General features: G+C 58.7%; 49 protein-coding genes, 2 pseudogenes and 1 riboswitch (2 of these 52 cut by a window edge). Of the genes and pseudogenes, 21 read left to right on the top strand and 30 right to left on the bottom strand.

What is annotated here, in order from left to right:
• The 3 genes in view from LH464_RS16405 to LH464_RS16395 are tightly spaced (at most 10 nt apart) and all read left to right on the top strand, a layout consistent with a single transcriptional unit that may run on beyond the window.
• On the top strand, positions 1–1,733 hold the 3' portion of the coding sequence (locus LH464_RS16405; protein WP_226787470.1) for an ABC transporter permease. 1 nt of this gene lie to the left of the window's left edge; the window shows 1,733 of its 1,734 coding nt (coding positions 2–1,734); its start codon straddles the left edge of the window (only 2 of its three bases are visible, at positions 1–2); its stop codon occupies positions 1,731–1,733.
• Positions 1,734–1,743: 10 nt separating this feature from the next.
• Positions 1,744–2,784 carry an ABC transporter ATP-binding protein gene (locus LH464_RS16400; RefSeq protein ID WP_226787469.1) on the top strand — a complete coding sequence of 347 codons (1,041 nt, stop codon included), beginning with the start codon at positions 1,744–1,746 and terminating at the stop codon, positions 2,782–2,784.
• A complete protein-coding gene (locus LH464_RS16395; RefSeq protein WP_226787468.1) occupies positions 2,781–3,380 on the top strand; it encodes a histidine phosphatase family protein in 600 nt (199 codons plus the stop codon). Before LH464_RS16400 ends, LH464_RS16395 begins: the two co-directional genes overlap by 4 nt.
• A gap of 298 nt (positions 3,381–3,678) precedes the next feature.
• Here LH464_RS16395 and LH464_RS16390 read toward each other — a convergent pair whose 3' ends face one another.
• From LH464_RS16390 to LH464_RS16360, 7 genes are read right to left on the bottom strand one after another with little or no spacing between them, the layout of a single operon-like run.
• Positions 3,679–4,674 (bottom strand): FAD:protein FMN transferase, encoded by a 996-nt coding sequence (locus LH464_RS16390; protein WP_226787467.1) that lies wholly within the window; start codon positions 4,672–4,674, stop codon positions 3,679–3,681.
• Entirely contained in the window at positions 4,667–5,236 is a 570-nt protein-coding gene (locus tag LH464_RS16385) for a nitrous oxide reductase accessory protein NosL (RefSeq protein ID WP_226787466.1), read from the bottom strand. The genes LH464_RS16390 and LH464_RS16385 overlap by 8 nt, the downstream gene beginning before the upstream one ends.
• Positions 5,233–6,060 carry an ABC transporter permease gene (locus LH464_RS16380; RefSeq protein ID WP_226787465.1) on the bottom strand — a complete coding sequence of 276 codons (828 nt, stop codon included), beginning with the start codon at positions 6,058–6,060 and terminating at the stop codon, positions 5,233–5,235. The genes LH464_RS16385 and LH464_RS16380 overlap by 4 nt, the downstream gene beginning before the upstream one ends.
• A complete protein-coding gene (locus LH464_RS16375; protein ID WP_226787464.1) occupies positions 6,057–6,968 on the bottom strand; it encodes an ABC transporter ATP-binding protein in 912 nt (303 codons plus the stop codon). The genes LH464_RS16380 and LH464_RS16375 overlap by 4 nt, the downstream gene beginning before the upstream one ends.
• Entirely contained in the window at positions 6,965–8,341 is a 1,377-nt protein-coding gene (locus LH464_RS16370) for a nitrous oxide reductase family maturation protein NosD (RefSeq protein WP_226787491.1), read from the bottom strand. The genes LH464_RS16375 and LH464_RS16370 overlap by 4 nt, the downstream gene beginning before the upstream one ends.
• Positions 8,341–10,260: a TAT-dependent nitrous-oxide reductase gene (gene nosZ / locus LH464_RS16365; protein WP_226787463.1), complete on the bottom strand. Its 1,920-nt coding sequence runs from the start codon at positions 10,258–10,260 to the stop codon at positions 8,341–8,343. Before nosZ ends, LH464_RS16370 begins: the two co-directional genes overlap by 1 nt.
• Before the next feature lie 21 nt (positions 10,261–10,281).
• The gene (locus LH464_RS16360; protein ID WP_226787462.1) at positions 10,282–12,579 is read right to left on the bottom strand and encodes a NosR/NirI family protein; all 2,298 of its coding nucleotides are present in this window, start codon (positions 12,577–12,579) and stop codon (positions 10,282–10,284) included.
• Between the two features lie 180 nt (positions 12,580–12,759).
• Between LH464_RS16360 and LH464_RS16355 the strand changes: the two genes are divergently transcribed.
• The gene (locus LH464_RS16355) at positions 12,760–13,578 is read left to right on the top strand and encodes a ferritin-like domain-containing protein (protein ID WP_226787461.1); all 819 of its coding nucleotides are present in this window, start codon (positions 12,760–12,762) and stop codon (positions 13,576–13,578) included.
• 42 nt (positions 13,579–13,620) lie between these two features.
• Here LH464_RS16355 and ric read toward each other — a convergent pair whose 3' ends face one another.
• The 7 genes from ric to LH464_RS16320 all read right to left on the bottom strand — a co-directional run bounded on the left by ric (position 13,621) and on the right by LH464_RS16320 (position 23,145).
• Entirely contained in the window at positions 13,621–14,280 is a 660-nt protein-coding gene (gene ric, locus LH464_RS16350) for an iron-sulfur cluster repair di-iron protein (protein ID WP_226787460.1), read from the bottom strand.
• Between the two features lie 267 nt (positions 14,281–14,547).
• The gene (locus LH464_RS16345) at positions 14,548–15,345 is read right to left on the bottom strand and encodes an ABC transporter ATP-binding protein (RefSeq protein ID WP_226787459.1); all 798 of its coding nucleotides are present in this window, start codon (positions 15,343–15,345) and stop codon (positions 14,548–14,550) included.
• Positions 15,342–16,343 (bottom strand): FecCD family ABC transporter permease, encoded by a 1,002-nt coding sequence (locus LH464_RS16340; protein ID WP_226787458.1) that lies wholly within the window; start codon positions 16,341–16,343, stop codon positions 15,342–15,344. Before LH464_RS16340 ends, LH464_RS16345 begins: the two co-directional genes overlap by 4 nt.
• Complete coding sequence (locus tag LH464_RS16335) at positions 16,340–17,242, bottom strand: ABC transporter substrate-binding protein (protein ID WP_226787457.1); 903 nt, start codon at positions 17,240–17,242, stop codon at positions 16,340–16,342. The genes LH464_RS16340 and LH464_RS16335 overlap by 4 nt, the downstream gene beginning before the upstream one ends.
• A gap of 33 nt (positions 17,243–17,275) precedes the next feature.
• Positions 17,276–19,075 carry a TonB-dependent receptor domain-containing protein gene (locus LH464_RS16330; RefSeq protein WP_226787456.1) on the bottom strand — a complete coding sequence of 600 codons (1,800 nt, stop codon included), beginning with the start codon at positions 19,073–19,075 and terminating at the stop codon, positions 17,276–17,278.
• Positions 19,076–19,291: 216 nt separating this feature from the next.
• Positions 19,292–19,495, bottom strand: a riboswitch (cobalamin riboswitch).
• 55 nt (positions 19,496–19,550) lie between these two features.
• On the bottom strand, positions 19,551–20,273 hold the full coding sequence (locus tag LH464_RS16325) for an adenosylcobinamide amidohydrolase (protein ID WP_226787455.1): 723 nt from the start codon (positions 20,271–20,273) through the stop codon (positions 19,551–19,553).
• Positions 20,274–20,502: 229 nt separating this feature from the next.
• A complete protein-coding gene (locus LH464_RS16320; RefSeq protein ID WP_390624995.1) occupies positions 20,503–23,145 on the bottom strand; it encodes a DNA translocase FtsK in 2,643 nt (880 codons plus the stop codon).
• 811 nt (positions 23,146–23,956) lie between these two features.
• Here LH464_RS16320 and LH464_RS16310 point away from each other — a divergent pair.
• Positions 23,957–24,262: a hypothetical protein gene (locus LH464_RS16310; protein WP_226787454.1), complete on the top strand. Its 306-nt coding sequence runs from the start codon at positions 23,957–23,959 to the stop codon at positions 24,260–24,262.
• Between the two features lie 231 nt (positions 24,263–24,493).
• Here the strand turns inward: LH464_RS16310 and LH464_RS16305 are convergent, their stop codons facing one another.
• From LH464_RS16305 to LH464_RS16270, 8 genes are all read right to left on the bottom strand, one after another.
• The gene (locus tag LH464_RS16305) at positions 24,494–24,748 is read right to left on the bottom strand and encodes a hypothetical protein (protein ID WP_226787453.1); all 255 of its coding nucleotides are present in this window, start codon (positions 24,746–24,748) and stop codon (positions 24,494–24,496) included.
• 232 nt (positions 24,749–24,980) lie between these two features.
• Positions 24,981–25,337, bottom strand: coding sequence for a DUF1622 domain-containing protein (locus LH464_RS16300; protein ID WP_226787452.1), 357 nt, complete (start codon positions 25,335–25,337; stop codon positions 24,981–24,983).
• A gap of 51 nt (positions 25,338–25,388) precedes the next feature.
• Complete coding sequence (locus LH464_RS16295) at positions 25,389–26,936, bottom strand: arylsulfatase (RefSeq protein WP_226787451.1); 1,548 nt, start codon at positions 26,934–26,936, stop codon at positions 25,389–25,391.
• Between the two features lie 85 nt (positions 26,937–27,021).
• Positions 27,022–27,573: a YidH family protein gene (locus LH464_RS16290; protein WP_226787450.1), complete on the bottom strand. Its 552-nt coding sequence runs from the start codon at positions 27,571–27,573 to the stop codon at positions 27,022–27,024.
• Positions 27,574–27,659: 86 nt separating this feature from the next.
• Positions 27,660–28,178 (bottom strand): hypothetical protein, encoded by a 519-nt coding sequence (locus LH464_RS16285; RefSeq protein ID WP_226787449.1) that lies wholly within the window; start codon positions 28,176–28,178, stop codon positions 27,660–27,662.
• Positions 28,179–28,445: 267 nt separating this feature from the next.
• Positions 28,446–28,691, bottom strand: coding sequence for a hypothetical protein (locus tag LH464_RS16280; RefSeq protein ID WP_226787448.1), 246 nt, complete (start codon positions 28,689–28,691; stop codon positions 28,446–28,448).
• Between the two features lie 33 nt (positions 28,692–28,724).
• The gene (locus LH464_RS16275) at positions 28,725–28,916 is read right to left on the bottom strand and encodes a hypothetical protein (protein WP_226787447.1); all 192 of its coding nucleotides are present in this window, start codon (positions 28,914–28,916) and stop codon (positions 28,725–28,727) included.
• 182 nt (positions 28,917–29,098) lie between these two features.
• Positions 29,099–30,061 (bottom strand): DUF2950 family protein, encoded by a 963-nt coding sequence (locus LH464_RS16270; RefSeq protein WP_226787488.1) that lies wholly within the window; start codon positions 30,059–30,061, stop codon positions 29,099–29,101.
• Between the two features lie 422 nt (positions 30,062–30,483).
• Here LH464_RS16270 and LH464_RS16265 point away from each other — a divergent pair, with 422 nt between their 5' ends.
• Positions 30,484–31,476, top strand: coding sequence for a formylglycine-generating enzyme family protein (locus tag LH464_RS16265; protein WP_226787446.1), 993 nt, complete (start codon positions 30,484–30,486; stop codon positions 31,474–31,476).
• Positions 31,460–32,470 (top strand): HAD family hydrolase, encoded by a 1,011-nt coding sequence (locus tag LH464_RS16260; protein ID WP_226787445.1) that lies wholly within the window; start codon positions 31,460–31,462, stop codon positions 32,468–32,470. Before LH464_RS16265 ends, LH464_RS16260 begins: the two co-directional genes overlap by 17 nt.
• Positions 32,471–32,504: 34 nt before the next feature.
• On the opposite strand, the gene LH464_RS16255 is transcribed toward LH464_RS16260, so the two are convergent.
• The 7 genes from LH464_RS16255 to LH464_RS16225 all read right to left on the bottom strand — a co-directional run bounded on the left by LH464_RS16255 (position 32,505) and on the right by LH464_RS16225 (position 44,530).
• Complete coding sequence (locus LH464_RS16255; protein WP_226787444.1) at positions 32,505–34,274, bottom strand: tetratricopeptide repeat protein; 1,770 nt, start codon at positions 34,272–34,274, stop codon at positions 32,505–32,507.
• A gap of 125 nt (positions 34,275–34,399) precedes the next feature.
• Positions 34,400–35,200: a hypothetical protein gene (locus LH464_RS16250; RefSeq protein ID WP_390624994.1), complete on the bottom strand. Its 801-nt coding sequence runs from the start codon at positions 35,198–35,200 to the stop codon at positions 34,400–34,402.
• 70 nt (positions 35,201–35,270) lie between these two features.
• Positions 35,271–37,481 (bottom strand): adenylate cyclase, encoded by a 2,211-nt coding sequence (locus LH464_RS16245; RefSeq protein ID WP_226787443.1) that lies wholly within the window; start codon positions 37,479–37,481, stop codon positions 35,271–35,273.
• 314 nt (positions 37,482–37,795) lie between these two features.
• Entirely contained in the window at positions 37,796–39,022 is a 1,227-nt protein-coding gene (locus LH464_RS16240; RefSeq protein WP_226787442.1) for an HlyD family secretion protein, read from the bottom strand.
• Positions 39,015–39,476 (bottom strand): hypothetical protein, encoded by a 462-nt coding sequence (locus tag LH464_RS16235; RefSeq protein WP_226787441.1) that lies wholly within the window; start codon positions 39,474–39,476, stop codon positions 39,015–39,017. Before LH464_RS16235 ends, LH464_RS16240 begins: the two co-directional genes overlap by 8 nt.
• A 764-nt stretch (positions 39,477–40,240) precedes the next feature.
• Positions 40,241–42,175 carry a methyl-accepting chemotaxis protein gene (locus tag LH464_RS16230; RefSeq protein WP_226787440.1) on the bottom strand — a complete coding sequence of 645 codons (1,935 nt, stop codon included), beginning with the start codon at positions 42,173–42,175 and terminating at the stop codon, positions 40,241–40,243.
• Between the two features lie 441 nt (positions 42,176–42,616).
• Positions 42,617–44,530 (bottom strand): potassium transporter Kup, encoded by a 1,914-nt coding sequence (locus LH464_RS16225; protein ID WP_226787439.1) that lies wholly within the window; start codon positions 44,528–44,530, stop codon positions 42,617–42,619.
• Positions 44,531–45,216: 686 nt separating this feature from the next.
• On the opposite strand from LH464_RS16225, the gene kdpF reads away from it, so the two are divergent.
• The 10 genes and pseudogenes from kdpF to LH464_RS16175 all read left to right on the top strand — a co-directional run bounded on the left by kdpF (position 45,217) and on the right by LH464_RS16175 (position 53,679).
• Positions 45,217–45,306, top strand: a complete 90-nt coding sequence (gene kdpF / locus LH464_RS16220; RefSeq protein ID WP_226787438.1) for a K(+)-transporting ATPase subunit F — start codon at positions 45,217–45,219, stop codon at positions 45,304–45,306.
• A 26-nt stretch (positions 45,307–45,332) separates the two neighbouring features.
• Entirely contained in the window at positions 45,333–47,036 is a 1,704-nt protein-coding gene (kdpA, locus tag LH464_RS16215) for a potassium-transporting ATPase subunit KdpA (RefSeq protein ID WP_226787437.1), read from the top strand.
• A 217-nt stretch (positions 47,037–47,253) separates the two neighbouring features.
• Positions 47,254–49,323 carry a potassium-transporting ATPase subunit KdpB gene (gene kdpB / locus LH464_RS16210; RefSeq protein ID WP_226787436.1) on the top strand — a complete coding sequence of 690 codons (2,070 nt, stop codon included), beginning with the start codon at positions 47,254–47,256 and terminating at the stop codon, positions 49,321–49,323.
• A 12-nt stretch (positions 49,324–49,335) separates the two neighbouring features.
• Positions 49,336–49,902 carry a potassium-transporting ATPase subunit KdpC gene (gene kdpC, locus LH464_RS16205; RefSeq protein ID WP_226787435.1) on the top strand — a complete coding sequence of 189 codons (567 nt, stop codon included), beginning with the start codon at positions 49,336–49,338 and terminating at the stop codon, positions 49,900–49,902.
• A 109-nt stretch (positions 49,903–50,011) separates the two neighbouring features.
• Positions 50,012–50,173: pseudogene (locus LH464_RS16200) on the top strand (hypothetical protein); the annotation flags it as partial.
• A pseudogene (locus LH464_RS16195) lies at positions 50,158–50,665 on the top strand (winged helix-turn-helix domain-containing protein); the annotation flags it as partial. The pseudogenes LH464_RS16200 and LH464_RS16195, both read left to right, overlap by 16 nt.
• A gap of 25 nt (positions 50,666–50,690) precedes the next feature.
• Positions 50,691–51,257, top strand: coding sequence for a PTS sugar transporter subunit IIA (locus LH464_RS16190; RefSeq protein WP_226787434.1), 567 nt, complete (start codon positions 50,691–50,693; stop codon positions 51,255–51,257).
• Positions 51,258–51,354: 97 nt separating this feature from the next.
• On the top strand, positions 51,355–52,239 hold the full coding sequence (locus tag LH464_RS16185; protein WP_390624996.1) for a quinoprotein relay system zinc metallohydrolase 2: 885 nt from the start codon (positions 51,355–51,357) through the stop codon (positions 52,237–52,239).
• A 28-nt stretch (positions 52,240–52,267) separates the two neighbouring features.
• On the top strand, positions 52,268–53,083 hold the full coding sequence (locus LH464_RS16180) for a quinoprotein dehydrogenase-associated SoxYZ-like carrier (RefSeq protein ID WP_226787432.1): 816 nt from the start codon (positions 52,268–52,270) through the stop codon (positions 53,081–53,083).
• A gap of 11 nt (positions 53,084–53,094) precedes the next feature.
• Positions 53,095–53,679 carry a rhodanese-like domain-containing protein gene (locus tag LH464_RS16175; protein WP_315859670.1) on the top strand — a complete coding sequence of 195 codons (585 nt, stop codon included), beginning with the start codon at positions 53,095–53,097 and terminating at the stop codon, positions 53,677–53,679.
• An 820-nt stretch (positions 53,680–54,499) separates the two neighbouring features.
• Here the strand turns inward: LH464_RS16175 and LH464_RS16170 are convergent.
• The gene (locus LH464_RS16170) at positions 54,500–55,255 is read right to left on the bottom strand and encodes an SDR family NAD(P)-dependent oxidoreductase (RefSeq protein WP_226787486.1); all 756 of its coding nucleotides are present in this window, start codon (positions 55,253–55,255) and stop codon (positions 54,500–54,502) included.
• A gap of 392 nt (positions 55,256–55,647) precedes the next feature.
• On the opposite strand from LH464_RS16170, the gene LH464_RS16165 reads away from it, so the two are divergent.
• The 4 genes from LH464_RS16165 to LH464_RS16150 form a co-directional block, all read left to right on the top strand.
• The gene (locus LH464_RS16165) at positions 55,648–56,226 is read left to right on the top strand and encodes a L,D-transpeptidase (protein ID WP_226787430.1); all 579 of its coding nucleotides are present in this window, start codon (positions 55,648–55,650) and stop codon (positions 56,224–56,226) included.
• A 219-nt stretch (positions 56,227–56,445) separates the two neighbouring features.
• Positions 56,446–56,577: an ABC transporter gene (locus LH464_RS16160; protein ID WP_226787429.1), complete on the top strand. Its 132-nt coding sequence runs from the start codon at positions 56,446–56,448 to the stop codon at positions 56,575–56,577.
• Positions 56,578–56,726: 149 nt separating this feature from the next.
• Complete coding sequence (locus LH464_RS16155; protein ID WP_226787428.1) at positions 56,727–57,308, top strand: hypothetical protein; 582 nt, start codon at positions 56,727–56,729, stop codon at positions 57,306–57,308.
• 62 nt (positions 57,309–57,370) lie between these two features.
• Positions 57,371–57,671 carry the 5' portion of a protein-S-isoprenylcysteine O-methyltransferase gene (locus tag LH464_RS16150; RefSeq protein ID WP_226787427.1) on the top strand. The gene runs 293 nt beyond the window's last position, so 301 of the gene's 594 nt are visible here — the first part of the coding sequence; the start codon lies at positions 57,371–57,373; its stop codon lies beyond the right edge, outside the window.

Below are 57,671 nucleotides of genomic sequence, written 5' to 3'. Positions count from 1 at the left end.
TGACATTGCCGCTTCGCCGCCGCGGGCAACTCTTCGCATCCCATGGCCTGACCCTCGCGATGGCCCTGATCCTCTTTGCACTGGTGGCAGCCCCCTTAATCACGATCGCCATCCAGACCCTGCAGCCATCCTCCGGCGCCCAAGCTTGGGGTGATGTGCTCGCCAGCAGACTTTCCCCGAACCTTTTCTGGCGGCCGGCCGCCAACACGATGCTTATTGGTTTGAGCGTCGCTGCTGGATGCGTTCTGCTCGGCGGCTTTCTCGCTTGGCTGGTCGTGATGACTGACGTTCCGGGCCGGGCCGCCATCGGCTTCATGGCCACCCTGCCCTTTATGATCCCAAGCTTTGCGACAGCGCTAGCCTGGGGCAGCGTATTTCGCAATGGCCGCGTCGGCGGCGGAGGCGGCCTCCTCGAAGGCCTTGGCTTTGCCATTCCTGATTGGCTGTCCTGGGGGATTCTACCAACCATTTTGGTCCTGATCGCCCACTACTATGCCCTCGCCTTCACGGTAATCGCCGCTGCTCTTGCCGCAGTCAACGGCGACTTGATCGAGGCCGCGCAAATGACGGGAGCTTCCCGCAAGCGGATCCTCTTCGGCATTGTGCTTCCCGTCGTAACTCCAGCTATCATTGCTGGCGGTTCACTCGCCTTTGCCGGAGCCGTATCGAACTTCGCAGCACCGGCCCTGCTCGGTCTGCCGGTGCGCATGCAAACACTGTCAACCCGCTTGTTTGGAATGATTGAAATCGGCCAGACAGAGCGCGGCTTTGTACTGGCCATCCTCCTCATTTGCATTTCTGCGGTTTTCCTGGGCATTGGAAACCGCATTTTGAGCGGTAGGCGAAGCTTCGCGACAATCGGCGGCAAGGGTGCAAAACCTCGCCGGTTTGCGCTCGGCGGCGGCAAATCGCTTCTCGCGGTGCTAGCCTGGTCGATCTGTTTTCTGACAACGGTCTTGCCAATTTTTCTTCTACTTGCCGCAAGCTTCGCTCCGTCTTCACTTGCTCTATTCTCAAACTGGACGTTGCACTACTGGATCGGTACGTCCGACCCGGCTTTCGCCCGGGGTCAGCCAGGCATCTTCCACAATCCGCAATTGATCTCGGCGTTGACGACCACCCTAACGCTGGGAGTGGTCGTGGCATTCACGGCCAACCTGCTCGGCATTCTCATTGCCGTGGCACTGACACGACACAAAGTTCCAGTATTAAGCAGCCTCGTCTCGCAGCTAAGCTTCCTGCCGATGCTTCTTCCCGGAATAGCGTTTGCCGCCGCCTACATAGCTCTATATGGCGCTCCCATTGGCCCGCTACCTGCGCTTTATGGAACCAAGCTCCTGCTCGCGCTGGCATTGACGGCCGCAATGTTGCCCTTTGCCGTACAGACAGGAAGGGCAACCGTTGCACAAATCTCCGGCGACATCGATGAGGCGGCGCGCATGACCGGTGCCGGGTTCTTTCGACGGCTGAGAGCGATCACTATCCCGCTTGCCGCTCGAGGACTTGTCGCCGGTCTTCTGATTTCCTTCGTCAATATCATCGGTGATCTGGCAATTACCATCTTACTTTTCACACCGACGTCACCGCTCTTGGCAGTCCTGTCCTACAGCTATGCTTCGGACGGATTTCACCAATTCGCCAATGCAGTGACACTTGTCATTCTCGTCATCTCCATGTTCGCTACCGGTGCGGCAACGCTGTTGCGCGGTCGCCGGCGCGAAAACATCGCATGAGGCTTCGCCCGTGATTTCGCTCAACCAAGTAACCAAATCGTTCGCTGGCACCAACGCGGTTCACGACGTCAGCTTCTCAGTATCCCAGGGCGCCTTCCTCGTGCTGCTTGGGCCATCCGGATGTGGCAAGAGTACGATGCTACGCATGTTGGCTGGTCTCGAACAGCCAACTGGCGGACAAATCCGCTTCGGCGACACGCTCGTCGCGGATGGCGGTTCAGGCTTCACGATACCGCCAGCCAAGCGCGATACCGGCCTTGTCTTCCAATCCTACGCACTATGGCCCCACATGACGGTCGCGGGTAATATCGAGTGGCCATTGAAAGTCGCGAAACTATCCAACGACGAGCGTCGGGCGCGTATCAAGGAAGCCATGGAGATGCTCGGAATAGCGCAACTCGCCAATCGATATCCCGGCGAAGTCTCAGGCGGTCAACAGCAGCGCGTGGCGCTTGCTCGAATGATCGCGCCGCGTCCCAACGTGATGCTCTTTGACGAGCCACTGTCCAATCTTGATGCGACACTGCGCGTCGAGATGCGGGTGGAACTCCTAAGGGTCCATGCCGCCACTGGTGCAACGTCGGTCTACGTCACACACGATCAGGTGGAGGCCATGACAATGGCAACACACGTTGCGGTAATGAACCGAGGCCGTATTGAGCAGTTCGATGCACCCGAGCGACTACTTGCGGAACCAGCCTCGGCGTTTGTAGCCGGCTTCGTTGGCACCCCGCCAGCTAATCTGATCCCGATAGCCGATGGTAAATGGTTCGGTGCGATCGCCGATCCTTCTCTTCCTGGCTTGAGAGGATATGCCATGGTCCGTGCTGAGGAGATCGCGGTTACAGACGAACCTGGCCCGCGCACGCTGCAGGTGCGGCTCGCCGAAATCGTGCCCATGGCCGGCCGCCGTCTGGTGACCGGTATCGTCAATGATATCCGGATCACCGCTATTGCTGACGGCGCGGCCCGCCTGCCTTTGGGACTGCGGTTCCGCTTACCTGACGCCCCGGCCGCATTTTTTGACACTGAAGGAAACCGTATTTCATGAAACGCATTTTACTGGTGCGACATGGCGAAAGCGAATGGAACGCAGTTCGCCGCCTACAGGGCCAGGCCGATATCGGGTTGTCGGCACGAGGCGAGGAACAGGCACGGGCACTAGCGCCGATGGTTGCAACCTACAGGCCAGATCTCGTCCTCACCTCTGATCTGACGCGAGCGGCAACAACCGCCGCACTCCTTGGACATCCGGACGCGGTACGCGAGCCACTGCTTCGCGAGCAGAACGTCGGTGCCTGGACAGGTATGGAGATTGCGCACTTGATGTACAAAACACCTGAGGCTTATAAAGGATGGCGTGCTGGAATGTTCGCTCCGGAAAATGGTGAGATCTGGGCAAACTTTCGTACACGCGTTGGTCGGGCATTAACGCGTGCAATCGAGGCCGATGAAAGAACCGTGCTGATGGTTTGCCACGGGGGTGTGATCCGTGCAGCTCTCGATGAAGCGCTAGGCCTGGCTCCCTCGCGCATTATCCCTGTCGGCCCAGGGAGCCTGACCATCCTTGCATTTCCCAGGGACGAGGCACGGCTTGAAGTTTTCAACGCAACAACCTCCGCACCTATCCTCGATGCGCCGGATTAAGTGCCTCTCGGGAAGCCGGCGGTTGCGATAGCGAAGTAGGACCGCATACATGGGGTCCTACATCGTTCAGGGCTACGCTATGCGGGTTGAGCTTGGATCGGGTGCTCGCCCACATGTTTGCCCCAGCGTCTGTTGGCACGCCTGGCAATCGTGCCTCACGATATGGGCCTCCGAGCGGCAATAGAAAACAGGCGTATCTCAGACAGGGACCAGTCAGGAACGGATGCTTCCCGCGGAGGGCCGGCCTCTTACGGCGCATTTCACCAGGATATCCGTTCAACTGCTGCGGCAGGGAGTTTTACGTAAGGCGTAGTCGATCGCCCGCGTCCGTGACAAGATCGACAGCAATGTCCGGTTGGCGAGCGAGAGTGGCTCGGATCTGCGTCATGTCCATCAGGCTCATTGCGGTAGAGTAAGCATCGGCGCGCGTGGCGTCGCCGGTAATGGTTGTCAAACGACGGTAGAGCGGATCGGCAGCGCCACGGTGGGGATCAAGAATGTGGCTGAAACGGCCTGCCGTATCGAACCGGAATCCGGAAAAGCTGGATGTAGCGACAGCCCTGTCAACGAGCGGAATGACGGCGTCGGTGGGATCGCCGCCCTGGGTATTCGCGAGGCCGATCCGCCATGGAGCCCCGTCAGCACGGTGCCCGATCGCACGGTTCTCACCCATATCGACAAGGCTGCTTGTAACGCCGGCGTCCCGAAGCATGGCAACGATCCGGTCGGTAACATATCCCTGGGCGACCCCGTTCAGCGTCAAACCCATGCCGCGTTTTGCAAATGTGATCCGGTCGCGATTGAAGTGGACGTTCTGGAAGCCGATCAGTGCCTTGACGGCATCCAGGTCCGCAGATGGTGGCCCGGACGCCTGCGCATCGGACCGGGCAAAGTGGTGAGCATAGACGGCCCATAGCGGCTGGACGGTCGGATCGAACAATCCCGTAGTCTCCTCCCAGACAGCGTGGCTTGCCTCAAGCACCGCCACCAGTTCTTGCGGCGGCATCGCGAGCGCCCCGAACCGGTTGAGCTCGCTTAGAGCTGACTGCTCGCGGTAGAGACTGAAGATCGATTCAAGCCGCTGGACCTCAAGCACGACACGCTCGATCAGTTGCTGGGCCTTGATGCGGTCGGGATGATTGAGAATGAGGGTTGCTGGTGCACCGAGTGCCTGACCTTTCCAGACTACCGGATCAAGGCCCGCATGCGATGTCCTGGCAAGGCCGAGAAGTGGCAGCCCACAGGCGGCAGCGATGATGGAGATCGCCCGTCGGCGCGCGATGGGATTAGCCATGATGGTCTACCTCGGTCGCTTCGGTCTCTCCAGTCGAATCGGGCGCCGCGTCAGGCATCGAGGTGCCAGAGCCCAGAACATAGTCTTGCGGAACATCGTTGAAACGCACGACGCGTCCACCGTGCAGTTTCGCAAAGGCTTGCGCATCAGCATCCTTGGAAAAGGGGACCGCCTCCTCTGTGCCCATTCCGCTGCGCCGAGCACTGTCTATAACAAAGACAGCTTCCCTCGCATCAACCCAGTTTTCCGCGCCGGGCTCCTCCCAGCTCGCGGCCTTGCTCATATCCGAGACATAGATCGCAGCGATGTCGCGTGGCTCCTCCGGAAGCATGGTGAAGGCAAGCGTATCGCGGGCCGACGAAAACCATATCGCTTCCGGTACGTTTTCAAGGATGATCTGGCCCTTGGGACCGGAATGCTCAAGGACGTTCATTCCGCAATAGCGGCCCATGGCCTCCTCCGTCAGGGCGAAAGGCAACGGCGGCGGAGCATCCTCCTGCTGACTGCAGGACTGCAGGGAAAGCGACGTCGCAAGCACCATGATGGCGATGGAAATCCTCATACTTCTCTCCTCGAAAAGACAAAGCTCGCCCAACCGAGAGGCAAGACTGTCCAGGCGATCAGGGCGGCTGTCAGCACGGGGACAGAAAGCCTGCTCTGTTCGGAAATTCCACCCATTCCCGACAGTGCACCAGCATTCCCTGAGCCGAGATTGATCAGCCGGTAGGCATCCGTCGGGTTCGCGACCAGCAGCAGGTCGAGCAAGCCGGCCGGGACGGCATGTCCCTGAGCGGCGACCAGCCCACCGAGGAGCGCCATGTCGTAGATTAATACAAAGAACAGCCATACGCCGATGGCGATGCCGCCGGCCGTGCTGCGCTCGCTGGCCAGCGTGCTGGTAAGATAGCCGATGGCAAGAAAAACAGCGCCGAGCAGTACAGAGTATCCGATCATGGAGGCGAAGGCCATCCAGCTTGCGGCGCCGATCTGCGCGCCCGTCGCCATCAGCGCGGCCGCCGCTGCGCCGTAGCCGCATAGCGTCGAGAAGGCGAGGATTGCCAGATGTCCGAAGAATTTACCGAAGAGAACCTCGCTGCGGCCGATCGGATAGCTGAGCAGGAGCAGCATGGTGCCGCGCTCCGCCTCACCCACAACGGCGTCGTGAGACAGTAGCAGCGCGATCAACGGGACGAGAAAGATCGTCAGGCTGGACAGACTGACGATCACCACGTCCAAGCGATTGACACCGACATTGCCAGTCGGAGCGCTGCCGAGGAAGGAAAGCGTGAGGGCAAGTGCGGCAAGCAGTAGCGTCGTGGCCAGAACCCACCGGTTACGCAGGCCTTCCTGAATTTCCTTGCGGGCGATGATGAGTATATTAGTCATTTGGTGTCCTGTCCGCTGAGGAAATGCGCATAAAGATCGTCAAGCGTCGGTTCGACCACGGTGAGGCTGGCGAGCCCCGAGGGGTTCGCGGTGACCTGGTGCAGCAGTGCAATCTTCTCTTCCGGCAGGACGTCGGCCTCAAGCACCCCTTCCCTCCTTTTCCAGCGCGCGGCGCCGTTCACCCAGGCCGGATCCGCCCCATCGCCAGCCAGCTGCACACTGATGCGGGTCGGCAGGCGGGCGATGTGGCGCAGTTCGTCCAGCGTCCCATCGGCAATCTTGACGCCGCGATTGACGATAATGACCCGGTTGGTCCGCCCTTCCAACTCGGTGAGTGCGTGCGAGGAGAGCAATACCGTGGCGCCGCGTGCGCGCAGATCCGAGACGAGATCGTAGAAGTTGCGGCGAAGCGCCGGGTCGAGGCCGCTCGTCGGCTCGTCGAGCAGCAGGATGCGCGGTTCGCCGAGCAGCGCTTGCGCCAGTCCGAGCCGTTGGCGCATCCCCTTGGAATAGGTGCGGACCGGTCGATCCGCCGCCTCGGGCGCCAGGCCAACGCGTTCGAACAAGCCATTGGCGGATGAGACGTCAACACGCTTCAGCCTGGCATAGAACGCAAGCGTCTCCCGCCCGGTCAGCGCCATGTGAAAAGAGACGCTTTCCGGCAGATAGCCGAGCCGCTGGCGCACCGCGAAATCTCCACGCGCCGGATCCTCGCCGAGGACCCTGACGCCGCCGCTGCTCGGCCGGATGAGGCCGAGCATGAGTTTGATCAGCGTCGTCTTTCCTGCGCCGTTATGGCCGACAAGCGCAATGGTTTCCCCGGCATTCAAGCTGAATGCGACATCCCTCACGGCCTCAACTTTGCCATAGCGCTTGGAGAGGCCGGTAATTTCCACAGTTGCTGTCATTGTACGAGCTTCCTGGCAGCCGGCGGAGCCATCAGTGGATGACTGTCAACGACGCCGCCCGGCAGCAGCGCCGGGAATTGCGATTGAGCCCAGCGGATAACCTGGACTGCGGGGCTGGTGGTCAGCAGCTTTGCCTGCGGAGAAGTCCACAGAACCTGATCTATGAGGTCGTTCGGGCGATAGGGATTGTCCCCGATGCCATCGCCGTCGAGGTCGAAGGCCGGGTTGTCGCTCCAGAAATTGCCCCGCCCCTCGCTCGACCAGTCGACGTGGCGCGTGCCGACATATTTGACCTGATTGCGGTTGGCGATGAAAGCATTACCGCTCATGGCGTTACCCTCGGAGCCGGCAGTGAAATGAATGCCGATCGCACAGGACTCGAAGCTGTTGTCGGTAAAACGATTGCGGTTGGCATTATAGATGAAGACGCATTTTTCCGGCCCGAGCCGCTCAGCCTGGCTGGACTGGATAGTGTCGTCGTCAAGCTGCGGCACACCGTGCTCGCCGGACTGGACGCCGGCTGAAAGCCAGCGGTCGATTGGCTGCATGCGACCGATCACCCTGTTCCCATGGACCTCCGATCCGTTCGCCGTGTTGAGCATCAGCCCGTGGTCACGGTCCCCCTCCGACAGATTGCCGGTTATCTTCAGCCGGCTAGAATACATGATCGCATAACCGACTGAGTTGCCGATCGACACGTTGTCGCTGATCTCACTATCGTTGGTGTACATGTAGTGGATGGCAAACCGCAGGTCTTGGAAGCGGTTGCCGCTGAAGATATTCTTCTTGCTGGCATTGGTGGCTATGCCATCACGGCCGAAACGGATGTCGTTGCCGAGCACCTTGGCACCGGGAGCATTCCAGATGGTCACGCCGCTGCCGGCCTCGCTCAGGCGTCCAGTCTGCAGGCCGACGATGCGATTGTTTCGGGCAACGGAATCGACTGCGCCGTAGAGGTAGATGCCGTACAGGTTATCGATGACGGAATTGTCTTCGATGATGGCGCCGGTTGCTGCCTGCGCGACGAAAATGCCGGAATCGCGCGCCGTCAGATCGCGTCCCGATCCGGTGACTTCGAGCCCACGCACCACCACCCCCTCAGCTTCAACGGTGATGACGCTGCCCTTGCCATCGGCGCGGATGACCGCGCCATGTTTCCCCGAGAGCACGAGTGATTTGTCGATGGTGATCGGGCCGGCGTAGAGCCCCGGCTCCAGGATGATGACTTCGCCCGATTTGGCGGTATCGATAGCCTGCTGCAGGGGCTGGCCGCTGCCGGGCGAGAGAGAAATCTCAGCGGCGATAGCCATAGCCGGAACGGCGGCCAGAACGGCCGCCATCCCTATTGTTTTCGTCATGAGACGGAGAAGCATCATGCCGTCTTGGGCTCCACGTACATCCGGCCCTTCATCTCCATGTGCATCGCATGGCAGAACCATGAGCAGTAGTACCACCACACACCCGGCTTATTCGCCTTGAAGGTCACCGACGCAGTCGCCTGCGGTCCGATCTCCATGTTGACGCCATAGTTGATGATGGCAAAGCCGTGGGTGAGGTCCTCGACTTCATCGATATTCGTGACGTAAACGGTCACCTCGTCACCCTGCTTGACCGTGAACTCCTCAAGACCGAAAGCGGGGGCGGCCGACGTCATGTAGACGCGCACCTTGTTTCCGTCGCGGATGACTTCGCTGTCCATCATCAGGTCGATGCCATCGGCTTCCGCCTGCTTTACCGCATCGGCAAAGAAGGGGTCGTCACGCTTCCAGACGTGAACTGGATTGATTTTGGAGGCGTGGACGATCGTGGCATCATGCGGTTCTGCGAAGGACGGACTGTCGTGGACGACAACCATCTCGTCACCGGAAATGTCGATGAGCTGATCATTTTCCGGCTTCAGAGGACCAACGTTCAAATAGCGGTCCTTGGAGAACTTATTCAGCGATAGCAGCCACTTGCCATCGGCTTCCTTGGTCTGGCCCATGGATGTGTGGTTGTGGCCTGGCTGGTAGTGGACGTCGAGCTTCTGGCGGATAGGATCGACCTTTTCCCCGGCATAGGCACGCTTTGCGTCCTCGATATTCCACTTGCAGATCTGGCTATCGATGAACAAGGTCGTATAGGCGTTGCCCTTGCCGTCATAGGCTGTGTGCAACGGGCCGAGGCCAAGTTCCGGCTCAGCAACAACGGTGTCGCGGGGCTTGATCTTGTCTTCGAACAGGTCGTCGAACTTGCGTACGTCCATGACCGTCACCGTTGGCGACAGTTTTCCGTTGGCAACGATATGAATGCCGTCCGGCGCGGTGTTCATACCGTGCGGGCTGTTGGAGATGGGGATGTAGCGCGTGTAAGGCGAGCCCTTGCGGCCGTCGATAACGGGAACGCCGCCCATTTCCTTAAAGTCACCCTTGGCGACGGCTTCTTCGATCCGCTTGATGTTAAAGACGACGACCCAGTCCTGCTCGTTGGCCATCATCTCGGCAAGGTTTACGCCTTCCTCGGAGTTGTAGCACGTGGCGAAGCAGTACTTGCCCTGGTAGTCGGCATCGACGTTGTCGAGGTTGCCATCGACCATGACCTGCCAGGCGACTTTCATGGTTTCGCCATCGACCGCAGTGAAGATCGCATGGTACTGCTTGTGATCACCGAGGATCTTGCCGTCGTTCGGGATCGGCACGCGGTCTTCACCGTTGCAGAACACGTAGCCGGTCTTCGGATACTTCTGCACGCGCAGGCCATGAACAGTGTGCTGGTTCGGCAACTGGACGATCTTGTCGCACTTCATCACGTCTAGGCGGATACGGCAGACTCGTGTGTTCGCCTTGTCGTTGGCATAAAGATAGCGCCCGTCATAGGTACCGTCGGTCTGCGATGGGTGCGGGTGATGGAGGTCGCCGTTGTGATAGATGCCGCCCTGGTCCTTCAGAAATTCCACGGTTTCCGGCAGCAGACCTTCGGTCAGCACCTTCCGGCTCTCGTTGGTCTGGCCCCAGCCGGTGGCGCTGCAGCGGTTGAAGACCGGGATGCGCATCAGCTCGCGCATCGACGGCATGCCAACGATGCGGACTTCGCCGGTCTGGCCGCTTGAGAAGAAGGTGTAGTATTCATCGAGTTCGCCGGGCTTGACCTCGTAGCTATGGTCACCGGTTCCTTGCGCGGCCGCTGGCGTCGCCGAGCCTGCGGTGAGGCTGAGCGCGCCACCGACGCTGGCCGTTCCTGCAGCAGCGGCAAAGGCTGCCGATCCCAACATTTGGCGCCGGCTGAGGCGCATCTTGGTTTCTTCGTTTGACATAACTTCCCTTTCCTTAGGTGGTTATTCAGGTTGGATTGCGGGCACCCGCTCGATGGGCACGCCCTTGTGCGTGACAACCGTCTTGGCTGGCACTTCCCCTCGGGACGCCGGCGTCGAGAGTGCCATGAACTTCTCCCGTTTCAGCCGCACCTGGATCATGTGCGGACAGCGCTGGTCGTCGTGGTAGAGCTCCTGGCAATGCATGCAGTAGATGCATTCGTTGACATTGATCTGCCCCTCCGGATGAATGGACTGCACCGGACACTCCTTGGAGCAGCGCTGGCAGGGAGAGCCACATTCGGGCCAACGCTTCAACCATTCGAACATGCGAATACGGCCGGGAATGGCGAGTGCGGCACCCAGCGGGCACAGATAGCGGCAGTAGAAGCGCTCGATGAACAAGCCTGCCGACAGCAGGGTCAGCGCGAAGATGACAAACGGCCATTCACGCGCAAATTTCAGGATGATCGCGGTCTTGAACGGCTCTACTTCGGCGAAGATCTCCGCCAGCGCCACCGAATAGAGGGACAGGCCGAACAGACCGAGGAAGATCATGTATTTGATCGGCCACAGCCTTTCATGCAGCCCCCAGGGGAGCCGAACCTGCGGCACCTTCAACCATTGAGCGATATTGTTGGTCAGTTCCTGCAGGGCGCCGAATGGGCAAAGCCATCCACAGAATGGTCCACGGCCCCAGAAAAGAAGCGCGGCGGCGACCGCGGCCCACAGGATGAAAATCAATGGCGCGGAAAGGAAGAACTCCCAATTGAACCCGGTGATCAGCGAATTCGTGAAGGTCAGGACGTTGACCACCGAAAGCTGCGCGTTGGCGTACCATCCGAGCCAGACCAGGCTGAACAAGAGATAGCCACGCCTGATCCAGGCAAACATCACCGGCCGCTTCACCAGCCAGTCCTGGAAAAAGAAGATGCCGGTCAGCACCAGCAGCGCCACAACGGTGATGACGATATTGATGCGATTCATATCCCACATACGCATCCACAGCGGCTGATCGTCGGCGATCTGCTGTTCCGTCAGCGTGTTGCTGGCGGGAGAAGAAGCAGCTGTGTTCGTCTGCTGGCTGGCGGGCGCGGTCGCTTGAGCAGGCGCAGGTACCGTCTCGATGGTTACGTACCTATCCGGCAACGTGTAGCCGAGATTGTAGTTCAGCACCGACTTGTTACGGCCCTCGGCGTTCCTCTGGACCAGCATCTGCAACTCGAACGGCTGCGTGACGTCGAACGTGAAGTCGCTCGGCACGACATAAAGCGCAATTTCGCGCAGGCGCGGCGCACCGTCCGCAGCCAGAATCGGGAGACGGGTGTGGTCACGGTCGCGGAAGCGAAGCCCCTGCCCGTCCTGGAGGAGTTCGATGCGATCGAAGATGCCGCCCCGGACGTAGCCCGATCCCTTGAACGAATAGGCGCCGTCGCCTGCGACAAGGATAGCCGATTGGCCGGGCTTCAGTCTTTCGACGAGACGCTGGTAAGCAGCGTCGCCAAGCAGCGAGCGTCCGATCGCCGGAACACTCACGGGCGCGAGATAAAGATCTATGAAGCTATCGGCCGGGTTCCTCGTCTCCGGCTTACCCGCCGAGACCGTCTGTCCTGCCTGACGGAAAGCCTCCGTTACCTCGCCGACTGTCATGCGCAGGCTGCGCACCGACCCGTCTCCGAGCAAGGTCTGCCAGTCGTTGATTTCCGTCTTGGAGGTATCAACCTTGCGGACTTCCTTCGCTGCGACGGTGCTCGATGGCATTGCGCCGGCAAGGCGGTTGCTGCGGATGAGCTGCACTGCGGCACGTGACACGCTGTCGCCCATCACCAGCACGGTAACCGTCGCCCCGCTGACGATATCGACCTGCGGTGGACGCTCCGCGCCGGAGGCGACGCGCGACATGTCCTTGTCGATCAGCGCGTTCATGGACGCGACGACCTTTTTCTCCGGGATGCCGATCAGAACGATGGGTTCCTTGTGATCGACCATCTTGAACCCGCGGATAACACCTTGGGCGTCGATGCCGACAACGATATGGATCGGCTTGCCGGAATAGCCGATCGAACTGGTGAAGTCGGAATTCAGGTAGGCATAGCCCAGAACGTCATCGCCGCGCATGACCGGCACGATCGGGGGTTCGCCAATCGGAACGCCGTAGCTGTTGGCGCCTTGAAAGAGATCACTTGGCTGCACCTTGCTGAGGTATGTACCCAGCTGGCTTGCTGCAGAGCTCGGAAATGCCAGGACCAGGAAAATCAGAAATGCCAGGATGAAGCTGATGGCATTACGGCCGGACGGCAAAGAGGTGGACGTGTTCGACATATGCTCCGGCTTTTTTTGGGAAACGCCTTGAATCACCTTCTATGAGAGCGGCAGGCAGCCCACATTGATCCAGCGCAAACACTCTGGGTCCCGTTTGGAGGAGGACAGTTGGATTGCTGAACCATGGTTTTCTAAACGGAGGAAATAGTGACCAACTCAGAGCTTTGGATCGTTAGTTCCATGAACCAGCTGCTCGCGCTTGCCCGTTCAATGGAGCAAGAAGCGATCAGCGGATACGTCGCGCTAGCTGAGCGCATGCGCGCTGAAAACCGTTCGGACCTTGCAGATGTGTTCGATGCCTTGCGCCAACAGGAGGAGCAGCACCTCGGCAACGTCGACAACTGGATCGGAAAAACGGATACGGCAGCCATCTCACCTGTAGAGCTCGCCGAACCCTTGTTCGACGACGAAGGAGCAGCTTTCGTTGCCCCTGAACTCCTTAACTCCTACAGGGCCTTTTCCATGGCGGTCAGGAACGAAGAGCGGGCCTTCGTATTCTGGACATACGTTGCGGCCCATGCCCCCACGCCGGAGATACGCGAAGCAGCCGAACGGATGGCACGGGAAGAGCTGGAGCATGTCGCCACGCTTCGACGCGAACGCCGGCGCGCCTTCCACGATCTGCGTCGTTCAGGTGGCAAGCGCGTTCGTGCAGATATTGCCGCCCTTGAGCAAGGCCTTGCGGATCGTCTGAGAGACAGGGCACTTCGGTCATCGGGTGATCAAGCCCAGCAATTCCTTAAACTCGCGGAAGAGGCACGGGAGCGCAGCGCCTTGATTCTTGCCAGGCCTTTTAGGGGCGTCGCCGCGCTGGACGGTGCACCCGAGGGGGTCGAAGGTCGGTTGGTACCGCTCTGCGAATTCCTGCTCGACTGCTATCTTGCTCTTGCCGGGCAGCAAAACGACGACGACGCGCTTCTACGCGCCCAGACCGCGGCTGGTGCGGTGATCACCTGCCTGCACGCGGTCAGGGAATCGCAATCCGAGTCTCTTGCTTGAGGATCGCTCGATCCTTGATCGCTTTGGCGACCTGGAGCCAGGTCACCTGGGTTGAAAGCGCGGGAACAGCACCTGGTCCTCAAGGTGTGTGTGGGCCACCAGGTCGTCGATGAGCTTGTGCAGCGCTGTATAAAGCGCGTTCCAGGAACGGCAGGCGCCCGGAGGAAGCGTTAACCCGTGCGTCACATGCTCGATCGCTTGAAGATGCCGTGCCTGTTCGCGATGCTCGTCTCGTACCTGCGCGACCTGAGCTGCCAACATAAGGTGGTCGCCCTTCTGCATCATCGGAAAAAGCGTCTGCTCTTCCGCTTTCATGTGCTCCTCGAGATCTGCGTTTAGCCCTTCAAGGATAACGGATAGCCCCGTGGGTGCCGACGGATGATCCCCGTGCACCCTCTCGACCTTTTGCGAAAGCGGAATTAGCCATTCCAGCTCGGCGCGGTGGGTTTCGTGATAGCGTTCGAGAATGTGGGAGATAAGGGCTGAGGTTTCCTCAGGCGCCTCACGACTGGCAGCAGCAGACAGGGCCTGTAGCTGGGCAAGGAGCTCTTCAGGCACCAATCCCGCCCGCACAGCGGCGTCGGCAAGTGCTATATCCCCCGCACAACAGAAGTTTATGTCGTGTCGGCGAAACAACTCGGCTGCACCAGGCAGTTCTGAAGCGATTGCAGCAACAGTCGCGTCAAGGTCAATTTGTCTCATGGATTCTCCTCCGTCTGCAGGCGGCATTCGCAATGCGTACCTATGCGACATGTCATGCAGGTCCGTTGTGGATACGGCGTGTTTATTCGCCGCATCAGCGGAGTAATGGACGACGGAGCAGCGCCGGTCTTTGAGCGATCACAAACAGCTTGTGTGCTTGGCGCCGATGCGTCACGCGAGTTCGTGTCGTGCATTTTGATGCTGGTTGACGGATTGCTCTCTCAAACACCCGAACCGCTGGTGTCATCCGTCAGGGTGCAAGCCGTCTCATGCAGGGCGTTCGCGAAGCGAATCAAGCACCTGGACGACAAGGCCGTCATCGACGGTCGCCACATGGGCCGACACGCCGTAGACCTTGTTGATGTTGCCTGGCTGAAGGACTGCCTCCGGTGGGCCGTCAGCAACGATCGCGCCCCGGTCGAGAAGGATCAGCCGCGTACACCAGCGCGCTGCCAATCCCAGATCATGCATCGACAGCATCACCGCGCGTCCATCGGCTGCCACGGTCCGGAAGGTTTTCATCAGGTTGATCTGATGGGCGGGATCTAGCCCGGCAGCTGGTTCGTCGGCCAGCAGTAGCGGCGCCTCCTGGGCAAGTGCGCGGGCGATCAGGGCGCGGGCCTTCTCACCTCCCGAAAGGGCGTTGGCGGGTCGCGATGACAGCTCGGTAATATCCATCAGTCGCATCGCGTCCTGCACGGCTCGGCGGTCTTTGTCCGAAAGCCTTGCCGAAAGGCCGGTCTGGGTCGAAGTGCGCCCAAGCGCTACGAGCTCGGCAACCTTGATCGGCCAGGCGACATCGTGCTCCTGTGCAACATAGGCCACCTTTGCCGCGCGCTCACGGCCCCGCAACGCCGTCACGTCACTTCCGTCGATGGTGACCTTTCCGTGAAAGGCGATCAGGCCGCAGATCGCCCGAAGCAATGTGGATTTCCCGGCGCCGTTCGGTCCGAGCAGCCCGACGATCTCCCCCGCACCGACGGAGAAGGTTATATCCTTCAGCACAACCCGTGGTCCGAGCGATACCTGAGGCAGTGATACTTGGAGGAGAGCCTGCTGCTTCATAGCATCTGCCTTCTCGTTCGCCAGACGAGCCAGAGGAAGAAGGGCGCGCCGACCACGGCTGTCACCACGCCGAGCTTCAGATCTCGTTCCGGCGCAATGAGGCGGACAAGGATGTCTGCGGCAAGAACCAGTGCCCCTCCTCCAAGTGCGCTGGCCGGCAAAAGCCGGGACGGCAGGGAGCCGGTGAGCGGCCGCAAGACGTGTGGTACGACCAGACCGACGAAGCCGATTGCGCCTGTGACGGAGGTGGCGCCTCCGACCGCAGCAGCCGTCCCGAAGACAACCAGCAGCTGAAGGCGCTTGAGGTCGACCCCCATGCTGGCCGCCGTGTCGCGGCCAAGTGTCAAGGCGTCCAGGGAGCGCCCCAGGCCGAACAGCATCAGCCACCCCACCAGCATCGCAGGCGCCGCCAGGAGGACGTGATCCATCGACCGGTCGGCGAGCGAACCGAGCATCCAGAACATGATCTCCAGTGCGGCATAGGGATTGGGAGAAAGATTGAGGGCAAGCGAGGTCATCGCCGTCGCAAAGCTGGAGACGGCGACCCCGGCAAGGATGACGGTCAGAACGCCGCCAAAAGCGCCTGCGAGCAGTTGGACGACAATAACTGCTGCAACGGCGGCAGCAAGGGCTGCAAGCGGCAGGCCGAGCGGGAATACCGAGGCGAAACCCGTATAGATCGCCAGGACGGCCCCCAGCGAAGCGGAGGCAGTGACACCGATCAGACCGGGCTCAGCCAGGGGGTTGCGCAAATAACCCTGCAGGACCGCACCCGACAACCCAAGCGTCATGCCGACCATCAGTCCCAGCAAGGCACGCGGCAGGCGGATCTCGCGCATGATCAGCGCGATGGAATCACCCTGTCCGGAAAACACGCCCTGCAGGCTTTCCGCGAAGCCGAAACCCGCCGGACCGACCGTTAGCGACAGGAAAAACAGAAGCCCTGTCGCCAGGAACAGCCCGGCGAGCAGAAGGCGGTACGACAGTTGCGAACTCAACTCCCATTACCCCTTCCAGCTGCATCCCTGAGGCTTCTTGCCGCGTCCAGCGTGGACAGGCCGCCGCATATCGTCGCCGGCGGCGGGATCGTCACGACGGTCTTTTTGCCGACGAAAGCCTCGAACGCCGGATGGCTGAAGTTCGCCTGTGCCAATGCCGGCGTCGGATAGTTGTGGTCGCCGAGCACGACAACATCAGGATCCGCGAGGATGAGCTGTTCCAGAGGCAGTCTAGCCGTGCCGCTCAGACCGAGGCGGCTGCCAATATTCTCCATCCCCGCAGCCTCGACGACGGCATCGACCAGAGTGCCGGCGCCCGAGGTGTAGCTGTTGGCATAGTAGAGCGCGACGGTTTCTCCCGTTTGGGGTTGTGCAGTGAGTTCAGCGAGCTCGGCGTCGAACTTTGCAACGATGGTTTCGGCCTTTTCGTTGCGGCCGAGAAGCTCCCCCATGCGTCGGAAGCTGGTGCGCACGTCGTCAAAGGAGGCGACGGGCGCAAACTCCTCCACGGCAATACCGAGCTTGCGGACAAGCTCGACGGTGGAGCGCGTCGTGTAGGTGCCGGCAAGAACGAGATCGGGCTTCATCATGAAGATCTCCTCGGCCAGTCCATGGTTCACGGCATATTGCCGGGCCATATCCGCCACCGCGGAAACGGATGGGTCAGCCGCCAGATGCGAGACGGAATGAAGCTGCCCGTCCGCAGCGAGCAGCATCGCCATCTGATCCGTACAGACATTGAGCGACACCACCCGTTGTGGGCTCGCCAGCGTCGCAGAGGCCGTCAAGGTCAGCACGATTGCAATGGCCGACGGGAAAGGTACAGGCGCCCGCGTCGGCAACCGTCGTCGGTTGTCGGAGCGTGCAAGTCCTTTGTCGTCAGTCGATGTGCTGTCCATCCCGCCTCTTTCCAAAAGACCTTGCCGCTGTGTCTAGAAATCCCGGGAGAAGCTGAGGTTGATCGTTCTGCCAGGCGCCCGGAAGTCGACACGTGTCGCGTACTCTGCGTCGAAGGCGTTCAAGACGGCGAGCTTCCATTGGGACTGCGCATCAACGGCATAGACTGCTGTAAGGTCGACCGTCACGTAGTCCGGCATTTTTTTAGTATTGGCCGCATCGGCATACCGGCTACCGCCGTAGAGCAGCTTTGCAGTCAGATTCAGCTTTTCATTCGCTGAGAATCCGGTTTCCAACGAAGCCTTGAGCCGTTCACGGTTGGCCATGTACTTTCCGGTACCCTCGTCTCGCGGCTCACGGATATCGAGGCTCGCCTTGAGGTTCCACATATCATTCACCTGATGATTGAGCGAGGTCTCGAAACCGGTGATCCTGGCACGGCCGATATTATACGGCGACCATGTTACCGGATCCAACGCGATCGCGTCGGAAATCCAGGTTCTGTAGAAAGCCAGGTCGAGGCTCGTACTCCCGCTGATCTCCCACAGCAGCCCTGCTTCGAAAGATCGCGAATTCTCCGGCCTCAGGTCCGGGTTTGACCAACCCGGATAGTACAGGTCGTTGAAGGTTGGCGCGCGGAAACCCGTGCCGAATGATGCGCGCGCCGCAAGCCCGGCCAAAAGTTCGTAACGCGCGCCGATATTGTATGTCGTGGCGTCGCCAAACTGCTCATTATGGTCGTGACGGATACCGGCATCGATGTTGAGCGCTTCATATTCCAGCGCGTATTGCCCGAACAAGCCGGCAAGCGATCGTTCCCGTGTGTCATAGGCCAGAACGTTGGAGCCGATGCTCTCGCGGTAGGCCTCAACTCCACCACTGAAGACATGATGAGCGTCACCGGCGTCGATGCTCTTCTGCGTTGTTGCAAGGATGCCGTAGCGGGTGGTTCGATAATCCTCATGCCCCGGCACCTCGTCGCGGTAATTTTTCGCCTTGTCGATGCCGGTCGATACTTCGATGGTAGAGAACCAGTCCTCGGTATGATCCACCCTGGCACCGATCTTCCCGGCGAAGGTCGTCGTGTCCGCCTCGTTGGAGTCCGGATAGGTGTCGAACTGTGATCGACCGCGCGCATAAAGGCCGTCTGTGTAGAGCCTGCCCCAATCGAATTCCTGCGACACCCGGAAGTCGAAGCTGCCCTGGAAAAATCCGTCGTCGTCCGGCTCATGGCCCCAGGCAGAGGGGATCGTGAAATCGTAGCCGCGGGTGCCGAGCAAGCCGCCGCCAAACGAATAGCTCAATCCGCCTTCGGTATTGCCTCGGGTATCGACGCGCGCGTGGCCGCCCCAGGGATGGCTGACACCCGTTGTGATGGTGGAGCAACTGCTTTTCCCATCGGGACAGCTTGCACCATCCCTCGTGATGATGTTGATGACGCCTCCGATGGCATCGGAACCGTACTGGGCTGAGTGAGGACCTTTTGCGATCTCGATGCGAGACACGGCCGCCAGCGGAATGTTGAAGATCGAGGTCGTGCCGGAGGTCGCCGATGTGGCGCGGATTCCGTTGATCAGCACGAGTGTCTGGGTGGACGAGGTTCCGCGCAGGCTGACGTCTGCCGATGATCCCATGCCGCCGTAAGTGGCGACGCTGACCCCGGCGTAGGATTGCAGGAGCGACGGGATATCGTCAGCCGCCGCATTCCGGATATCCCGCTCATCGATGACCGTCACCGAGCCTGTCGTCGCCGAAATGCTCGATTCTCGCCTGAGCGGCGCAGAGATGACGATCGGTTCCAGTATTGTTTCTTGATTCGGGGTCTGTTGACCCAACGCATTTCCTGCCAACAACAGGCCAGACATACACGTCCAGTAGGTCAGTTTCCGCATAACAGCTCCAACATTCCACGCGCCGATGAGACGCAGTTCGTTTGCAAGCCGTGTTCGGAAACAAAATGCAGGCGAGAAGGATGCCCTTCGCGGCCGACACGGCAACACCAGAGTTGTCACCGCAACGGTATGCCGCGCACGAACACACCCCGTGTTCCTGCATGGGTGACCGAAATGGCAGGTCTCCTGACTTCCGTGTCATCGCTTCTCCCTCGCCTTCCCGAAGATCAGATCTTCAGTGGCATAGTGAAAGAGAGCTCAACGGCTACAGTTGCGGGGGCAGTCGTGGATTGACTTCATTAAAAGCATCACCACGTTCCCGTTTTAATCCGCCGGGGCGGAACCATTTCAACCCCGGGTTAATCCGGCACGATCGCGCCGTCAACAGGATCTTTGTCGCAGGCCCGGGCGCGTGCGATCAACAACTGTCCAACGGCGCTATCTGAGGGGATTGGATCTTCGCATCACCCTTGCTGCTCTGGGAGACCGGAAGACGTTCAGCCATCCAGGTCCTGCCGCCGGCAGCGACGGCGTCATATACGCACCGTCCGATCGCAGCACCGATGTGGGTATGCAGCCCAGCGAAATTCTCCTCTGCATCCCCCGGCGGCGCAGCAACGGCGATGCAGTCGGTCCCGGTGCCTGTGACAATCCCGCCGCCAAAGTCCAGCCCGAGTTCCATCACTGCTGCGGTTCTGGCCTCGGTGGCGATGGTCAGCGCTTCCAGCATGGCAGCGACCGATAGGGGTTGGTCCACATGAGCGAGAATGTTGATTGTTCCCGGCTTTCGCGAGCCATGTGGCTCGGCGCCGATCCGCACCGCGTTGGAGAGGCCTATCGTCGCAAGGCAGCTTGCCGTAACGGAACCGGATTCAGCGGTCGTGACTTCGTAGCGGCTGACATCGCGCGATGTCATAAACGGAATGGCGTCGCTGTAGCCGTTTTTCGCCATTCTCGAGGTGAGCATTTCTGCCGGATCGACATCGAACGATAGATCGGCATCTCTAACCTGCAGCCAGGCAACCCTTGCAGCGGAGGTGAAACCGGGCTTTGTCAGAGACCAACTGAGCACGTTCTGCGACAGGGGAAAGGTTGCAATCAGGAACGGAGGCGCGCAGTCAATCGAGAAGGCCGGTCTCATGAGAAAATGTCCCGTCCCTGTGGATGTGTTCATCGGAAGGCTGTCACAGCCTCTGCTATGGGACAGTTAGCTGGAGTGGCGCTGTGAGTGAAGCAGCAGATTTCACGCCGCACTTTCAGGATCGTCGCACAGGCACACCACCTGCCTGCCCCGCCGGGCTTGGAGCAGCGACCGGCGGCTCCCGAACGGGCTCCGCAGAGCGCTGCCCTCACCTCTCGGCCGCCACCTGTTAGTCTTCCTTGTCCTCCTGCGGGCGCTGACCGAGGATCTCGCGCTTGCCCACGTGGTTCGGAGCGCCGACAAGACCTTCCTGCTCCATTCTCTCCACCAGCGAGGCTGCGCGGTTGTAGCCAATTGAAAGTCGCCGTTGAATGTAGGAAGTCGAGCACTTCTTGTCGCGCTGTACGATCTTGACGGCGCGTTCGTAGAGATCCTCGCTATCGCTGTCGGCACCCATTCCGGTGTTGTCGAAGACCGCCGCGTCTTCCTTGTCATCCGCGGCCGCTTCCTCGGTGTCTTCGGTCACGCTGCCGAGGTAGGACGGCTGCCCCTGCGTCTTCAAATGCGCGACGACGTTTTCGACTTCACGATCAGACACGAATGGTCCGTGGACACGGGAAATGCGCCCGCCCCCTTTCATGTGCAACATGTCGCCTTGTCCGAGAAGATGCTCCGCCCCCTGCTCGCCAAGAATCGTGCGACTGTCGATCTTCGACGTGACCTGGAAGGAAACGCGCGTCGGGAAATTCGCCTTGATCGTGCCGGTAATGACATCGACTGATGGACGCTGGGTTGCCATGATCAGGTGTATGCCCGCCGCACGCGCCATTTGCGCGAGCCGCTGAATAGCCCCCTCGATCTCCTTACCGGCAACCATCATCAGGTCAGCCATCTCGTCAACAATCACGACGATGTAGGGAAGCGCCTTCAGGTCGAGTTCCTGATCCTCGAAGAGCTGCTCAGCCGTTGCCTTGTCGAACCCGCAGGGGACGCTGAGCATGACGGTTTCACCATTGGCGCGGGCTTCTGCAACACGGGCATTAAAGCCGTCGATGTTGCGCACGCCGAGCCGCGACATCTTGCGATATCGCTCCTCCATCTCGCGGACTGCCCATTTGAGTGCCAGCACCGCCTTTTTGGAGTCGGTCACCACCGGTGTCAGAAGGTGCGGGATCCCATCATAGACGGAGAGTTCCAGCATTTTCGGGTCGACCATGATCAACCTGCATTCGTCAGGGCTCAAATGGTAGATCAGGGACAGGATCATCGTGTTGATGGCAACCGACTTGCCGGATCCCGTCGTTCCCGCCACCAGAAGATGTGGCATCTTTGCGAGCTCGGCGATGACGGGCTCACCGCCAATCGTCTTCCCGAGGCAAAGGGGCAACCGGTAATCGGTGCCGACATAGCTCCCGCTCTCGATCAGTTCGCGCAGGTACACTGTTTCCCGCTCGACATTGGGAAGCTCGATGCCAATGACGTTGCGCCCGGGAATAACCGCGACGCGTGCCGAAAGCGCCGACATGGAGCGGGCAATGTCGTCGGAAAGATTGATCACACGGGAAGATTTCACCCCAGGCGCGGGAGCAAATTCGTACAGTGTGACGACCGGGCCGGGACGAACGTCGATGATTTCGCCCTTGACGCCGAAGTCCTCAAGGATGCTCTCCAGCAACCCCGCACTCTGCTCCAGAGCCTCCTGGGTCATCGTCCCCGCCTGACGCGGACCTGCTTCCTGAAGAAGGTCGACCGATGGGAAGAGATAGTCCTCCGTCTGAACGAAAGAGAACGGATCGCCACGCCCTCGCCTGCCAGCAGATCGGACGGGTGGGACATCCTCCGTGCGAACTGGCTGCGAGGAGAACGGCTGCTCCGCTTCAGCGCTCGATACCGGTATCGTTTCAACCGCCGGTTCCGGGCTGCGCAATTGGATCTGACGGTAGAGGTGAACAGCTGAAGGTCCCACGTCAGCCTTCTCCGAATAGGATACGGCAGCCGCTGGTGCAGGCACGACAACTCTGGTGGCAGAAGCAGTGGGTTCAGCGGAATTCGTTTCCCGGGCCGACGCTGGTGCTGGCGTAAACCGTGCGGAACTTTGGACCCGTGCCGGCCCGACCCGAGAAGGCGTCGGCATTACGCGGGGGGCGAGACGCCCTCCCGTATTTTCAGACGCACCGAGGCTCATCATTTCCCAAATCAGATGGTCAGGGATCGCCGAAAGCGGACGCGCAGGCGTTTGAGCTGCAGAGGGGCTTGCGGGCGATATCGTCTGGGACCGAGAACCCGATTGGCTTGCCAGGGGACCGTGCGGCTGACCTGCGCCAGGTGAAAGGTTTATGGGCGCCGAGCTTTTGCGAGGAGGCTCTCCTGCGCCTGCAGCATTGGCACTCTTGGGTGCGGAGTGCATGGAAGTTCCATGGTTTCGCTCGGGGCGAAAAGCGTGTGAAAGTTGACGCTGCATGACGCCGACGTGCGAAGCCTCCCCTTGTACGAGAGGGACCATTGTAACAGGATTACCGGAAGTTGCCGGGCTTTCCTCCTTCGGTGATGGAGGTGCCGGGCAAACTGACCCCGCAGCTTCCACTGCCTGCTGCGCTCTGGCGTCGTCATATTCGCGTGCGGAATAGGCACGACCCGGGGTGCGGGTAAAACGCACGTTCGGCGCCAAAATGAACGCCCGTTGCCAGGCGGGAAGTTTCTCAGGATCGAGGGCAACCGCATCGGACGCAGGCGCGGTAAAGGACTGAGCATCCGGACCATCGCCGGGCTGATGGACATGCGATGCCGCGTGCACGCGATCACTGTCGGCATCGACTTCATTGCAAGGAGATAGGGGAACACGAGGGGGAAATTGCATGCTACGCGGAACCATTGAACAAGCTGCCACACTAACCCTGTTAATAGAAAACAAACCTTAACCAGGTCTTTCCAAACTCCATTTAGCCGCTCATTTAGGTGGCCGGCCATGACAACGAGCAGCGGACCATGGTTCCATCTGGCCGGAGCGAACCACACTTCGACTGGCCCGAAGAGAGCCAGAATTCGCTATTTTAAAGTAGAATCCCTGTTGTCGAGGCAATACTTTATAACGTCCGCCTCAATTTCTGAACAAACGGAGCGGTATTCCGCGATAAGGGCCGCCTCCTGAGAAAGGCGGCCGTTCTCAAGTCTCTCCAAAGCCGCGCTTGCCTCGCCATATGCTTCGCACAACTCCATGAGGGATGGTGAATGACCTGCCAAAATCTGCAGGCGTCCTCGTATGCTTGGGAGTCTCAACATCAGCTTCAGTAGGCCGCTCTGTGCCAAATCAGTCGAGGCGCCAGAACTGTGTTTTCCATCGCGCTCCACCGTTAGCGCTCCCTGTTTGCATGCCTCTAGAAACGCTACTCGCAAGGTGGTCGTGTGGAAGTACGCAACAGTTAATGCGGGTCACTTGAGCATCCGGCGTCCTGCGACGGGAATGCACATGATTTACATGGAATACGACACATAATGCCCTTATGGCTCCTCACGTCGACATTTTGCCTCAAGATCGTGATCGGTGTCCGCGCGGGAGACCGATTTACGGTTAAGCGCAATCCAGGTAACCGTTGCGTACTTCATCTTCATGCTTGGCAATGTCTTCATCAGGCCGTCGAAACGATCAATGTGTGGCACTCACGCCCCGCAAGATGGAGATCACGATGAGAAACGCAGTTTCCTACGCCCTGGCAGTCGCGCTGTTTTCCTGCGGCGCCAGTGGTTTTGCCTATGCTCAGGCATTGAGCGACGAAAACGTGAGGGTTGTCTATGTCAGTCGCGCTGACTTGAACAAGTCGTCCGGCACCATTTTGCCCACCATCACACGTGGTGTGCAAGATCAGGCCCAGCAGGAACTGAATGCCAATCCCGACCTCATGAGCCATCTGCAGTCGAAAAATGTAGAACTCAAGAATGTCGTTAAAATAGACAAAGCCGCGAATGGCTCCTTGATCGTCTACGTGAAGTAGGCATCTCCGCCAGACGGATCTTCTCATGACGGTTGCGATTTCCCAAGGCTGAGGCCGAAGCAAAGGCGGATCGCTGGTGTTCAGCGGTCCGCCTTTAATCAGGCCTGCTGATCAAAAGACAGGGCGGTGCTTTCGATGAGATTCCCATAAGGCGACAAACGGTGGTTGGTGGTTCGCTTTCTTTGATTGCAACGCTAGTCTACGCGTCTTCGATGCAGGATGTGCCTATAGTTAATTGGGGCGCATAGCCCCCTGATAGAAGTCGCCACTATCAACATGAGAACCCGAATAGTCCCAACGAATGCTTCCCGTCGTGTTGCGGTCGATGGAGCCACGGCGATTATCGTAGTACACGGGCGGCGCCTGGGTTTCTGTCGTGACATAGCGGTTGGGCTGTTGATAATACCCTCCGCGGGTTGCGTTCTGTGCCGATGCGGTCGTCGCAACGCAGGCCGATGCCAGTAAAAGCAGGGTTGTCCTTTTCATTGTCTCACTCCGATTGTTGACAACTCTCCGCAAGCGCCGCGCCTTTTCAAGGCGTCACGCAGGCTCCAACACGGGGTTGAACCAGATTGAAGGAGCTCGGAGCGCTCCATGCTCGGCTTCCACAGCACGCTCGACAAGTACGCAACGGTTACAACAGCTGCCGCAACCGTTAATGTGGCCACAATTCTAAAGTGCGACGGGCAACTTGTCTGCGAATGGCTAAACTGGATCCTTAAGCGATCTCACCGCCACGCTGCCGCAATCTCACCTCGCCAAGGTCCTTTTCCAAGAAGTAATTCAGGAATGTACGGATCAGGGCTATGGCCGCGATCCGGCCAATGGATGTCCAGTCGTCCGTGATCGAGGTTTCGATAATGTCTGCGGCCAGCTGAAAGGTCAGGCCTCCAATGAGCCAGCGACCGTAGCGCAGCCATATGTCCCGGCGACGTTGGCCGTCGTCAGGTCGGCCGAACATCGCGGCAATGCCTGCAAGCAACGCTTCCAACGTGCCAACAACGATAACCAGGAGCGCCAGCATGTCGATGACGGTAACCGTGTATTCGGTAGCGACAACGAGTAGATCTCTCATGCGGTCCTCTTTGCGGACAGCGGATCGGCGCTACCACCCACATTATTTTTCTTAGTGGTTTGCGCCGCTTGCCGCGTCACTCATCTTCCTCATTGCATCGTCTATCGTGAATGTGTTCGGCGGCTGGATAGCCGGGAATTCCTTGAAGGTTTCCGCGAACTTTGCGGCTGCGCTCTGTGCAACGAAGATGAAGTAGGCGTTGTACAGGAACCAATCGTAGTATCGGTTCGAGGTGATATCCGCGAACTCGTAGGGGTCGGTCCGGAGATTGAACAGTTTGGGCATACGCAAACGGACGAAGGGTTCGCTCCATACCTGCATCGTGCCCTGCACGCGTTGCTCCATGAAAATGATCTTCCAGTTATCGTAACGCATGGCGAGCACATCGCCATCGTCGCTGAAGTAGAAGAAGAACTTGCGTGGGCTCTCCTTCGCTGCTCCGGTGAGGTAGGGCAGCAGGTTGAAGCCATCGATATGGTTCTTGTAGGTACGAGCAATCGCCTTGTAGCCCTTCTTGAGCTTGTCAACGACATCGTCCCCACCGGCCATGGCGAGAAATGTCGGCAACCAGTCATGATGCTGGACAATACCGTTGGCGACCGATCCGGCCGCGATCTTGCCCGGCCAGCGGGCGAGCAAGGGGATGCGGAACGCACCTTCCCAGTTGGTATTCTTTTCACTGCGGAACGGCGTCATCCCCCCATCCGGCCAGGAATTGCGATGAGGGCCGTTGTCCGTCGAATAGAGCACGAGCGTATTGTCGGCGATGCCTATTTCGTCGAGCAAGTCGAGCATTTGCCCCACATTCTTGTCATGGTCGATCATCGTGTCATGATAATCAGACTGCCAGCGCCCCGCTTGGCCCTTGCTGCCGGGCTTGGGATGCGTGAACAGGTGCATATGCGTGGTGTTCAGCCAGACGAAGAATGGCTTGCCATCTGCATTCTGACGCTGGATGAAGTCTCTGGCAGCGGCGACGAACTCATCGTCGCAGGTCTCCATGCGTTTCTTGGTGAGCGGCCCGGTATCCTCGATCTTCTGCTTCCCGACCCTGCCCCACCGCGGCATATCTGTCGGATCGTCTTTGTCAGTCGCCCAGGAGTGGATCACCCCGCGCGGACCAAAATTCGCCTTGAACTTCGGATCACTTGGGTAGTCTTCCATCTCGGGCTCTTCCTCCGCATTGAGATGGTAGAGATTGCCAAAAAACTCGTCGAAGCCGTGGTTGGTCGGCAGCATGTGGTTGAGGTCGCCGAGATGGTTTTTTCCAAACTGGCCCGTTGCATAGCCCTGCTCCTTCAGCAGCGCCGCAATCGTCACGATCTTCTCGTTCATGCCTATGGGCGCGGCGGGAATGCCGACCTTTGAGAGGCCCGTCCTGTAGACACTCTGGCCCGTTATGAAGGAGGAACGACCGGCGGTACACGACTGTTCGCCATAGCTGTCTGTGAACAGCATGCCCTCCCTCGCGATGCGGTCAATGTTTGGAGTTTGGTAGCCCATCAGGCCATGGGTGTAGCAACTGAGGTTGGATTGGCCGATGTCGTCACCCCAAATGACGAGTATATTCGGCTTGCTGGTCTTTGCAGAATTGGCCATCCGATTTCTCCTGAAGGTTTAACTTCATCCTTAAAAACGACGCTCCATTTGACCCGGAGCGCGGCATATGGTGCACGATCGGCGCTCAGCCGAAGGGGCCGGCCTGAAAGACCATGCTGAACATCGCGACGAGACCAGTCAGCAGCAGGAGCAAGGCGACGATCAACGTCATCGAAGGAGGGAAATGGCTTTGCGCGTAAATGAGCCCCTCTTCGTGCATAGCGTCCCGTTCGTGCCGCAGACCGAGCATGAACTGCAGGTGGTAGCCGATGCCGATAACCAGCATTGCTATTCCGACAAGCACCAACGTCACGCCGAAGTTGCGCGGCGCCGCAGCCGATGCGAGCGTGCCCGCCTCCCTCAGCTTGTCGAAAACCTGGTAGATCGTGAAGCCGAAGGAAATCAGCGACAGTGAAGTGCGGATAACCGACATCAAAGTGCGCTCGGCGCTCATGCGTGTCCGTTGGAAGGATAGTCCTGTGCGTCGCATGGACATCTCGGTCCGCTCGTCGGAGAGGTCTGTGCGGTACTCGGAAAGAGACGTGCGTTGCTCCGACAGGCTGGTCCTGTGGCCCGAAAGATCCGTCCGATAGGCTGAATACTGGACTGACGCGACATCCGATCTGGACTGATCCACCTCTGGCATCGGCGGCAATGGAGTGGTTGGCAGGCGCGCTGGACGGATCGGTCCTTTCATAGCATCGTGTGTCGTGTACGGAGCCATCACACCTCCCCCTTGTGGCGAAGCTCTGCCTTGGCACGTCGGAACCACCAACGCCCCGCTATCTCGATAAGCGGGCGGAAGATGAAATAGGGTATGACGGCTAAAAGGAGCGCCATGACCAGGGCCTCCACCGGGTAGAAACGGTCCGACACCCGCATCTGATAGATCACGTCCATGGTTATGCCGAGGAGCACGACGCGGGCGAGAGACTGCAACGCCTGCTGAAGCTTACCGCGTTTGAGCGCCGGGAACCCCCTTCGTGTCCAGGAGAACATCGATCGTCCCTGCCGGGCCTCATTTAGCCCGTCGGGCAGCGCTGCAATAAACGCCATCACCGGCTGAAGAATGAACCGGAAGGTCATTGGCCCGTGTGCACGGTCAGCGATGTTGTGCCAAAAGCGATTGTCCACTTCGGTCGACCAGCCATAGGTCAGAATGCCGAGCACCAACATGGCCACCGTGACGAGCACAACGGCCATGCTGAGAAACCTGGAAAATTCCGAGGGTGTGCCTGTCATGCCTTCGTCCCACGCACATTTACGAGCCCGCCAAATGTGTAAAGTCACGTACTGGGCCGGGCAGATTAGCGGGTGAAGTCGCACCGATTTCCAGTACGCAACGGTTAACGGACACGTAACACAGTTGTAACGCTAGCGGCGCAAGAGCCTGACTGGCAAGCAGACTTACGAATGTGGTTAGACCAGAATGGAGATGACGGTCGAGGACCATGGGCCTTCATCAGCTAGAAACCTGATAGAGGCCTTAAACAGATTGGATGCCAGACCTTACTTGTCGCGATACTGGCGCGTTTCCAGTTTGAGGGTTCCGTCTTCCTGAACCTTATAGGTTTCATGAACCTCTTTGCCGAGTTTGTCTTGGAATTCGTGTGTCACCAGGCTTCCCACAGGAGCGTTTTGCAGCCTGGTGACATGTTCATGACCATAGCCAATGCTCCCCTCAATGAGATCCAGGGCTTGTGCCGGATAGACGGCAGCAAGGACGGCAAGCAGAGCGACCACAAGTTGCGCCATGGGGCATACACTCCTTAATTTAGGCGGGACTGTTCAGGTGGGCCGATTTGCCCCAACGTAGTAGTCGCCGGTATCAGCCGTTAAAATAGGAACCGCATGGCGGGATGTCGCTGAATCCAGAGACTTGTCGGCGACCTGCGAACCGGCTTGCCGTTCAGGCCCAACCGCGACCACCTGGATAAGCAAGACAAGGATCGCGGCAATGAACTTGGTTCCGGGTTTCATGATGGAAACTCCTTCATAATTCGATTGCTATTGGCTGCCGCACCCTCGATCGGGGAGAATACGACATGCAATCCATGGTACGATCGGCAGCAACGGCTTCACAGTACGCAACAGTAAACGCATTACCATTACCCTGGCGGATTGCAGTCGCCCCACAGCACACGAGCGCTCACGCATCCTCGTCAGTCCGCCACGACATCCCAGTCGTCACCGGGATTGAAAGTCCGGATAGCACTGGCGATCTTCGCGGTCTCTGCGCCGAGATCTGCTTCGTACACCACGCCGTTACGGTTGACGACAAAGGTCTTGACCCCACTGACGCCGTAGTCGATGGGCCATGCCACCAGGGCAAATCCGGCAATCATGTTGCCATTGATGACATAGTCGAATTCGCCACCGACGATGTTTGGGCCCTGCCCGGTGAGGATTTGATACCGATACCCAAAATATCCCTGACCAGGTTCTCGCTGGTTGAGTGTGCCGCCGTCATCCAGCCCCTCACCTGCGGGGCTTTCCACACCACCCCACGCATCTGCTGGCCAATAGAGGCCATCCTGCTGCCCATCGCTGCTGATCAGCTTTTGAGCATACTCAAGGACGCCGTCTCCGTCATGATCTTGCGACGCGTAATTCTCCTGCGCCTCCAGATATGCCCGCACGGTTGTAAGCGCTTGCAGTTCATTCTCGCCCACATTGCGGTTGGCAATTTCTTCCAGGCCTTTGAACGTGTCGAAAGACCACTTTTTGTCACTTCCCTGGACCAGCGGAAAGGGAAGCGGCCACAGCTTGTTGCCGATCTCGATCACTTTCAGGCCTTCCACGTCCTTGACGAGGACTTTTTCGCGAACGCCCGCCTGAATGTCCTTGTATGTCGCCATCACAGCTTCGCTGGCTTTGATCCTGGCAGCATCGAGCCCCAGCAACGCGGCGAGCTTCGCAACATCCCCGCTTCCCACCGTGTCCTTGAAAGCGGCAACGGCCTGCTCAGAGCTCTCGAACAGCGGCGGATCCTCGGACGCAGCGTAGTCAGCAAGCGGGGGACTGTCTCCAGATGCAGGTTCCTGCGCTAGACCATCAGGGGTCCCATATGCCAATGATAACAGGGTTACGCACGTGCAAGACAACGATCCAATTCGCCTGGTCATGACCGCTTCCTCCTTCGACGTTATCGGTGCCGGCACGCTGATCAGCGACGCAACCGGATTGTTGAGCTTCTGGCAAGATCCGCCGTCGGTTCCTGAGCGCACAGTTGTGTAACAAAGGTAAGCGACCCAACACCTGCCAAAAAAGTGCATACGGAACCGAGCCTCATGAGCGTCTCCCGATGAGGCTTGACCATCACGAGGCTATAGGCCGGCCCGCAATGAGGAAAGCACGTTGCTGTAAACGGCGCTGTTATTTACGGCCGCACGGCGAGCGCAACTCAAGTCAATCCTCGATCCGGCGTGAGCCGGGTCAAGGGTCGCCATGGTGTCGCCGATACCGTTGTAACGTCGGGATTTACAGTAACGTACTTCCCCTTTGACACGTTCGCCGCATGCTCCTCGTTAGTTGCACGGAGGCGATCATGGCGCTGGCGTTTGACAACGCACAATCCACTTCTGCAGTGCCCAGCGATATGGTCTGGATCCCCGGCCGCACCTTCACCATGGGTTCGAACGAACACTACCCTGAGGAGGCACCCGCCCATCTCGTCAGCGTCGATGGATGCTGGATGGACGAAACACCGGTAACCAACCGCAAGTTCATGGCGTTCGTAAAGGCAACCGGCTATGTGACTTGGGCCGAGAAAGCACCGGATCCGCAGCATTATCCCGGGGCGCTGCCGCACATGCTGAAGGCCGGCTCGCTTGTGTTCATCCCGCCGAGAGCCGTCAAAGGACCCGATATCTCCCAATGGTGGAGATTCAAATTTGGAGCCAACTGGCGCCGACCGCTTGGTGGCCTCAGCGACATCAGAGGCAAGCTTGATCATCCGGTGATCCATGTCGCCTGGTGCGATGCCAGGGCTTATGCCGACTGGGCGGGATTGGACCTGCCAACCGAAGCGGAATGGGAGCTTGCTGCTCGCGGCGGTTTGGAAAATGCGGAATACGCCTGGGGCGCGGATCTGATGCCGAATGGAAAGGCGATGGCGAACACCTGGCAGGGAAAATTCCCGACACAGACGACTAAACCTACCGGGCACGAGCGCACGTCAAGCGTTCGGTCGTTTCCGCCGAATGGTTACGGGCTCTATGACATGATCGGCAATGTCTGGGAGTGGACATCCGACTACTGGTCGACATCCCACCCGCAGCCTGCGGTAAAGTCCTGCTGTATCCCAAGAAATCCTTGCGGCGAGATGACCGAGGCGAGCTTTGATCCGCAGCAGCCGGAGATTCGGATCCCTCGCCGGGTTCTCAAGGGCGGGTCGCATCTTTGCGCGCCTAACTATTGCCGTCGCTATCGGCCGGCTGCCCGCCATCCAGAGCCCGAAGATACCTCCACAAGCCATGTCGGCTTTCGCTGCATCAAACGCGTTCCAGCTAAGGAGAAACAGGATGAAGTCGCCTCCTAGGTATCCACAAGCGGTCAACGGCATCCTATCGGTTGCACTCCTTATTCTGACGGTGATCCTCCCGTCGTTCACGCTTGCGCAGGATGTATTGCCGTCGTGGAACGACACTGCCGCCAAATCGAGGATCATCGACTTTGTGACGAAAACGACGACCGAAGGCGGTGAAGGCTACGTCCCGCCTGACGAGAGGATTGCGGTCTTTGACAACGACGGGACACTCTGGTCGGAACAGCCCTATTACTTCCAGCTCGGCTTCGTTCTCGATCGTGTGAAGAAGCTCGCTCCGCAGCATCCGGAATGGCAAGAGAAGGAACCTTTCAAGTCGGTGCTGGCCAATGATCTTGCAAATGTCGCAGCGGGTGGCGAACGTGCGCTGGTAGAGCTTGTTATGACGACGCACGCTGGCATGACGACGGACGAGTTCAACAAGATCGTCACCGATTGGTTTGCCTCTGCCAAACATCCGAAAACGGGCAGACCTTTTACCGATATGACGTTCCTGCCGATGCGCGAGTTGCTGGATTATCTCCGCGCGCATGACTTTCGCACCTATATCGTCTCCGGCGGCGGAGTGGAATTCATGAGGCCGATCACCGAAAAGGCTTACGGAATTCCCCCAGAGCAGGTGATAGGAAGCACTATCGTCACGGAATACGCTCTGGTGGGTGACGTGCCGGTTCTGAGACGATTGCCGGAGCTAGACTTCGTCGACGACGGTCCAGGCAAGCCCGTGGGCATCAATCAATTTATAGGCCAGCGCCCCATCTTCGTCGCCGGCAATTCCGATGGTGACTACGAAATGCTTCGATGGGTGACGGCGGGGAAACAGCATGGTTTTGCGATGCTCGTCCATCACACTGACGGTGAGCGGGAATACGCTTACGACCGCAACTCGTCGTTTGGCAAGCTGGACAAGGCGCTGAACGATGCCGAACGGCGCAACTGGCTCGTTGTGGATATGAAGGCGGACTGGAAGTCGGTCTATCCCAAGTAGATACTGTTCCGGTGCTGCGACCCCGAAATTGCAATTACAGCAAGTTGAGATCTGAGGGTAACAGCATGCGTCGCCTTTCGCCGTGTGATGGCATGATCGCGCTTGCGCCTGGAGATGTAGCCTGACCAACCTTCGAGAGGCTGCGCTGCAGGGATGCTATGAGAACGGGATCATAATTGCGACGCTTCATCCAGGTCACAAGCTCGGTCCGATAGCCAGGCATAACGCTCGCAAGGAGGTGCAGCCCTCCCCGAGCAGCGGGTGATCGAACCTCGGCAAGTGCAGCTACCTTTAATGCCGCAATGACAACATCAACACGGGAGATCTGCTCCGCCATCAGCGATGCGTTCGAATAATTCCCCTTGCTATAGGCATCGAGCGCCAGAACGAGGCGAGCGTCTCCCGGAATGGCATTGACGTTCCGGGAGGCGTCCTGCGCCAGGGACACAGCGGCATCGCGATAGCCTGAATTGAAAAGCACTATCGCGAGTTTCGCTAGGACGTCGGGATTGTGCGGATTGAGTGACAGGGCCTGATTTCCAGCTGCTATGGCGGCTTCGGTACTCCCGGTGTAAAACTGCGTCATCATCAGTGCTATGTAAGCACGATCGGACATTGGATCGAGGGATACGGCGCGGCGTGCCAGGGAACCGGCACGATCCAGGGTTTCTGGTTTCAGTTCTCCCAGGTCTGCGTCCATCAGTACCCGCGCCAAAGCGGCTGCGGCGTCGGAATTGCCGGGCTGGATCTGCAACGTCCGCTCCAGACAAATCTTGGCATGCCGCACGTCAGACTGCCGCCCCTCGTCCAGCTCATATTCTGCCCGAAGAACACAGGTGTTTCCGAGCACGGCCTTATCCTGTTCGTCATGCGTCTCCAGATTACTGATGACGCCTCTGGTCGCAGCAAGTTTCCGCGCCAGAATAGAGACGACTTCATCGCGTACGGCCTCGCCGCTTCGTCCATCCACGAGCACCCTTTCGACACCCGATGCCAGGACGCCACCATTCTGACCATCGACGGCGCGCCACCAGACGCTGCGATCTCCGCTGTCGGCGTAATATTTCAGCTCGATGCTGTAGGTATGCATCTGCGTCCGTGGTTGTATCGCAGGTGCCGCCGTGCTCACAAATTCTCGTTTGGCGACGATGTTGACTGTTCGGAATTTGGATAGCGCGGTGACCAGGTAGTCGTTCAGAAGGTTGGCTTCTTCCTGATGGCTTGCTTCGGCGGCGACAACATCGATTGTAACTGTGGGTCGCAATGTCATGACGGCACGCTGATCAACCAGCAGCCATCCGGCGCCAATTACGCCTAACGCAATCACACCCGAGGTCATTCCTCTAATCTTACGGCCAAAAAGACGTGGGCTATGTTCCTGGGTCGGCGCCAGATCGACCATGTCCTCGCCTTCGCCCTCTTCCGTTGCCCTCAGGGTTGACGATGATTTGCTGAAAATCGTCAGATAGCGCCCGATCGGAAGCTGAATGCTGATCTCGAGTTCCGGTCCGTAGGCCTCGTAATAGGCACCAAGTGCCGAGCGTAGTCGGCTGAGTTCAATTCGGACAATTGGATCAGTGTTCGGATCGAAGCGGGGCGAACGCCCAAGCACGTCCAGCGCGATAGCATATGCCTTGACGCCCTCGGTCTGGCCTTCAAAATATCGCTCTGCGATGTATCTCAGGACATTTTTCGCACGATCGGTCGCATGAAATCGTGGGTCCGAGAGCAACCTATCAAGCTCTGCACGGGCCTCCGCTTCACTCACCTCGCGGACTGCATCCTGGTCTTCGCCAGCGTTCATTGCCGTGACCCCGAGTTGAGTTCAACTGCGTCGCCTGCAGAAAACTTACGCTTCGGATCGTCTGGGCCGGATATCCCAGTTCGGATCACGAGGGTGTACTGAAAGTTCAGCTCGCCTTCGTGGTGCTAAAACCTGATTGCCATACCCAGGATCGGTCCCTTTTGCACAACGTCGAAGATGAAGCCATCCTGGCTGTAGTCGACGCCAAGTGCGCGATATCCGGCAATCGCCGAGACAGTATCATTGAACTTGTACCCAAGCCCTAGCGCCACATCCCAGTCGAGGTCTGCACCTCCACCGCCGATCAGCGCCCAGCCCGTCAGGTAGATTTCCGGGGTGAAGTGATAGTTTCCCCGGACGCCAGCCATTGCGTCCACCCAGGTGGCATCGTCCTCTACATCACGGCCACCGAGAATGCCGCCGCTGAAAGAGATCTCCGTGCTCACCGACCACACCTTCACGCCACCAACCAGGTCCAGGTGTCCCACGTCGCCGGCATCGATGACGGAATACCCCACGCCGAGCAGCCCGGAAAAGGTTGTCGAGGTGACATCGACACTCTCGGCCAACAGTCCGCTCGGCGTATCCCCGTCCGCACCCAGTTTGGCGTAGATGATATCACCGAATATGCTGTATGGACCGTACCGGGCCTCGCCCGCGGCCATGAAACCAATGTCGAAGTTCTCGAGCACATCGCTGAAGCTTGCGTCGATGCTCACCACAGGGAGGCCAAACTGTGCGGCGTCACCGGAGAGGCCCGCGGCCCAAAAGTATGGGGCAAAGTTGAACGTCCATCCCTCCGAGCTTTGCTCGGTCGTATCGGCCGGAGCCAGTAGGGCAGGATCCGCGGCATGAACGGCATTGGCGTATCCCAGCACGACAAAGCCGGTCAGCAAGAGTACTTTCACTGTCACGAATACCTCCATGGCGTGTCATGAAACATGATCGCCATCCGCCCTGGCGGCCATATCCAGTCGATCAGTCTAGACGAAGACCCTAAAATTCTGGCGTAACATACAGTAAGCTACGGGATGCGGGCTTGGCGCCGGCTGGCTGGCGAAGGACGGCCTCAAAGCCCTTGCCTATAGGTACACCTGCCTTCCGAAGCCCCTTCGCGACGCGCAACTGATCCTCCGGACGCTGGAACCTCATCTGGAGCTCCGCCTTGAGGTTCGAGATAAAGTCCGGGTGCATTTCCATGAACGCCTGGCCCTCGCGGCGCGCTTCCTCCAGCATGCCGGCGTCGGCGTAGATAATCGCTGCCACGGCATGGAATAGAGGAAACCGCTCAAGGTCTTCCTGCCGGATTCTCGTGATGGCGGTCTTGTAGTCGCCGAGGAAATAGGCGACCAGCGCGCGCGTGCCATGATTGTAACCGCCACCGCCCGGGCTGAGCGCTATCCCCCTGTCGAGCAGCACTGCGCCGCGCCGCCAATCTCCGCCCATTGCTACCCTGAGGCCGAACTCGCCGAGCAACTCGGTGTCGTTCGGATTGGTTGCAAGTGCCTGTTCGCCAACAAGCATGGCTTCGGAAAACTCCTGATTGAACGTTAGTGCCATCATCAGCGCCTGTAGCCCGCGGACATTGCCGGAATCGAGTTGGATGGCGCGGCGAGCGGCGCGAAGCGCACGGTGCACCGGCGTTTCGTTATCAGCCCTCGCGTTGAAGAGGTAGCGACTTTCATCGAGATAGATGATGGATAGCATTGCCCATGCTGTAGCGTATACCGGGTAGCGGGCTACTGCCTCCTCCAGGCAGTCTCTGACTTTCGCGTGGAGTTCTGTACTTAGCTCGGCACGGTAGGTGTAGAAGCTCGACGTACATTCGTATGCTCCAAGGTCGTCGGAGGGACCTTTCGGCGCTTCGGCCTGCGCTATGACCCCATATGGTTGAGCCACCGTGGTCGCCACCTTGCTTGCAACGTCAGCCTGGATCGAGAGAAGGTCATTTGCCCGCAGATTGTTGTCATAGGTCTGTGACCACAGGACTTCCCCGTTCGTGGTGTCTGTCAGTTTTGCCGTCACCCTGATCTGATTGATCGATGTTCGAACTCCGCCCGACAGCAGATATCGTGCACCGAGCTGTTTCTCCATCTCGGCCGCATCAGCCTGGGGAGACAGCGAACGGGTCTCGCCTCCGAACACCTTGACCTCTTTGAAGCGGACAAGCGCTGTCAAAAGCTCTTCCGTTATTCCTTTAGCGTAGATCCCGGCCCCCTCGCCCCCATCCAGATCTTCAAATGGCGTGACCATCAAGGTCGGCCGCTCAGGCACGACGGGTTCCCGCCTGAAGGTCGCGCCAGCCCACCAGGCACCTGCAACGAGCATCAATACGGCCAGCGCGGCTCCCACGATAAGAAGGTTCCGACGCAATCGGGTGTGATGCTGGCCTTCAGGTTTATGCTCGATGGGAAGGAGATCCGCCGCCGGTGGTCTGTTGGGATTCCAGGTGAAAATCGGAACATACCCGCCTTTCGGCACGTCAATTCTAACGGGATCTGTTTGGCCCGCCACAAGGTAGTAACGCTCGAGCGCTCTTCGCAGCCGTCCGGCCTCGATCCGCACTATAGGATCGTCCTGGGTGAAACTTGCGGGCCGCTTGAAGACCTCTATCGCTATGGAGTAGCCTTTGATCCTCTCTTCCCGCCCCGCAAATACCTCTCCGACAATGTAGGACAGAAATGCGGCTGTGCGTCCGACCTTGGGAAACTCCGGACTGTGAAGGATCAACTCGAGTTGGTGGCGAACGTCGTCGTTCGAAGGCGGCGGGCTGGACGTGTTTTCCAAGGACGGCGCCGACGTATCCGCTTCGATTGCATCGCCGCCGCCGCGCCCTTCCATTGCCTGATACGTACAACTCGGCACATACCCGCCCTTGGGAATAGTGACCAACACAAGGTCCGAGCGACCTGCGAGCAGATAGTAGCGTTCGAGCGATTGCCTGAGGCGGTTGGCAGCAATGCGGACGATCGGATCGCCCTGGGGGTCGAAGGTGCTACCTCGACCGAACACTTCCACGGCGATTGTGTAAGCCTTGATGCGGTCGGCTCGGCCGGAAAACGCTTCATCCGTCACGTAGGCGAATAGCCGACGCTCGCGCTCCGTTGCGTTGAACGCGGAGTTTTGTTGGATCCGCTCCACCTGATGCCGGCATTCAGGAAGTGTCGGCCGGGGATCATCGTTTTCGAATGCAGCAGCAAGTTTCACGACACCCTCCCGCGCGTGAACGCTAGCGTCGATGCGACGGCCCAGGCCGCTACTTGACCTTAAAAGTATATGCTCTCCTCGGGCGAGGCGATAGGGGGTAATCGCGATGCCTGTTCCGACCTCTGCTTGCCTTGATGCTGCATCTTCGCTGCGATGCCAAGCAAGTGGCTTGTATTGCCGATATGCATGCTTTTACGGTTTGGAGGAAGTCGCCGACCTGATGGCCATGAGCAACGCGGCGAGCGATCATATCCTTGCACGCGGAGGCTTATACCAGTTCGCATTTGCCGTGCGGGCACGATCGCCTCCCCTCGCTAATGCCCCGTAAGCACCAGGGTCTGCACGGGCAAAAGAATGGCTTGCATGCGCAGGATCATCGCATGCACAAGACCGACTGTATCGACCACGTGATAAAACAACCACCGCCCCGTGCCAATCTCGGGGTCGGCCAGTGCCGCATGATTGTTGCTATAGGCGTTGGCGATGCAGCTGCTTCCCGGCGGAATATCATCTAGTCCCCCGGCAAAAAGCGGCTGCAGGAAAACTGTGAGCGTACCTGGTTGTGCCATTTGCTGGACATCTGCAAGCTGGTCGGTTGGTCGCAACTGGCCCGCGGCGATGACGTCCTGGACATCGGTCACGACCAGCGGAATGATCGAAAATGGCTTGCCGATGCAGGTGGCCTCTGCAACCATTCCAGGTCTCATGATCTGTGCCTCGATCTGTCCGAAGCCGGCAATCAGCGTGCCGCGACCGGCTTCGCTCGGAACGAGAATGCCGGCTGGGCGCAGCATTGTGTTCAGGACATCTCCGGGACGGAGCGTGAACTGCTGCACCGTGCCGGCAACACCTGCGGTGACGACGGTCTTGTCCAGCTCCACCTGCGCCTGAGCTTCCGCTGCCTGTGCGCTCGCCTTCTGGGCCGGCAGGAGGATGCTGATCTTTGCTTTTAGCGTTTCCTTTGTCGCCAGCGCTGAAGCCACCGCACCCTTGCGACTTTCGACAGTGTTGGCCAGACGGTCAACTTCCCTTCGAGCAACCGCATCGTCTCTGAGAAGCTGGGTTTTCATTGCCAGCTCGTCCACCGCGACTTGAAGTGCGCCTTCAGCCTCTTGTATCTGGCCATCCACGCCGGCCAGTTCAGTCTGGGCAATCTTCGCCTCGGCGTCGGCTTCAACAATCTGCCTGCGGGCGGTCTCGAGCGCTGCCAGCTGCTCTGAATCGTCCAGCCGGAAGAGTGGCGTGCCAGCGGCTACCCTCTCATTCAATCCCACATAGACTTCATCGACACGTCCACTCATTTCCGGAAGGATGGTGATGGTCCGAAAGACGGCAGTGACGCTCTTCGTGGACGGGTGGAAATAGAAGATCATCGTGATCAGCGAAATCGTCAGAACGAGGCACGCGGTGATGCCCCAACGCAGTTCGTACCACATGCTATACAAGGTGAGCTCACGACCAATCCGCTTTCCCTGAGCATATCGCCGATAAAGATAATCCGGGAAGATGGTCAGCATTGAGCAGAGCATCAACTCAAGCATGGTCAGACACCTTCTCTGGCGGTAACTTTTCTGGCGGCAACGTCTTCGTCACCTCGCTGCCTGGTCCTGGAACCACGGAACTCGGCAATCTGGTTCCGATTTCGACCGGTACACGCCCCGCAAGTTTTGCGAGGGACCGGGCGATGGAATAGAGCGGCGTCATAAAATCTGGAAAACGAATGAAGGCCAACAGCAGGCCGATGATCCAATAGATATGGTTGTGCGTGAAGAGTGAGATCAGTGCGAGAACCGCCACGATTTCCATCTGGACCTTGTTGGCCCGGTGCGCAATGCGCTCCGGGACAGCGTGGAGTTGAAAGTACAGATTTCCCACGACAAGAACCATCACGATCAGAAACACGATCACGCCTACGAACAGGTAGTCGGTCTGCCCAGGCTGAGTGATGAAGCCCGGGATATGGTCCACGAGTGCGGGGTGAACAGAGTGCTCCACCTACCCCTCCTGCCCTGGAAGTTTCTGCCGAATGACGTCCTGCCGCTTTACCGTGCAGATCACGCATGCCCCCATATCTGACTTACCATCAGCGCTGACCGCCCGAACAGCAAGGCGACTGCGGTCAAGGCGTAACGGTGAATAAGAGTAGCCAAGCGCAAAAAGGAACGCGTGTATGATCCTGTATATTACGGGGGGAAACCGCCTTTGCGCCGACGACAGTTCCGGGTGGTAAATTGCCGGCTTAAATATTGTGGCATTCGACGCATGAAAATGGCGGCAGGGGGAACCTTTCCTCATAACCAGTGTTCTAGCCCCTGAGCGCGTCAACTCCCTCCCCTCTAGAGAACGTGCTCACGGAACGCGCGGATCCTTATTCTTGACTTGCACTCAGCCGCGCGTTCCTCTTTTCCATCACAGCCCAGGGCCCAACATTTGCACCATATGTGCGAGTGCCGGCCAGAGCGAAGCTTGGTAGGGCAAACGTAAGAGAGGCCAATGCCTCCCCCGACGACGAGCGCCTGGAGCCAATAGGCCCCAGCACGACTTCGTGGCTCTGTTCCGCCATGGAGATCGAGGCTGCCTTTCGGACCCGCGCGAGGTTCAAGCTGCGAAGACGAGATATAATTCCCGCCACGACAGATAGCCACTGAGAGCCGCCGAGACCGGCAAAAGATGTCGCCTCGACCGGTGATCGCGTCTTCGTGGGCGGTACGAATGCTTGGGCCGACGCTAGCAAAATTGCTGCGCCGGCCCATTGACGTTTAGAACTCAGACCATTCCCGGTCTTGCTTTACGGCCGCATTGCCCTGAAACGCGTGAGCAATTTTCTGCCCCAACTTTCGGGCTGGCGATGTGACTGGGCGGCTGTGTGAGAGGTCAGTTTTGAGTGGAGAAGGAGCCTGGCTCTGTGAACCGCCACCCAGGGTAAACTGCGACATGAGTTGCGAGAGTGCGGCTGCCTCGTTGGCGAGACCATGGCTCGCGGCTGTGGTCTCTTCGACCATGGCGGCATTCTGCTGGGTGCCCTGATCCATGGTGTTGACGGCGGTGTTGATCTCCTGGAGTCCGATAGACTGTTCGCGGGACGCTTCGGCAATCGCATGCACATGCCGATTGATTTCCTGGACCTCCGAGACGATCACGCCAAGCGCCCGGCCTGCGTTCCCGACAAGCGTAACTCCGGTTTCCACCTGTGCTCCGGATGCGGTGATCAGCACCTTGATCTCCTTTGCGGCCTTGGCCGAGCGCTGGGCCAGTTCGCGGACTTCCTGGGCGACAACGGCAAAACCCTTCCCCGCTTCGCCTGCGCGGGCTGCCTCGACGCCAGCGTTCAGCGCAAGCAGGTTGGTCTGGAAGGCAATGTCGTCGATCACACCAATGATATTGCTGATCTCGTTCGATGACTGCTCGATCTGATGCATGGCCTGAACAGCGTTGCGGACCACCTCACCGGATTTTTCGGCTCCCTCACGTGTTCGCGCCACGAGCTGGCTCGCTTCGTTCGCGCGGCTGGATGCATCCTTTACGGTCGTGGTGATCTGTTCGAGCGCCGCGGCGGTCTCTTCAACCGAAGCTGCCTGCTGTTCGGTCCGTCGCGAAAGGTCATCAGCCGATGAGCGGATCTGGGTCGAACCGGCGGCGATTGCGCTCGCGTTGGCACCAACGGCCTGCAGGGCCTCGTTCAGCTTCGAAACAGCAAGGTTGAAATCCTGACGAAGGGCATCGAGTTCCGGCGTGAACGGCCGGTCGATGCGATGGGTCAGGTCTCCGTTAGCAAGTGAGACAAGTGCCTGGCCCAGGACCTGCACCGCGTTCTGGAGGTTGGCGGCCTCGACAGCCTTCTCCTTCTCCCTCTCGAGGCGTCCCGTCTCGCTCACGGACCGGTCCGCTTCCGCCTGCTGCTCCAGCCGCAGCCGGTCGATGGCACTCGTACGGAAGACTGCGACAGAGGCGGCCATTTTTCCGATCTCGTCTTTCCGATCGATACCCGAGATGGGGTCAGCGGTGTTTCCTTCGGCGAGAGAGATCATTCGCTCGCGCAGTCTCGCCAACGGGGCGGTGATGCCGGACTGGGCTACATACATGGACGCGATGATCGCTGCGAGGATGCCGACCACCATTACGATCAGGTCAAAGGTGATTGTGTTTATCGTGTCGTTGGTCAGGTCGCTACTTCCCGATAGCAGCGACTTCGTCATGGCATCGTTGTTGGAGACGAAAAGCGGCGTAATCTGGTCGAGGAAGGCGTAGACTTCAACGACAAATCCGTTCCCGACCTGCCGGTTGCCGCCGTTGAATGCGTCGAACGCCTTGTGTCCGATTCCACGCAAACTCTCCAGCCGTGCGATGATGTCATCACCTGCCGGCTTGCTCGCCGGCATGAGCTCAATGCTTTTCATCATCCGCTGCGCGGACGTGTCGAGAAACCGGTCGAACGTCTCCTTCGCTGCCATCATCTGCGGCGAGTTTGGGGCGAGTTCCGTGGCCCGTGCCACTTGCAGCACGGCGACCATTGACCCTCCGCTCGCACGGGAAGTCTCAAGTGCTGCCATTGCGTCGTTCGATATGAAACGGCTGAAGGCTACGTCTGTGTTCCAGAACTCATTGCTCAGCCGGGCCAGCCCGACGCAGGCAACCAGCGACAACAGTAGAATGACGGAAAGGATTTTGATCTTGATGGTCGTGTTCTTGAGCATGTGGATGACCTGGTGATTACGGGAATGAGTGCACACGGAGCCATCAAGCGACGAACGCGTTGATGCTGAATGCTGGCTATGTGGGGGAGGAATCTTCGTGACGAAGGATGACGATCTGCTTCATGCCATCGACAGGGTCGACATCGTCAAATTAACATTAGAACAACAACATTAAGATCGGGCTAACGCAGTAAAGACGAAAACGCATACCTATCGGCAAGCTCCGCATGGACCATGGGTCGAGTCTGATCGGGGACGGCAGGTTAAGCTGAGCCAAAATCAAATTGCCGATATACATCGAGGTCGGTTGGCAGGGCTCTACCGTACTCGCCGATTGAGTTCCCCTGAAGATACTCCATCGACGAGCCAGACGCGCTTATCCTTCCTCTCCCGGTCAGGCCGGACGGAAATCGAATTCTCACAATGACTTGTTGGGAACGTCTAGATTGAGACCTGCTCTCCGAGCTCAACGACGCGATTTGGTGGAAGCTTGAAATAAGCCGACGGATCGATGCCGAAACCGGCCAGCGCGATGTACAGCTTCTCCTGCCAGCGAGGCAGTCCCGTATTCGGCGATTCAATCAGGTTGCGGCGTCCGAGATAGAACGAAGTCTGCATGATCTCGAACTTGAAGCCCGCCTTCTTGCAGAGCAGAAGGGCCTTGGCGACGTTGGGCTCGTCCATGAAGCCGAAGGTGATGTCGATGCGCACAAAGCGCTTGGAAAGCTTCCTCATCTCGACGCGATCCCGGTCGGCCACGTAGGGTTTGTCCTGTGTCCAGATCGTCAGGATGACGTTCTGTTCGTGCAGTACGTGATTGTGTTTAAGGTTGTGCAGAAGGACCGATGGCGTCTTGTCCGGCACGCTCGTCAGGAAGACTGCCGTCCCCGGCACGATGACGGGCGCATTGGGAGACGCGCGATCGATCGAGCCTTCCAGCGAGGCAACGAAAGTCGCAAGCGGCACGTCGCTCCTGGAAATTTTCTCCCGTAGATGCTTCGATCCCTTGGTCCATGTCCACATGACCAGCATGATGACAATTGCGAGCGCGACAGGCACCCAGCCGCCGTCATGGATCTTGATAAGATTGGCCCCGAGAAACACGGTTTCGATCAACAGCAGCGGCAAGAGGAAAGCGGCAGCGGTAAGCGTGGAAAAGCCCCGGACTGTACGTAGGAATTGGAATGCCATCAGCGTCGTGACGACCATGGCTCCGGTCACGGAGATGCCATAGGCCGTCGCCAGTGATTCCGAATCCCCGAAGGAGAAGATCAGGACGATCACGCCAATAAACAGGATCAAGTTCACTGCCGGAACGTAGATTTGTCCTGTGTTTGTTTCCGATGTGAACTTGATCATAAGACGGGGTAGGAAGCCGAGATGAACGGCCTGACGTGCGAGCGAGAACGCGCCCGTAATGACCGCCTGGCTGGCAATGACGGTCGCCATTGTCGCTAGAATCACCATCGGCAAGAGCGCCCATTCCGGATACAGCATGAAGAAGGGGTTCTCGATCGTGGAAGGGTGGCTGAGTACGAGGGCCCCTTGTCCCAGGTAATTAAGGCCCAGTGCCGGAAAAACGAGGATGAACCATGCCGCACTGATAGGCTTGCGGCCAAAGTGGCCGAGGTCGGCGTAGAGAGCCTCGGCGCCTGTAACCGTCAGGAACACCGCACCGAGAACGACCAATCCCGCCCAGCCCGCATGGGTGATGAACCAGAGCGCGTTGATCGGATTGACTGCCTCGAGGATCGTCCAGTCGTCGCCGATGTGGATGAGGCCGCCCCAGGCCATGGCCAGAAACCAGACAACGGTGATAGGGCCAAAAAACTTCGAAACAGCGGCTGTTCCCTTCGACTGAACGGCGAAGAGCCCGACCATGATCGCTGCCGATAGGGGTAAAACATAGGCGGAGAAGGCGGGCGTCACGAGCTTCATGCCCTCGAGTGCCGACATGACTGAAAGGGCGGGTGTAATCATGGCGTCGCCAATGAACAGTGCCGATCCGATGAGGCCTGCGAAGAACAGAACCGGCATGTAGCTTCCGGCCTTTTTCATCAGCAAAGCGAGGAGCGACAGGGTGCCGCCCTCACCGTCGTTGTCGGCACGGAGCAGAAACAGGACATACTTAAAGGTGACAATAATTGTCAGCGTCCAGATCATCAGCGAGATCAGGCCGATCACGTGCTCTTGCTGCACCCCGTTCGCGGTGAACGGGCGGAGCGCTTCACGAAATGCATAAAGGGGGCTTGTGCCGATATCGCCATAGACGACGCCGATAGATCCGAGCAGCAGCACGAGGAACCTGCGCCTCTCCGATTGCGGACCGGCAGTAGTGACATGCGATGTCGTCATAAGATCTCCGGGCAGGCAGCCGAGGAATTTTCGCGGCCTTATATGCGCATCGCGGGAGAAGTGGCAAATAGACTCATATAGAATCTTGATGCAAAACAGAAACTGTCCCCATCGATTTCCTATCGGGATGGGTTCACTTTCGCTCCTGTCATAGGCAGCGCTTTCTACATGTGTCCAAGGACGACCACACCCTCCAAAGCTTCTTGAACCTGAGAGGAAGCAGTGGCTGACTGGTTTGGCGTCCTTCGCAGCTTGGTCTACCCCCGGCGCGACTTCGACGGCAGGCGTGCTGATGGATATATGCGCGCCTCCAGCGTGATCCTTGGAATGCTCGGGGTGGCTGTCGGTGTGCTGCTGACTGCGCGCTTTTTCGCGCCGGTCGCTGCTTTAACGGCAAGGCAATGAAGCGACACAAATCCATATAAGATCTTTATTTCTTCCTCATTTTTCCCGTCTCGCTTTCCTATGCGGCCCGGGAGCATACCGTCCGTCAGATGCGGACACGCATCCCCCTATCAGACACACAGCAAGGCGCCATCTGGCAGGTGGCTTCATGTCGTCTGGTTGCGCGCACACGTCAGGAGTCCAGACATGTTGGATATCATTCTACTTGGCACGGCAGTCGCGTTCTTCGTGCTCTGCTTTGCCTACACGCGCCTGTGCGACAGGCTTTGAAGGAGCGACCGATGTTCTTCGATTACGCATTGAGCGGTGCTGTCACCGTCCTGATCGCCGCTTACCTGGTCTACGCCCTCATTCGTCCTGAACGCTTCTGAACAGCGAAAACTGAAAGTTTTCCCCCATGACCCTCAACGGATGGCTACAGATCCTCGTCTTCTGCGGGATCCTTATCATTCTCGTCAAACCGCTCGGTGCCTACATGACCCGGGTGTTTTCTGGCGAGCGCACCTTTCTTTCTCCTGTCCTCGCTCCCGTCGAGCGGGGACTCTATACTTTGGCAGGCACCAATGAGCGCGAAGAACAGCATTGGACTGCCTACGCATTCGCGCTTCTGATGTTCAACCTCGCTGGTTTCCTGATGCTCTACGGCATCCTGCGCTTCCAGTACGTTCTGCCGTTTAATCCGGCAGGCATGTCTGCCGTCGGGCCGGACCTTTCGTTCAACACGGCCATCAGCTTCGTCGCCAACACCAACTGGCAAAGCTACGGCGGCGAAAGCACGATGTCGTATTTTAGCCAGATGGTCGGCCTCGCTGTGCAGAACTTCGTCTCTTCCGCCACCGGCATGGCAATCGCCATCGGTCTGATCCGCGCCTTTGCGCGCGCTTCTGGCAAGTCGATCGGCAATTTCTGGGTCGATATGACCCGTGCTACCCTCTATATCCTGCTGCCGATCTGCATCGTGCTGACGCTCGTCTATGTTTATCTTGGGGTGCCGCAGACCTTCGGCGCATACGTCCGGGCAACGACGCTCGAGGGCGCACAGCAGACGATTGCATTAGGTCCGGTCGCATCGCAGCTGGCCATCAAGATGCTCGGCACCAATGGCGGCGGCTTCTTCAACGCCAACTCGGCGCATCCCTTCGAGAACCCCGACAGCATCTCTAACATGCTGCAGATGCTGTCCATCTTCGCGATCGGCGCGGCGTTCACGAACGTCTTCGGCCGCATGGTCGGCAACCAGCGCCAGGGCTGGGCGATCCTTTCCGCGATGGGTATCCTGTTCATCATCGGCGTCGCCGTCGTCTACTGGGCCGAAGCCTCCGGCAACCCGATCATGCATTCGCTCGGTCTCCAGGGCGCAAACATGGAAGGCAAGGAAGTCCGCTTTGGTATCGTGATGTCGTCGCTCTTCGCGGTCATCACCACGGCGGCCTCCTGCGGCGCGGTCAACGCCATGCATGGCTCGTTCACGGCGCTCGGCGGCCTGATTCCACTGATCAACATGCAGCTCGGCGAAGTCATTGTCGGCGGCGTCGGTGCCGGCTTCTACGGCATCATTCTCTTCATCATCATCGCCATCTTCGTTGCGGGCCTGATGGTCGGCCGCACTCCGGAATATCTCGGCAAGAAGATCGAGGCGAAGGAGATGAAGATGGCGGTGCTCGCGATCCTCTGCCTGCCGCTCGCCATGCTCGGCTTCACGGCCATCGCAACGGTGCTGCCTTCGGCGGTCTCGTCCATCGGCACAGCAGGTCCGCACGGCTTCTCGGAAATCCTCTACGCCTACACGTCGGCTGCGGCCAACAACGGCTCGGCTTTCGGCGGCCTGTCGGCCAACACGCCCTGGTTCAACACGACGCTTGGCCTCGGCATGCTTATGGGGCGCTTCCTGGTCATCGTTCCGGCGCTTGCCATCGCCGGTTCGCTGATCGGCAAGAAGAGGGTTCCGACGTCGGCCGGCACGTTCCCGACCGACAGCGGCCTGTTCGTCGGCCTGCTCGTCGGCACGATCCTGATCGTCGGAGGACTGACCTTCCTGCCGTCTCTGGCACTTGGTCCGGTCGTCGAACACCTGGTCATGATCGCTGGCCAGACCTTCTAAGCCAGTAGAACCGGGGAGTTTCGTCATGAGCATCCGCCAGGCACTCCGCAGACAGGCAGCCCTTGCCTCGCAAAAGCGAGGCAAGGAGCCCGGGAGATGGGTCGCCTCCAATGTAATCCTAGCGATGGCGATCGTCCTCTTTGCCGCCGTCTGCACAATTGAAATCCTAAAGGGCTGATCGTCGCCCCGGTCTACCCTCTCAACGCTGGAGCCTCTTATGAGCCGAGCAAATTCCGCGAGTATCCTTGATAGTCGCATAGTACTTCCCGCCGTGGGGTCCGCTTTCACCAAGCTAAACCCTCGTACTCTCGCCAAAAATCCGGTCATGTTTGTCGTGGCCACGGTATCGGCGCTGACTTCGGTCCTATTTCTTCGCGACCTTGTCACAGGCAGCGACGATCTCGGCTTCTCGTTCCAGATCAACTTGTGGCTCTGGTTCACAGTATTGTTTGCCAATTTCGCCGAAGCTGTCGCCGAGGGACGTGGCAAGGCTCAGGCGGATTCGCTCCGCAAGGCACGCACGGAGACCCAAGCCAAGCTCCTGTCCAATGCCAATGGTACCGACTACAGACAAGTGCCGGGCACCAGCCTCAAGGTCGGCGACGTCGTCCTGGTGGAAGCGGGCGATATCATTCCTTCCGACGGCGAGGTCATAGAAGGCGTCGCCTCCGTGAACGAGGCTGCCATTACAGGTGAGTCCGCCCCGGTCATCCGAGAATCCGGTGGGGACCGTTCGGCCGTCACCGGCGGTACGCAAGTCCTCTCCGACTGGATCCGAGTGCGTATCACGGCTGCTGCAGGATCAACCTTCATCGACAGGATGATCTCCCTCGTCGAAGGTGCGGAACGGCAGAAGACACCGAACGAAATCGCACTCAACATTCTGCTCGCAGGTATGACGCTGATCTTCGTCCTAGCTACGGCAACAATCCCGAGCTTTGCGTTCTACGCTGGCGGCTCGATCCCGATCATTGTGCTTGTGGCTCTCTTCGTGACCCTTATCCCGACCACGATTGGGGCGCTCCTTTCGGCCATCGGCATTGCCGGCATGGACCGTCTCGTTCGTTTCAACGTGCTTGCCATGTCCGGACGTGCTGTCGAGGCAGCAGGCGACGTTGACACGCTGCTTCTCGACAAGACCGGCACAATCACGCTGGGCAACCGCCAGGCCACCGAGTTTCGTCCCGCCAAGGGCGTAACTGAGCAAGAACTCGCCGACGCGGCCCAACTGGCTTCGCTTGCTGACGAAACGCCTGAAGGTCGTTCGATCGTCGTGCTCGCCAAGGAGAAGTATGCAATCCGCGCCCGCGATATGCAGAACCTCCATGCAACCTTCGTACCGTTCACAGCCCAGACACGCATGAGCGGTGTGGACCTCGACGGTTCGTCGATCCGCAAGGGTGCGGTCGATGCGGTACTCAAATACGTCCGTCTTGGTCATGTCGCCGGGGGCGCCAGCGCAAGCGAAGGGTCGATCAAGGAAGTCGAGGCGATTGCCAGTGACATTGCAAGGGTCGGCGGTACGCCGCTTGCGGTTGCCCGTGACGGCAAGCTCCTCGGCGTCATCTACCTCAAGGACATCGTCAAGGGGGGGATCCGGGAACGGTTCACCGAGCTGCGCAAGATGGGTATCCGGACAGTAATGATCACCGGGGACAACCCGATGACGGCAGCAGCGATTGCTGCGGAAGCCGGCGTGGACGATTTTCTGGCGCAGGCGACACCCGAGAACAAGCTGCAGCTCATCCGCGAGGAGCAGGCAAAAGGCAAGCTTGTCGCCATGTGCGGCGACGGCACCAACGACGCCCCTGCACTCGCGCAGGCCGATGTCGGTGTCGCGATGAATACCGGTACGGTCGCTGCGCGCGAGGCCGGCAACATGGTGGACCTTGACAGCGATCCGACGAAGCTCATCGAGATCGTGGAGATCGGCAAGCAGTTGCTGATGACCCGCGGTGCGCTGACGACGTTCTCCATCGCGAACGACATCGCCAAGTATTTTGCGATTATCCCAGCGATGTTCCTTTCGCTTTACCCTGAACTCGGCGTTCTGAACATCATGGGCCTGTCCAATCCCCAAAGCGCCATCCTCTCGGCAATCATCTTCAACGCGCTGATCATCATTGCGCTGATCCCGCTGTCGCTGAGGGGCGTCAAGTACCGAGCTGTTGGTGCCGGTGCGCTTCTATCCCGTAACCTGCTGATCTACGGCCTCGGTGGCATCATCGTCCCGTTCATCGGCATCAAGGCGATCGACGTGGTCATTACCGCGCTCGGCCTAGCCTAAGGAGCAATTGAAATGTTGACACAACTCCGCCCGGCGATCGTGATGATTTTAGCTACCACGGTCATCACCGGCCTGATTTATCCCTTCGCAATGACTGGTATCGCTCAGGCAGTCTTTCCTTCGCAAGCAAACGGCAGCCTCATTGAGAGAGACAGCCAGGTCATTGGCTCTGCCCTGATTGGCCAAGCCTTCACCGGCGACCAGTACTTCCGGGGACGCCCTTCCGCTGCAGGGGATGGATATAATGCGGCGTCATCCTCCGGTTCCAATCTCGGTCCGACCAACAGCAAGCTGATTGACCGGGTGACGGCGGATTACGAGGTCGCCAAGGCATCTAACCCGACTGCGGAAGTACCGATCGATCTGGTTACCGCCTCGGGAAGTGGGCTTGATCCGCATATCTCGCCGGAAGCCGCCTACTTCCAGGTGCCACGCATTGCCGGCGCGCGCCAGATGGACGAGGCCGCTGTACGGGTACTGGTCGATGAACACATCGAGGGCCGTCAGCTCGGCTTCCTAGGAGAGCCAGTCGTCAACGTGTTGGCTCTGAACATCGCGCTTGACGGCGCTAATCCTTAATCGCGGTCCGGCGGCCATCTGAATGGTGGCCGCCGCCCGTCCAGAAGACAGATACTCCATGCCCGAGGACAGTCGCGAGATGAATGGCAGGCCATAGCCTGCTGCGCTCCTGGAACAGGCGCAACGTGAGGAACGTGGTCGCTTCAAGATATTCCTAGTTGCGGCGCCTGGGGTCGGCAAGACCCATGAAGTGTTATTGTCCGTCATCGAGACCCATGGTCGCGAGGAAACACAAGCCCTAGTGGACGGCTTCGAGGTCATCCCGCGCATGTCGGACATGACCTCCTCGCTCTTTGGCGCAGCGAGGGGAGCACGCTGCCGAGCATCATCCTGTCGAGCCGTACAGACGAGGCAGGATATTCAGGGCGCTGGAGCTCGGTGTGGACGACTGCATCACGAAGCCGTTCCGCACGAACGAACTGGTGGCCCGTATCCGGGTGGCCTTGAGGCATCGCCTCCCGTCGCGGGGAGAAGAGCGTGTGTTCCAGACAGGCGGACTTTCTGTCGATCTCGTCAAGCGCATCGTCAAGGTCGCTGAGGAGGAAGTGAAGCTCTCACCTAAAGAATACCAGGTGCTGCGCCTGCTCGGCAGCATGCCGGCAAAGTTCTGACTGATGGAGAAGGTCTGGGATGGACAGAGCGACGTGCAGGATCTGCGTGTATATGTGCGGCAGATCCGACAGAAGATAGAGAAGACTCCGGACCAGCCTCAGCACATTCTGACGAGGCCGGAGTGGGTTACCGCCTGACGGAAGCGACCTGAACTTTTCAACTATGTGAGGTTTGTTATGCAACTGAGCGACTATCTGTCGCCGGAGGACATCGTCATTGATCTGGCGTTCAACTCAAAGAAGGATCTGCTTGCGCGGTTAGCGGATCTGGCCTCGAAAAGGTGCAATCTTGGTCGGGCCGGGATTGCACATGCGCTGACGGATCGCGAGGGTCTTGGCTTGACGGGGATCGCCATTCCTCATGCGATAATCGACGGCTTGGATAAGAGCGTCTGCATGTTTGTGCGTTTGTCGCGGCCGCTCGATTTCGAGGCAGTCGATGAGATTTCTGTCGATCTTATCGCTCTGTTGTCACCGCCGGACATGCAGCAACAGTGTTTGAACATCCTCTCGTGTATCGCACGGCGTCTCCGTAGCGACCGTCTGAACTCTGCAGTTCGTACCGCGCGAACCGCCGAAGAGGCATACATCCTGTTGATCGCGACCGATGGCAACATTGGTGAGCCGTCATCCTCATCTGACGGAGGAGCCGTGACGAGTAGCAACCAACTCGTTCGGCAATTCACCGGAACGCGAGCCCTAAACTACCACTACCCGACGTGCGTAAGGAGTGGTAATCTCTGACATGTCGGGATTTGACCTCCAGTGGGTTGGTAATGGCAGACACGCGGCCGGTGACGTTCGCTTCACGCGGCGTGAAACCTTTGCGCTCGGCTTGTGTATGTGCTGCCTGCCGGCACACGGCTCGGCTGCTCACACGTTTTCATTGAATGATCTCGGAAACGGCCTCTTCGTTCGGGAAGCACCGCACGAGGAGGCGACATTGGCTAACATGGGCGCCATTGCCAATACCTGCTTCATCATCGGACGCGACAGCGTGCTTGTCATAGATCCCGGCGGCAGCGTCACAGATGGCCGGTGGCTTCTTTCGGAAATCAGAAAGCGGACGGCCAAGCCGATCCGGCATGTCGTGATGACCCATGTCCATCCAGATCACTGCTTCGGTGCTGAAGCTTTCGTCGATGAACAACCGGAATTCATAGGCCATGCCGCTCTGCGGCCGGCGTTCGATGCGCGAGGAAGCTTTTATCACCAGCGTCTCGTCGAGATGCTTGGGCCGGAGAATGTAGGCCGTCTCGTCTATCCTACGCGAGAGATCAGCGATGTCGCCGAAATCGATTTAGGCGACCGTCTCATCCGGATCATCGCGCACGGGGCCGCACACACGGACTGCGACCTTTCCCTGTTTGATACATCGACAGGGACGCTGTTTCCCGCGGACCTGCTTTTTGTCGATCGCATCCCATCTCTGGATGGAAGTCTTTTGGGATGGTTGAGGGAAGCCAAGCGGCTCAGTGCCATCGCCCCTGCCCGCGCTGTGCCGGGACATGGGCCGGCAATGGTGGATTTCGAAGCGGCCATGGCGAGACAACTTCGCTACCTGACAGCCCTGCATGACGGGACCCGCAGGGCGATTGCTGCGGGCATCGCGATAAACGAAGCCAGCAGAACGGTCGCCGCGGACCAAGGTGAAGGCTGGATATTGTTCGAGGATTACAACGGCCGCAACGTCATCCAGGCTTACAAAGAGCTTGAATGGGAATAACGCCCCGCCCAGCAAGGAGGAGGAGAATATGACACGGACATTGAGAACGGTTTTTGCGGCGGCTCTCGTCACGGCGTTCTGCGGCGGCTCAGCGAGCGCCACGGATCCATCCCAGCCGGATGCCGGCCGGGAAAAGCGCTGGCAGGAGATTGCCGGCTATCTCTTCGATGACCGCGATATCGTGCCGACCGATACACTGATTAAGATCGATGCGCCGAAGCGCGCCGAGGATGCTGCGCTCGTGCCGATCACCCTGACCATGCCGGAGAAAGACAAGATCAAGTCGGTCTATCTGGTGATCGACGACAACCCTGCGCCGCTTGCTGCGCATGTTACCTTTGGACCGGCCGCCGATCCCGGTGCGCTGCAACTACGCGTCCGGATCGACACCTACACGAACGTCCACGCTGTCGCCGAGACAAAAGATGGCAAGCTGTTCTCTACGGCCGTCTTCGTCAAGGCATCGGGCGGATGCTCTGCGCCTTCCGGACCAAGTGATGTGGAAGCAATGAAGGGGATGGGCGACATGAGGATGAAGTTCGCGAAGGGCGTCGAGAAAAAATCCTCCGAGGCAACGCTGATGATCCGGCATCCGAACTTCAACGGCATGCAGATGAACCAACTCACCCGGCTGTACACGCCACCGCGCTATATCGACAAGGTGACTGTCTCCCACGGCGACCAGACTGTTCTGGACATTGTCGGCGATATCTCGCTCTCCACCAATCCGGTGCTCAGCTTCAACTTCATGCAGACCGATGGTCAACCGATGACGGTTGTCGCATCCGACACCAAGGGAAGCCGGTGGGAGCAAAGTTTCCAGGTCCCTTCGGCGATGCACTGAAAGGAACGGACATGTTAGGGCCGACTGGATTTCTTATGAGGCTTGTCACTTCACTTGCTGTTTCGTTCTTTCTGGTCACCATAGGCCCAGGGCATTCGTGGGCCGAAGTGCAAGAGCCGAGCGGCTTGTGGAGTGGGCCAATGCGGGGGGAGACGCCGACAACCCTGAAGGGCGCCGTGGTCATCGACCTCGCGGGCCTCGAAGCCCTGATTTCGAAACAGCCGTTACTTGTGGATGTCGGTCTCGCGGATAAGAAGCCGGAGAATTTCCCCCAGGATCGGCTTTGGCTTCCGACCCATCGCTCTATCCCAGGCGCGGTCTGGTTCCCGGGTGGTGGCGCAGCGGCACTTGACGCGGAGAAAGAGGCGGCCTTTCTTCGCCGCGTGGATGAACTCGTGCAGGGCGATCGATCAAGGCCGATCGTTACATTCTGCCGCCCGAACTGCTGGGGCAGTTGGAACGCAGGCAAGCGGCTGGTGATGAAGGGCTATACCGGCGTTCACTGGTTCCCCGGCGGAATAGACAAATGGCAGGAGTTCCATGACACCGTTGCGGTCGAGCCGGACAAGGCTTGGGACGCTTCGATGCCCAAATGATGCAATCCGACTACCTCCTCTCGCGAATTCACAGAGATCATATGCCACGATCTGCAGCGCAAACGTGCCGGCTTGGCCGGCACTGCTCGAGGTTCGCAGACCGGCATAGGTCGGGTTTACGTCAAAAGGCGGCGGTGCATTCGCGTCGCGAGAGCGTAGAATTCATGGTCTAGCCGACACCAGGGTGGCGCCATGGGCAAGTTTGCGTTCTTCGCACTCACGCTATTGATCTCAACGCAAGCCCTTGCGCAGATCGGTGATCGGTACGAGTTCCATGCGCGGGCGACCGAGCTCTCAAACCACGTCTGGAGGGTTCATGGCATCGCTGTCGATACCCAGCAAAACAGGGCGTGGTGGTGCGTCTACTACGTCAACGTGCGGACGATCGGCACAAGGCTTGAGTGTCTGCGACGATCGGTCCCGTCGACAGAAATTGATCCAAGCCGGTCTGGTGGAGTTTGGATACCTGCATCGCGCGGTAACACTGATCCGCCGAAGGTTGCGTGGTCGATTGAACCGGATACGGGGATCGTCGAAGCCTGCATTTTGGTCACCAAGATGACTTGCAAGGCTGTTCGGCTCGGATCGTTTCCGAAATTGCTGGAGGCTGGGCCGGCTGCACCGATATACAGATAGGGTTGGAATATTGCAGCATGTGGTGGACTGCGGCGGCGTTGCCGAGTTCGTCCAAGCGTCGCATGAATTTCGAGCAGCGATGCAATGTGTCGAGAAGATCGACAGCCGGCACTGGAGCCGGGTCCTGCGCTACATGCAGTACTTCCTTACCCATCCGCAGCAATAGATCTTCAGCCAGCGTCGGCTAATGTGCGCTGTATGCGCCGTCGACAAGGTGGTAACTTCCCGTGATGAAGCTGGCCTGCTCGGACAGCAGAAAGCAGACGAGCGCGGCAACCTCCTCCGGTTTTCCTTGACGACCCATTGGCTGTAGTGCCTTCATTCGTCGGCTATTGCCCAGTTCGGCCTGCCTCGCCAAAAGCGGGGTTTCAATCCAACCAGGGCCAACTGCGTTGATACGAATGCCCTGCCTTGCGTACTCGATGGCAGCAACCTTTGTCAGTCCCACGACACCGTGTTTGGCCGCCGTGTACGCCGCAGTGGTCGGCAACCCCACGGAACCAAGCACAGATGACATGTTGACGATGGCGCCACCGCCCGTTTCCTGCATGGCAGCAATCTCGCACTTCATGCAATAAAAAACGCCGTTCAGGTTAACGTCTATCACTCTTGCCCACCCATCAATCGGGTAGTCCGCTGTCACGGCACATGTGCCATCAATACCGGCATTGTTGACAGCCAGGTGGAGGCCTCCACATCTTTTGACGGTAAAATCTACCATCTTCTGCACCGCATCCGTGTCCGTCACATCGACAGTCACGGCATGGGCAAGTCGCCCATCTGCACAGATTTGTTCGCACACGCTCTGCGCCGCATCGCCATTCATGTCGGCGACGACGACTTCAGCGCCTTGTATTGCCAACCGCCGGCAAATGGCTGCACCGATGCCCGAACCACCACCGGTGACAATTGCAACCTTTCCCTCTAGTTCGAGCATTATTTCATCAGATCTCCAGCGTGCGTTGCCGGTAATGGAACAGAGGCGGCCAAACGGCGCAAGCAATTTCGTGAATTCGGATCCCGACCATGATCTGCATATCCGACTGCCGTTGTCCGATCTGCCCTGGTTTATGAAGCTGTTCAACCGGGCCAATTTGCCTGACGAGTGAAGCTTGACTGCCGCTCGGAAGCGTCAGTTCTTGCCGCCCTCCTCGGCGTTCAGCCTCTGCCTAGACACAGCGGCATGCTAGGCATAGTATATCCTCCTGAAGTACCCGTACCGCCTTCTTGAAGAAACATTCTGCATACTCAAGACTTTACGATGTCGCCGTTGCGCCTCCCGGCGTCAAACAGCAAGTACCAAGGGACACATCCAACTACTCATAGGTAGACATGGGCAAAAACCTCCTGACAAGGCGGGCGTTCGGCATCGGCAGTTTGGCTTTGTTGACATCCGGCTGCGCCTCAAACTACAGGTCGCCGGATTCGATGTCTGATTACCAGGTGCCGCGCCAATATCGTAGGCGCCGGGTGCGTTATGACGGACGCGAGCTTCCGGGAACGATTGTGGTCGATACATCGGAACGGTATCTTTACTATGTCGAAGGCGGCGGCATGGCGACCCGGTATGGGGTGGCGGTAGGAGAAGCCGGTCTTTCACTTAAGGGCGAAGCCACGGTTGGACGAAAGGCGGAGTGGCCCTCCTGGACGCCGACGGCCAGTATGATCGCGCGAAAGCCCCGACTGCAACAATATGCGGGTGGCGTCGAAGGTGGGTTACACAATCCTCTCGGTGCCGCGGCGCTTTACCTCTATCGCGGCGACCAGGATACCTTGTACCGGCTGCACGGGACCAATGAACCCTGGTCAATCGGTCAGGCGGTGTCCAATGGGTGCGTCCGGTTGACCAACGATGACATCGTTGAGCTTTACGAACGAACACTGCTTGGAACGAAGGTGCTGATTATCTGAAATGTCTCCTCCAGCGAATCCTTGTCATCGGTCAAACCTCGCCATTCACCCGAACAAGCATATCCTCGCCTGAGGCGACTTGCCTTCAAGGCATCTTCTTCAGAAATTCAATGTATTAACGATGTGATCTTTTTGCACTACCGCTCTACAAATTTTGCAGTTATTAGTGGAACTGTTGCGCTTTGAATACCTATTCCATGACGAGGAGAGGACATCTTCATGAGCAGACTTCTGATCGTAGCAATTGCAGTGCTTTCTGTCGGCAGCTTGAGTGCCTGCGGATCAATTGGCAAGGGGAAGGGAAAAGCCCCGCCGCCGGTGGCAGCTGAGACGGCTCCCATTTACAAATAGCTTCCAAACATTGGCGTGGGGAAGCGTCTGACGGTGCTTCCCCAGCTAAACGGCTCGCGCCCGTCGATAGAATCTATCGATAGCAGCCTTTAGAGGCGTTCGGGTCGACTTACATCGCGTATGTCGTGCATGGGAAGTGGAGCGCATTCATGACGCTAAGGATTGGCCCAGCACTGCTGGTGATCTTTCTTTCCCTCGTGCTCGCATCTTGCCAAGGGGATGACAAACCACCCCAGCCGCGCTTCGTCAGCAATTACCTCGCCACATCCGGCTCGCAGACAAAGGTCGCGCAAAGTGGCTATTTCATAGAATTCCGCTCGCGCTATGCCCTAACCTACGGGCACTCCTACGTCATTTTCGGAAAGCTGGACAAAAACGGCCGGACAATGAATCAGGAAGTGGCGGGTCTTTCTCCTGCCACCAATGATCCGACACCATATGTCATAGGACACTTTGTGCCGGTGCCGGCGGAGACCGGAGCAACCGATGGCGACCTGGAGGAAGAGTACCGCTCGGCAAGCTGGCGTGTCATGCTGACAGAGGCCGAATACCAAGACGTGGTAGCTCATATCCGCGAATTGAAGGTCAAGTCCAAGGTTTGGCTTGCATCGGTCAGCAATTGCAATGCCTTCGTAGCAAGCATCGCGCGCTCGATGGGGTACAAAACCCCCTCGATCTGGCTTCGCCCGCAAGAGTTCATAACCAGACTTCGCGAGATCAACGGTGGGTAAGGCAATGATCGGAATTTACTCGACGGCACTGGGTGCTGCCCTACACCGTTCGGTGGCCTAGAATGGACACGTGGGTAGGGACCGCCGGCGAAATCTTCTGGGTGCTCGGCATCATTGCCTGGTATGTCATCCGCTACCCTTTCGAGCGCCGCGCCAAGCGTGTGCGGGTCGTGGAAAGCCGCCGCTCTGTGACCGACATGATCGGCCTCGCCGCAGCTGTTTTGGGACAGGGCGTTATTCCGGGATTTTACGTTGTTACTGGCCGACCGGTCGCAGCCGACTATCCTGCCTACGCCTGGGCCGTTGCCCTTGGGGCATTGCTGTTTATGTTTGCCATGTGGGTTTTTCGAAGAACGCACAAGG

It is taken from the genome of Pseudorhizobium xiangyangii (assembly GCF_020531965.1).
In the GTDB taxonomy this organism is placed as follows: Bacteria; Pseudomonadota; Alphaproteobacteria; order Rhizobiales; family Rhizobiaceae; genus Neorhizobium; species Neorhizobium xiangyangii.
This window is presented reverse-complemented; position numbering and strand designations above follow the sequence as displayed.

What these genes read in the sequence shown, in the direction of transcription:
- LH464_RS16395 (WP_226787468.1), top strand. Translation starts at nt 2,781, where the DNA reads ATGAAACGCATTTTACTGGTGCGACATGGCGAAAGCGAATGGAACGCA.
- LH464_RS16390 (WP_226787467.1), bottom strand. Translation starts at nt 4,674, where the DNA reads ATGGCTAATCCCATCGCGCGCCGACGGGCGATCTCCATCATCGCTGCC.
- LH464_RS16385 (WP_226787466.1), bottom strand. Translation starts at nt 5,236, where the DNA reads ATGAGGATTTCCATCGCCATCATGGTGCTTGCGACGTCGCTTTCCCTG.
- LH464_RS16380 (WP_226787465.1), bottom strand. Translation starts at nt 6,060, where the DNA reads ATGACTAATATACTCATCATCGCCCGCAAGGAAATTCAGGAAGGCCTG.
- LH464_RS16375 (WP_226787464.1), bottom strand. Translation starts at nt 6,968, where the DNA reads ATGACAGCAACTGTGGAAATTACCGGCCTCTCCAAGCGCTATGGCAAA.
- LH464_RS16370 (WP_226787491.1), bottom strand. Translation starts at nt 8,341, where the DNA reads ATGCTTCTCCGTCTCATGACGAAAACAATAGGGATGGCGGCCGTTCTG.
- nosZ (WP_226787463.1), bottom strand. Translation starts at nt 10,260, where the DNA reads ATGTCAAACGAAGAAACCAAGATGCGCCTCAGCCGGCGCCAAATGTTG.
- LH464_RS16360 (WP_226787462.1), bottom strand. Translation starts at nt 12,579, where the DNA reads ATGTCGAACACGTCCACCTCTTTGCCGTCCGGCCGTAATGCCATCAGC.
- LH464_RS16355 (WP_226787461.1), top strand. Translation starts at nt 12,760, where the DNA reads ATGAACCAGCTGCTCGCGCTTGCCCGTTCAATGGAGCAAGAAGCGATC.
- ric (WP_226787460.1), bottom strand. Translation starts at nt 14,280, where the DNA reads ATGAGACAAATTGACCTTGACGCGACTGTTGCTGCAATCGCTTCAGAA.
- LH464_RS16345 (WP_226787459.1), bottom strand. Translation starts at nt 15,345, where the DNA reads ATGAAGCAGCAGGCTCTCCTCCAAGTATCACTGCCTCAGGTATCGCTC.
- LH464_RS16335 (WP_226787457.1), bottom strand. Translation starts at nt 17,242, where the DNA reads ATGGACAGCACATCGACTGACGACAAAGGACTTGCACGCTCCGACAAC.
- LH464_RS16325 (WP_226787455.1), bottom strand. Translation starts at nt 20,273, where the DNA reads ATGAGACCGGCCTTCTCGATTGACTGCGCGCCTCCGTTCCTGATTGCA.
- LH464_RS16320 (WP_390624995.1), bottom strand. Translation starts at nt 23,145, where the DNA reads ATGGTTCCGCGTAGCATGCAATTTCCCCCTCGTGTTCCCCTATCTCCT.
- LH464_RS16310 (WP_226787454.1), top strand. Translation starts at nt 23,957, where the DNA reads ATGAGAAACGCAGTTTCCTACGCCCTGGCAGTCGCGCTGTTTTCCTGC.
- LH464_RS16305 (WP_226787453.1), bottom strand. Translation starts at nt 24,748, where the DNA reads ATGAAAAGGACAACCCTGCTTTTACTGGCATCGGCCTGCGTTGCGACG.
- LH464_RS16300 (WP_226787452.1), bottom strand. Translation starts at nt 25,337, where the DNA reads ATGAGAGATCTACTCGTTGTCGCTACCGAATACACGGTTACCGTCATC.
- LH464_RS16295 (WP_226787451.1), bottom strand. Translation starts at nt 26,936, where the DNA reads ATGGCCAATTCTGCAAAGACCAGCAAGCCGAATATACTCGTCATTTGG.
- LH464_RS16285 (WP_226787449.1), bottom strand. Translation starts at nt 28,178, where the DNA reads ATGACAGGCACACCCTCGGAATTTTCCAGGTTTCTCAGCATGGCCGTT.
- LH464_RS16280 (WP_226787448.1), bottom strand. Translation starts at nt 28,691, where the DNA reads ATGGCGCAACTTGTGGTCGCTCTGCTTGCCGTCCTTGCTGCCGTCTAT.
- LH464_RS16275 (WP_226787447.1), bottom strand. Translation starts at nt 28,916, where the DNA reads ATGAAACCCGGAACCAAGTTCATTGCCGCGATCCTTGTCTTGCTTATC.
- LH464_RS16270 (WP_226787488.1), bottom strand. Translation starts at nt 30,061, where the DNA reads ATGACCAGGCGAATTGGATCGTTGTCTTGCACGTGCGTAACCCTGTTA.
- LH464_RS16265 (WP_226787446.1), top strand. Translation starts at nt 30,484, where the DNA reads ATGGCGCTGGCGTTTGACAACGCACAATCCACTTCTGCAGTGCCCAGC.
- LH464_RS16260 (WP_226787445.1), top strand. Translation starts at nt 31,460, where the DNA reads ATGAAGTCGCCTCCTAGGTATCCACAAGCGGTCAACGGCATCCTATCG.
- LH464_RS16255 (WP_226787444.1), bottom strand. Translation starts at nt 34,274, where the DNA reads ATGAACGCTGGCGAAGACCAGGATGCAGTCCGCGAGGTGAGTGAAGCG.
- LH464_RS16250 (WP_390624994.1), bottom strand. Translation starts at nt 35,200, where the DNA reads ATGGAGGTATTCGTGACAGTGAAAGTACTCTTGCTGACCGGCTTTGTC.
- LH464_RS16240 (WP_226787442.1), bottom strand. Translation starts at nt 39,022, where the DNA reads ATGCTTGAGTTGATGCTCTGCTCAATGCTGACCATCTTCCCGGATTAT.
- LH464_RS16230 (WP_226787440.1), bottom strand. Translation starts at nt 42,175, where the DNA reads ATGCTCAAGAACACGACCATCAAGATCAAAATCCTTTCCGTCATTCTA.
- LH464_RS16225 (WP_226787439.1), bottom strand. Translation starts at nt 44,530, where the DNA reads ATGACGACATCGCATGTCACTACTGCCGGTCCGCAATCGGAGAGGCGC.
- kdpF (WP_226787438.1), top strand. Translation starts at nt 45,217, where the DNA reads ATGTTCTTCGATTACGCATTGAGCGGTGCTGTCACCGTCCTGATCGCC.
- kdpA (WP_226787437.1), top strand. Translation starts at nt 45,333, where the DNA reads ATGACCCTCAACGGATGGCTACAGATCCTCGTCTTCTGCGGGATCCTT.
- kdpB (WP_226787436.1), top strand. Translation starts at nt 47,254, where the DNA reads ATGAGCCGAGCAAATTCCGCGAGTATCCTTGATAGTCGCATAGTACTT.
- kdpC (WP_226787435.1), top strand. Translation starts at nt 49,336, where the DNA reads ATGTTGACACAACTCCGCCCGGCGATCGTGATGATTTTAGCTACCACG.
- LH464_RS16190 (WP_226787434.1), top strand. Translation starts at nt 50,691, where the DNA reads ATGCAACTGAGCGACTATCTGTCGCCGGAGGACATCGTCATTGATCTG.
- LH464_RS16185 (WP_390624996.1), top strand. Translation starts at nt 51,355, where the DNA reads ATGTGCTGCCTGCCGGCACACGGCTCGGCTGCTCACACGTTTTCATTG.
- LH464_RS16180 (WP_226787432.1), top strand. Translation starts at nt 52,268, where the DNA reads ATGACACGGACATTGAGAACGGTTTTTGCGGCGGCTCTCGTCACGGCG.
- LH464_RS16175 (WP_315859670.1), top strand. Translation starts at nt 53,095, where the DNA reads ATGTTAGGGCCGACTGGATTTCTTATGAGGCTTGTCACTTCACTTGCT.
- LH464_RS16165 (WP_226787430.1), top strand. Translation starts at nt 55,648, where the DNA reads ATGGGCAAAAACCTCCTGACAAGGCGGGCGTTCGGCATCGGCAGTTTG.
- LH464_RS16160 (WP_226787429.1), top strand. Translation starts at nt 56,446, where the DNA reads ATGAGCAGACTTCTGATCGTAGCAATTGCAGTGCTTTCTGTCGGCAGC.
- LH464_RS16155 (WP_226787428.1), top strand. Translation starts at nt 56,727, where the DNA reads ATGACGCTAAGGATTGGCCCAGCACTGCTGGTGATCTTTCTTTCCCTC.